51 protein-coding genes and 4 pseudogenes (2 of these 55 only partly in view) are annotated in these 56,286 nt (G+C 70.0%); 28 read left to right on the top strand and 27 right to left on the bottom strand.

Going from position 1 to position 56,286, the window contains the following annotated elements:
• Positions 1 to 123: the 5' portion of an alpha/beta fold hydrolase gene (locus ACIBK3_RS19140; RefSeq protein WP_266586756.1), read on the bottom strand. Its footprint begins 165 nt before the window's first position; only the first 123 of its 288 coding nucleotides appear in the window; its start codon is at positions 121 to 123; its stop codon lies off the left edge, out of view.
• Between the two features lie 18 nt (positions 124 to 141).
• Here ACIBK3_RS19140 and ACIBK3_RS19135 point away from each other — a divergent pair, with 18 nt between their 5' ends.
• The 3 genes from ACIBK3_RS19135 (at position 142) to ACIBK3_RS19125 (ending at position 1,637) form a co-directional block, all read left to right on the top strand.
• Positions 142 to 432, top strand: a complete 291-nt coding sequence (locus ACIBK3_RS19135) for a hypothetical protein (protein ID WP_266586754.1) — start codon at positions 142 to 144, stop codon at positions 430 to 432.
• A 230-nt stretch (positions 433 to 662) separates the two neighbouring features.
• The gene (locus ACIBK3_RS19130) at positions 663 to 1,208 is read left to right on the top strand and encodes a MaoC family dehydratase N-terminal domain-containing protein (RefSeq protein ID WP_266586752.1); all 546 of its coding nucleotides are present in this window, start codon (positions 663 to 665) and stop codon (positions 1,206 to 1,208) included.
• A gap of 15 nt (positions 1,209 to 1,223) precedes the next feature.
• Entirely contained in the window at positions 1,224 to 1,637 is a 414-nt protein-coding gene (locus tag ACIBK3_RS19125) for a MaoC/PaaZ C-terminal domain-containing protein (protein WP_266586750.1), read from the top strand.
• Between the two features lie 68 nt (positions 1,638 to 1,705).
• On the opposite strand, the gene ACIBK3_RS19120 is transcribed toward ACIBK3_RS19125, so the two are convergent.
• Together ACIBK3_RS19120 and ACIBK3_RS19115 are read right to left on the bottom strand one after the other, a co-directional pair.
• The gene (locus tag ACIBK3_RS19120) at positions 1,706 to 3,853 is read right to left on the bottom strand and encodes an acyl-CoA dehydrogenase (RefSeq protein ID WP_266586748.1); all 2,148 of its coding nucleotides are present in this window, start codon (positions 3,851 to 3,853) and stop codon (positions 1,706 to 1,708) included.
• A 99-nt stretch (positions 3,854 to 3,952) separates the two neighbouring features.
• Entirely contained in the window at positions 3,953 to 5,125 is a 1,173-nt protein-coding gene (locus ACIBK3_RS19115) for a thiolase family protein (protein WP_266531574.1), read from the bottom strand.
• 188 nt (positions 5,126 to 5,313) lie between these two features.
• Between ACIBK3_RS19115 and ACIBK3_RS19110 the strand changes: the two genes are divergently transcribed.
• Positions 5,314 to 6,081: an SDR family NAD(P)-dependent oxidoreductase gene (locus ACIBK3_RS19110; protein WP_266531572.1), complete on the top strand. Its 768-nt coding sequence runs from the start codon at positions 5,314 to 5,316 to the stop codon at positions 6,079 to 6,081.
• A 44-nt stretch (positions 6,082 to 6,125) separates the two neighbouring features.
• Here the strand turns inward: ACIBK3_RS19110 and ACIBK3_RS19105 are convergent, their stop codons facing one another.
• The gene (locus tag ACIBK3_RS19105) at positions 6,126 to 6,833 is read right to left on the bottom strand and encodes a TetR/AcrR family transcriptional regulator (RefSeq protein WP_266586744.1); all 708 of its coding nucleotides are present in this window, start codon (positions 6,831 to 6,833) and stop codon (positions 6,126 to 6,128) included.
• Positions 6,834 to 6,976: 143 nt separating this feature from the next.
• Between ACIBK3_RS19105 and ACIBK3_RS19100 the strand changes: the two genes are divergently transcribed.
• Positions 6,977 to 7,396, top strand: a complete 420-nt coding sequence (locus ACIBK3_RS19100; RefSeq protein WP_266586742.1) for a Zn-ribbon domain-containing OB-fold protein — start codon at positions 6,977 to 6,979, stop codon at positions 7,394 to 7,396.
• 26 nt (positions 7,397 to 7,422) lie between these two features.
• Positions 7,423 to 8,580, top strand: coding sequence for a thiolase family protein (locus ACIBK3_RS19095; RefSeq protein WP_266531566.1), 1,158 nt, complete (start codon positions 7,423 to 7,425; stop codon positions 8,578 to 8,580).
• A 73-nt stretch (positions 8,581 to 8,653) separates the two neighbouring features.
• Here the strand turns inward: ACIBK3_RS19095 and ACIBK3_RS19090 are convergent, their stop codons facing one another.
• The 3 genes from ACIBK3_RS19090 to ACIBK3_RS19080 all read right to left on the bottom strand — a co-directional run bounded on the left by ACIBK3_RS19090 (position 8,654) and on the right by ACIBK3_RS19080 (position 11,520).
• Positions 8,654 to 9,592 (bottom strand): VOC family protein, encoded by a 939-nt coding sequence (locus ACIBK3_RS19090; protein ID WP_266586740.1) that lies wholly within the window; start codon positions 9,590 to 9,592, stop codon positions 8,654 to 8,656.
• Between the two features lie 106 nt (positions 9,593 to 9,698).
• The gene (locus ACIBK3_RS19085; protein WP_266586738.1) at positions 9,699 to 10,028 is read right to left on the bottom strand and encodes a DUF4286 family protein; all 330 of its coding nucleotides are present in this window, start codon (positions 10,026 to 10,028) and stop codon (positions 9,699 to 9,701) included.
• Between the two features lie 49 nt (positions 10,029 to 10,077).
• Positions 10,078 to 11,520, bottom strand: coding sequence for a carboxyl transferase domain-containing protein (locus ACIBK3_RS19080; RefSeq protein WP_266586736.1), 1,443 nt, complete (start codon positions 11,518 to 11,520; stop codon positions 10,078 to 10,080).
• Between the two features lie 205 nt (positions 11,521 to 11,725).
• On the opposite strand from ACIBK3_RS19080, the gene ACIBK3_RS19075 reads away from it, so the two are divergent.
• Positions 11,726 to 13,195, top strand: a complete 1,470-nt coding sequence (locus ACIBK3_RS19075; protein WP_266586734.1) for an NAD-dependent succinate-semialdehyde dehydrogenase — start codon at positions 11,726 to 11,728, stop codon at positions 13,193 to 13,195.
• Positions 13,196 to 13,352: 157 nt separating this feature from the next.
• Here ACIBK3_RS19075 and ACIBK3_RS19070 read toward each other — a convergent pair whose 3' ends face one another.
• The gene (locus tag ACIBK3_RS19070; protein WP_266586732.1) at positions 13,353 to 14,495 is read right to left on the bottom strand and encodes an amidohydrolase family protein; all 1,143 of its coding nucleotides are present in this window, start codon (positions 14,493 to 14,495) and stop codon (positions 13,353 to 13,355) included.
• A 73-nt stretch (positions 14,496 to 14,568) separates the two neighbouring features.
• Positions 14,569 to 15,405, bottom strand: coding sequence for a hypothetical protein (locus tag ACIBK3_RS19065; protein ID WP_266586730.1), 837 nt, complete (start codon positions 15,403 to 15,405; stop codon positions 14,569 to 14,571).
• A 235-nt stretch (positions 15,406 to 15,640) separates the two neighbouring features.
• Between ACIBK3_RS19065 and ACIBK3_RS19060 the strand changes: the two genes are divergently transcribed.
• The 3 genes from ACIBK3_RS19060 (at position 15,641) to ACIBK3_RS19050 (ending at position 17,698) form a co-directional block, all read left to right on the top strand.
• The gene (locus ACIBK3_RS19060; protein ID WP_269652471.1) at positions 15,641 to 17,071 is read left to right on the top strand and encodes an FAD-dependent oxidoreductase; all 1,431 of its coding nucleotides are present in this window, start codon (positions 15,641 to 15,643) and stop codon (positions 17,069 to 17,071) included.
• Positions 17,072 to 17,085: 14 nt separating this feature from the next.
• Positions 17,086 to 17,436 carry a ferredoxin gene (gene fdxA / locus ACIBK3_RS19055; protein WP_266586726.1) on the top strand — a complete coding sequence of 117 codons (351 nt, stop codon included), beginning with the start codon at positions 17,086 to 17,088 and terminating at the stop codon, positions 17,434 to 17,436.
• Between the two features lie 67 nt (positions 17,437 to 17,503).
• Positions 17,504 to 17,698, top strand: coding sequence for a ferredoxin (locus tag ACIBK3_RS19050; protein WP_266586724.1), 195 nt, complete (start codon positions 17,504 to 17,506; stop codon positions 17,696 to 17,698).
• Positions 17,699 to 17,727: 29 nt separating this feature from the next.
• On the opposite strand, the gene ACIBK3_RS19045 is transcribed toward ACIBK3_RS19050, so the two are convergent.
• From ACIBK3_RS19045 to ACIBK3_RS19020, 6 genes are all read right to left on the bottom strand, one after another.
• The gene (locus ACIBK3_RS19045; protein ID WP_266586722.1) at positions 17,728 to 18,549 is read right to left on the bottom strand and encodes an NAD(P)-dependent oxidoreductase; all 822 of its coding nucleotides are present in this window, start codon (positions 18,547 to 18,549) and stop codon (positions 17,728 to 17,730) included.
• A gap of 38 nt (positions 18,550 to 18,587) precedes the next feature.
• Positions 18,588 to 19,424, bottom strand: coding sequence for a mycofactocin-coupled SDR family oxidoreductase (locus ACIBK3_RS19040; protein WP_266586720.1), 837 nt, complete (start codon positions 19,422 to 19,424; stop codon positions 18,588 to 18,590).
• 53 nt (positions 19,425 to 19,477) lie between these two features.
• A complete protein-coding gene (locus tag ACIBK3_RS19035; RefSeq protein ID WP_266586718.1) occupies positions 19,478 to 20,722 on the bottom strand; it encodes an NAD(P)/FAD-dependent oxidoreductase in 1,245 nt (414 codons plus the stop codon).
• Positions 20,723 to 20,771: 49 nt separating this feature from the next.
• Positions 20,772 to 21,998, bottom strand: coding sequence for a CaiB/BaiF CoA-transferase family protein (locus tag ACIBK3_RS19030; protein WP_266586716.1), 1,227 nt, complete (start codon positions 21,996 to 21,998; stop codon positions 20,772 to 20,774).
• A gap of 89 nt (positions 21,999 to 22,087) precedes the next feature.
• Positions 22,088 to 23,566, bottom strand: coding sequence for an aldehyde dehydrogenase family protein (locus tag ACIBK3_RS19025; protein WP_266586714.1), 1,479 nt, complete (start codon positions 23,564 to 23,566; stop codon positions 22,088 to 22,090).
• A gap of 272 nt (positions 23,567 to 23,838) precedes the next feature.
• Complete coding sequence (locus ACIBK3_RS19020; protein ID WP_266586712.1) at positions 23,839 to 24,903, bottom strand: enoyl-CoA hydratase/isomerase family protein; 1,065 nt, start codon at positions 24,901 to 24,903, stop codon at positions 23,839 to 23,841.
• A 37-nt stretch (positions 24,904 to 24,940) separates the two neighbouring features.
• Here ACIBK3_RS19020 and ACIBK3_RS19015 point away from each other — a divergent pair, with 37 nt between their 5' ends.
• Positions 24,941 to 26,218: a CoA transferase gene (locus ACIBK3_RS19015; protein ID WP_326670783.1), complete on the top strand. Its 1,278-nt coding sequence runs from the start codon at positions 24,941 to 24,943 to the stop codon at positions 26,216 to 26,218.
• A complete protein-coding gene (locus ACIBK3_RS19010) occupies positions 26,215 to 27,645 on the top strand; it encodes an amidohydrolase family protein (RefSeq protein ID WP_266586708.1) in 1,431 nt (476 codons plus the stop codon). The genes ACIBK3_RS19015 and ACIBK3_RS19010 overlap by 4 nt, the downstream gene beginning before the upstream one ends.
• Positions 27,646 to 28,083: 438 nt before the next feature.
• On the opposite strand, the gene ACIBK3_RS19005 is transcribed toward ACIBK3_RS19010, so the two are convergent.
• Positions 28,084 to 28,776, bottom strand: a complete 693-nt coding sequence (locus ACIBK3_RS19005) for a TetR/AcrR family transcriptional regulator (protein WP_266586706.1) — start codon at positions 28,774 to 28,776, stop codon at positions 28,084 to 28,086.
• 148 nt (positions 28,777 to 28,924) lie between these two features.
• Here ACIBK3_RS19005 and ACIBK3_RS19000 point away from each other — a divergent pair, with 148 nt between their 5' ends.
• The 4 genes and pseudogenes from ACIBK3_RS19000 to ACIBK3_RS18985 all read left to right on the top strand — a co-directional run.
• Positions 28,925 to 29,596, top strand: coding sequence for an SDR family oxidoreductase (locus ACIBK3_RS19000; protein ID WP_266586704.1), 672 nt, complete (start codon positions 28,925 to 28,927; stop codon positions 29,594 to 29,596).
• Positions 29,597 to 29,637: 41 nt separating this feature from the next.
• Entirely contained in the window at positions 29,638 to 30,105 is a 468-nt protein-coding gene (locus ACIBK3_RS18995) for a methylglyoxal synthase (RefSeq protein ID WP_269648612.1), read from the top strand.
• 13 nt (positions 30,106 to 30,118) lie between these two features.
• Positions 30,119 to 32,329 carry an MMPL family transporter gene (locus ACIBK3_RS18990; protein WP_269648611.1) on the top strand — a complete coding sequence of 737 codons (2,211 nt, stop codon included), beginning with the start codon at positions 30,119 to 30,121 and terminating at the stop codon, positions 32,327 to 32,329.
• Between the two features lie 251 nt (positions 32,330 to 32,580).
• A pseudogene (locus ACIBK3_RS18985) lies at positions 32,581 to 32,979 on the top strand (DDE-type integrase/transposase/recombinase); the annotation flags it as partial.
• Between the two features lie 234 nt (positions 32,980 to 33,213).
• On the opposite strand, the gene ACIBK3_RS18980 reads toward ACIBK3_RS18985, so the two are convergent.
• Positions 33,214 to 33,828: a TetR/AcrR family transcriptional regulator gene (locus tag ACIBK3_RS18980; RefSeq protein WP_266586698.1), complete on the bottom strand. Its 615-nt coding sequence runs from the start codon at positions 33,826 to 33,828 to the stop codon at positions 33,214 to 33,216.
• A 74-nt stretch (positions 33,829 to 33,902) separates the two neighbouring features.
• On the opposite strand from ACIBK3_RS18980, the gene ACIBK3_RS18975 reads away from it, so the two are divergent.
• Positions 33,903 to 34,292 (top strand): limonene-1,2-epoxide hydrolase family protein, encoded by a 390-nt coding sequence (locus ACIBK3_RS18975; protein WP_399366899.1) that lies wholly within the window; start codon positions 33,903 to 33,905, stop codon positions 34,290 to 34,292.
• A gap of 363 nt (positions 34,293 to 34,655) precedes the next feature.
• Here the strand turns inward: ACIBK3_RS18975 and ACIBK3_RS18970 are convergent, their stop codons facing one another.
• The 3 genes and pseudogenes from ACIBK3_RS18970 to ACIBK3_RS18960 all read right to left on the bottom strand — a co-directional run bounded on the left by ACIBK3_RS18970 (position 34,656) and on the right by ACIBK3_RS18960 (position 37,513).
• Positions 34,656 to 34,919: an ATP-binding protein gene (locus tag ACIBK3_RS18970; protein ID WP_371649072.1), complete on the bottom strand. Its 264-nt coding sequence runs from the start codon at positions 34,917 to 34,919 to the stop codon at positions 34,656 to 34,658.
• 49 nt (positions 34,920 to 34,968) lie between these two features.
• Positions 34,969 to 35,864 (bottom strand): annotated as a pseudogene (locus ACIBK3_RS18965) (ATP-binding protein); the annotation flags it as partial.
• A gap of 128 nt (positions 35,865 to 35,992) precedes the next feature.
• A complete protein-coding gene (locus ACIBK3_RS18960; protein WP_266586696.1) occupies positions 35,993 to 37,513 on the bottom strand; it encodes an MFS transporter in 1,521 nt (506 codons plus the stop codon).
• 962 nt (positions 37,514 to 38,475) lie between these two features.
• On the opposite strand from ACIBK3_RS18960, the gene ACIBK3_RS18955 reads away from it, so the two are divergent.
• Together ACIBK3_RS18955 and ACIBK3_RS18950 are read left to right on the top strand one after the other, a co-directional pair.
• On the top strand, positions 38,476 to 39,102 hold the full coding sequence (locus ACIBK3_RS18955) for a TetR/AcrR family transcriptional regulator (protein ID WP_266586694.1): 627 nt from the start codon (positions 38,476 to 38,478) through the stop codon (positions 39,100 to 39,102).
• Between the two features lie 118 nt (positions 39,103 to 39,220).
• Positions 39,221 to 39,403, top strand: a pseudogene (locus ACIBK3_RS18950) (hypothetical protein); the annotation flags it as partial.
• Here ACIBK3_RS18950 and ACIBK3_RS18945 read toward each other — a convergent pair.
• From ACIBK3_RS18945 to ACIBK3_RS18935, 3 genes and pseudogenes are all read right to left on the bottom strand, one after another.
• Positions 39,393 to 39,752, bottom strand: coding sequence for a DUF2637 domain-containing protein (locus tag ACIBK3_RS18945; RefSeq protein WP_266588550.1), 360 nt, complete (start codon positions 39,750 to 39,752; stop codon positions 39,393 to 39,395). The pseudogene ACIBK3_RS18950 and the gene ACIBK3_RS18945 overlap by 11 nt on opposite strands.
• 965 nt (positions 39,753 to 40,717) lie before the next feature.
• Positions 40,718 to 42,489, bottom strand: a pseudogene (locus tag ACIBK3_RS18940) (IS481 family transposase).
• Between the two features lie 153 nt (positions 42,490 to 42,642).
• Positions 42,643 to 42,891 carry a DUF2637 domain-containing protein gene (locus ACIBK3_RS18935; protein WP_266586692.1) on the bottom strand — a complete coding sequence of 83 codons (249 nt, stop codon included), beginning with the start codon at positions 42,889 to 42,891 and terminating at the stop codon, positions 42,643 to 42,645.
• A 431-nt stretch (positions 42,892 to 43,322) separates the two neighbouring features.
• Between ACIBK3_RS18935 and ACIBK3_RS18930 the strand changes: the two genes are divergently transcribed.
• Positions 43,323 to 44,567: an IS110 family transposase gene (locus tag ACIBK3_RS18930; protein ID WP_266586690.1), complete on the top strand. Its 1,245-nt coding sequence runs from the start codon at positions 43,323 to 43,325 to the stop codon at positions 44,565 to 44,567.
• 485 nt (positions 44,568 to 45,052) lie between these two features.
• On the opposite strand, the gene ACIBK3_RS18925 is transcribed toward ACIBK3_RS18930, so the two are convergent.
• From ACIBK3_RS18925 to ACIBK3_RS18910, 4 genes are read right to left on the bottom strand one after another with little or no spacing between them, the layout of a single operon-like run.
• Positions 45,053 to 46,465: an amidase family protein gene (locus ACIBK3_RS18925; protein WP_269648609.1), complete on the bottom strand. Its 1,413-nt coding sequence runs from the start codon at positions 46,463 to 46,465 to the stop codon at positions 45,053 to 45,055.
• The gene (locus ACIBK3_RS18920) at positions 46,462 to 47,670 is read right to left on the bottom strand and encodes an MAB_1171c family putative transporter (protein WP_266586686.1); all 1,209 of its coding nucleotides are present in this window, start codon (positions 47,668 to 47,670) and stop codon (positions 46,462 to 46,464) included. Before ACIBK3_RS18920 ends, ACIBK3_RS18925 begins: the two co-directional genes overlap by 4 nt.
• Entirely contained in the window at positions 47,667 to 48,179 is a 513-nt protein-coding gene (locus tag ACIBK3_RS18915; protein ID WP_266586684.1) for a hypothetical protein, read from the bottom strand. The genes ACIBK3_RS18920 and ACIBK3_RS18915 overlap by 4 nt, the downstream gene beginning before the upstream one ends.
• A gap of 42 nt (positions 48,180 to 48,221) precedes the next feature.
• Positions 48,222 to 48,662 carry a hypothetical protein gene (locus tag ACIBK3_RS18910; RefSeq protein WP_052425335.1) on the bottom strand — a complete coding sequence of 147 codons (441 nt, stop codon included), beginning with the start codon at positions 48,660 to 48,662 and terminating at the stop codon, positions 48,222 to 48,224.
• Positions 48,663 to 49,812: 1,150 nt separating this feature from the next.
• Here ACIBK3_RS18910 and ACIBK3_RS18905 point away from each other — a divergent pair.
• The 8 genes from ACIBK3_RS18905 to ACIBK3_RS18870 form a co-directional block, all read left to right on the top strand.
• A complete protein-coding gene (locus ACIBK3_RS18905; protein ID WP_266586680.1) occupies positions 49,813 to 50,718 on the top strand; it encodes a helix-turn-helix domain-containing protein in 906 nt (301 codons plus the stop codon).
• Positions 50,719 to 50,723: 5 nt separating this feature from the next.
• A complete protein-coding gene (locus ACIBK3_RS18900) occupies positions 50,724 to 51,416 on the top strand; it encodes a hypothetical protein (RefSeq protein WP_266586678.1) in 693 nt (230 codons plus the stop codon).
• 148 nt (positions 51,417 to 51,564) lie between these two features.
• On the top strand, positions 51,565 to 52,200 hold the full coding sequence (locus ACIBK3_RS18895; protein ID WP_266586676.1) for a WhiB family transcriptional regulator: 636 nt from the start codon (positions 51,565 to 51,567) through the stop codon (positions 52,198 to 52,200).
• A complete protein-coding gene (locus ACIBK3_RS18890) occupies positions 52,197 to 53,903 on the top strand; it encodes a hypothetical protein (RefSeq protein ID WP_266586674.1) in 1,707 nt (568 codons plus the stop codon). Before ACIBK3_RS18895 ends, ACIBK3_RS18890 begins: the two co-directional genes overlap by 4 nt.
• Positions 53,900 to 54,091, top strand: coding sequence for a hypothetical protein (locus ACIBK3_RS18885; RefSeq protein WP_266586672.1), 192 nt, complete (start codon positions 53,900 to 53,902; stop codon positions 54,089 to 54,091). The genes ACIBK3_RS18890 and ACIBK3_RS18885 overlap by 4 nt, the downstream gene beginning before the upstream one ends.
• 120 nt (positions 54,092 to 54,211) lie before the next feature.
• Positions 54,212 to 54,427 (top strand): hypothetical protein, encoded by a 216-nt coding sequence (locus tag ACIBK3_RS18880; RefSeq protein ID WP_266586670.1) that lies wholly within the window; start codon positions 54,212 to 54,214, stop codon positions 54,425 to 54,427.
• Between the two features lie 245 nt (positions 54,428 to 54,672).
• On the top strand, positions 54,673 to 55,083 hold the full coding sequence (locus ACIBK3_RS18875; RefSeq protein ID WP_371649066.1) for a plasmid mobilization protein: 411 nt from the start codon (positions 54,673 to 54,675) through the stop codon (positions 55,081 to 55,083).
• Positions 55,080 to 56,286 carry the 5' portion of a relaxase/mobilization nuclease domain-containing protein gene (locus tag ACIBK3_RS18870; RefSeq protein WP_266586666.1) on the top strand. 518 nt of this gene lie beyond the right edge of the window, so 1,207 of the gene's 1,725 nt are visible here — the first part of the coding sequence; its start codon is at positions 55,080 to 55,082; the stop codon falls past the right edge of the window. Before ACIBK3_RS18875 ends, ACIBK3_RS18870 begins: the two co-directional genes overlap by 4 nt.

The raw sequence follows: 56,286 nt of genomic DNA, 5'->3' as shown, positions 1-56,286 counted from the left end.
GCGAGTGGTGATCGCCGCGAGATCGGCCGTGCCGGCGCGTGGCTGACTCGACCGGGCGAACGCGGCGACCGAGGCCCGGTCGTTGCCCGCCACGTCGACGAGACGGCGGATCAGGCGCGGCACGCCGACGGCCTCGACGAGGTGACCGACCTGATCGAGCGGTCCGCGAACGTGCTGGAGGTGGCGAGCGAGATCAACCGGCTCGGGCTCGGCGTCTGGCTGGACGGCCGCTCGGACTACGGCAACTCCATCGAGACCTTCAGCCGGGATCACGCCGGTGAGCTGCGCGCCCGCACCACGGTCCTGGTCCTGGGCGACACCCGCTCCGACTACCGCGCTCCGACGCGCTCGGCAGGATCGCCGGCCGCTGCGGGCACCTGTTCTGGCTCAACCCCGAGCCACGGGCCCCCTGGGACAGCGGCGACTCCGTGATCGATCGGTACGCCGGGTACTGCGACGAGGTGGTGGAGTGCCGCAGCCTGCGGCAGCTGCGCGCCTTCGTCGAGCGCCTCGCCTGAGCCACCCCATGCCGTCCACACCACAGACCGAAGAGAGGTGACCCGCATGGCAGATGACGTGCTGGGCCTGCTCCGGCCGGCGTACCCCGCCAGCAAGGCCTTCCTGCCGAACAGGCACCGTAACCCCACAGGAGCAGTGCAGTCATGACGGACACCACGAAACCAGCGCAGGCCGCGGTGAGTCACATCTCCGGCGAGATGCTGGCGGCCGTCGGCCGCACCCTGTCCCGCCGCGTCTCCTTCCCCGTCTCCGAGTCGGACATCCGCCGCTGGGCGCTGGCCGTCTACTACGCCGACGCCCCGCCCGAGCGCTTCATCGAGGCGGAGACCGCCGCGAAGCCGCGCCACGGCGGGATCACCGCACCGGAGGACTTCAACCCCTTCGCCTGGCTGGCGGCGCTGCAGAGCGCGGCTCCGTCCGGCGGGAAGGAGAACGATCCCGGCTCCCTCGAGCGCATGCTCGGTATCACTCCGCCGCCGTTGGAGTTCCAGCTGAACGGGGGCCTGGAGGCCGACTACGGCGTGCCGATGCGGCCGGGTGACGTGATCACCTCGGAGAACCGGCTGATGTCGTACGCCGAGCGCCCCGGCCGGCTCGGTCTGATGCTGTTCACCGTCACCGAGGACACCTGGACGAACCAGGACGGCAAGCTCGTCAAGCGCAGCCGTACGACTCTCATCCGCTACTGACCGCGTCGAGGAATCATGACCACCATACTCAGTCCGGCCGTCGGCGACAGTCTGCCGGAGTTCACCCGCACGACCGATTTCGCCCACTGGAACCGTTACGCGGCCGTGAACGACGAGTTCGTCCCGATCCACATGGACGAGGAGGCCGGGCGGGCCGCCGGCTACTCGGGGGCCTTCGGGATGGGCAATCTGCAGTGGGCCTACCTGCACAACCTGGTGCGCGACTGGCTCGGCGGCGCCGGCCGAATCGTGTCGCTGCGCTGCCAGTTCCGGGCCGTCAACACACGCGGCATGACCGTCTGCGCACGCGGCAGGGTCACCGCGGTGCGCGTCGAGGACGGCGTGCGCCTGGTCGACCTCGACGTGTGGACCGAGGACCAGGACGGCAACCAGATCGCTCCCGGCAAGGCCGTCGTCGAGCTCGACTGACGTCGTCACATGGCGGGCCCGTCCCCGGTGACCGGGGACGGGCCCGCCATGTGACGCTCCCGGCCCGGTCAGCGCACCAGTGGGTCGCGGGGCAGGCCGAGTATGCGTTCGGCGATGACGTTGCGGGTGATCTCCGAGGTGCCGCCGGCGATCGTCAGGCACCGGTCGAACAGGTACTCCACGGCGATCTCCGGTTCGTCCCCGGTGACGGCGGCCGTGCCGCACAGCCGCAGCGCCAGCTCGCTCACGCGCTGGGCGTGCTCGGCCGACAGCAGCTTGGTCACGTTGCCTTCCGCGCCCGGCCCCGCCCCGGTGACGGCACGCGTCGCCTGCCGCAGGTTGATCACCCGCATCGCCTGCTCCTCGACGATGAGCCGGGCGATCGCCCGCCGGCTTTCGGCATCGAGCGCGCCGTGCCGCAGCGCGAGGTCGGTCAGTTCGAAGGCCGACAGGCGCTCGGGCGACCCGCCGCCGATCGTCACCCGCTCGTTGCCGAGAGTCGCCCGGGCGACCTTCCAGCCGCCGCCCGGCTCACCGACGATGTCGGCGTCGGGGACGAACACGTCGTCGAAGAAGACCTCGTTGAACAGCGCGTCCCCGGTGATCTCGCGCAGCGGCCGGATCTCGACGCCGGGCGCGGTGAGGTCGACGACCATCGCCGTGATACCCCGGTGCTTGGGCGCCTTTGGGTCGGTCCGTACCGTCGCGAGGCCCCGGTTGCAGTCCTGCGCGCCGCTGGTCCACACCTTCTGGCCGGTCACCCGCCAGCCGCCCTCGACGCGTTCGGCGCGGGTTCGCACGGCGGCCGCGTCGGAGCCGGCGTCCGGTTCGCTGAACAGCTGGCACCACCGCAGTTCGCCGAGCAGGCTCGGGGTGATCCACCGCTCGATCTGTTCCTGGTCCGCGGTCTGGGTGAGCGTCAGCAGCACCCATCCGCCGATGCCCAGCGAGGGCATCTCGATCCCGGCCAGCTCCTCCTCCAGGACGAGCTGCTCGATCGCGCCCGCCCCGCGTCCGAACGGCTCGGCCCAGTGCGGCACCAGGTATCCCGAGGACACGAGCAGCGCCCGGCGTTCTTCCTCCGGAGCGGCGCGGTACCGGTCGAGGAAGGCGCGGGCCTCGGCACGATAGGCGTCGGCCTCCTCGGGCAGTTCGACCGCGAACTGCCGCCGTACGCCGGCGTGGGTGGCGTCGTAGACGTCGTCCTCGGCCGAGCCCAGGGCGGCCACCACGGCCCGGAGCGCCGCCGCGCGCCTGAGGTGGAGGTGGGCGTCGTGCTCCCAGGTGAAGCCGATGCCGCCGAAGATCTGGACGGCCTTGTGCGCGCACTCCTGGTAGCTGCGCAGGGCCAGGCCGGCCGCCGCCGCGGCCGCCAGCTCCGCTTCGGCCGGGGCGGCCGCTCCTCGGGCCGCGTCCCAGGCGAGCGCGGTGGCCAGCTCGACGGCGACCAGCATGTCGGCCAGGTGGTGTTTGACGGCCTGGAAGCTGCCGATGGTCCGGCCGAACTGCTCTCGTACCCGGGCGTATTCCAGCGCGAGGTCCAGGCAGCCCCGCGCCCCGCCGGCGGCCTCGGCGGCGGCCAGCGTCCGGAACATCGCGACCGCCGGGCCGAGGGCGCCGGCGAGGACATGGCCGTCGGCCGGGACCAGCCCGGTGACGGAGACCTTGGCGAGCCCCAGCGACGGATCCAGGCCCTTCACCGGGACCACGTCGACCGCCGCGTCGGTGGTGGGGGCCATCAGCAGGTCGTCGCCGGCCGCGAGGAGCAGCACGTCGGCCCATCGCCCGGCGAGCACCGTCAGCTCGCCGCTGTACGCGCCGTCGTCGTCTCGGGTCAGTCCGGCCGTGAGCCCGAGTCCGGCGACGGCCGAGCCGTCGCCCAGCCGGGTGACGAACTCGTGCAGCGAGTCACCCCCGGTCGCGGACAGGACCGCGGAGGCGGTGGCGGTGGCCAGGAGCGGGCCGGGCGTGATCGCGTGACCCAGTTCGTCGACGACGACGGCGAGTTCCGGAAGGCCGAAGCCGGAGCCGCCCGCCTGCTCCGGCAGGTGCAGGCTCAGCCAGCCCAGGTCGCCGATCCGCTTCCACGTCTCGGGTACGGCGGGAGCGTCCGCGTCCAGCGCGGCACGCGCGCCGCTCTTGACCCGCTGATCGGCGGCGAAGGAGCGGACGACGGCCGCGAGCGCCTGGTGTTCCTCGGTGATGGCAAGCCCCATCGGGCGACTCCTCGATGCTGGGACCGGCCGACCCACCGTCGGCCGCTCCTTATACCGTAATCTTTACAGTAGTGAATTCCAGGCGCCCGTTCAGTCGATTCAGACCTCGATGAGGACCGCGCCGCCCTGGCCGCCACCGGCGCACATGGTCGCGAGCCCGAGACCGCCGCCGCGCCGCCGCAACTCGTGCACGAGCGTGACGACCATGCGGGCACCGGACGCGGCCACCGGGTGGCCGAGGCTGCACCCGCTGCCGCTGAAGTTCACCCGCTCCTCGTCCAGCCCGAACTCCTTGCAGGCGGCGATCGGGACGGCGGCGAACGCCTCGTTGATCTCCCACAGCGTCACATCGGCGTACGTCAGTCCGGCTCGCCGCAGCACCTTGTCGGCCGCGCGCAGCGCCCCGAAGCCCATCAGCGCCGGGTCGACCCCGGCCGCGCCCCAGGCGAGGATCTTCGCCAGTGGCGTGAGCCCCTCGTCAAAGGCCACTTCCGCGCCGGTCACGGCCACCGCGGCGGCGGCGTCGTTGATGCCGCTGGAGTTGCCCGCGGTGATGGAGAAGCCCGGGATCTCGGGGTGCAGCACCTTCAGCGAGGCCAGCCTCGCCAACGAGGTGTCGCGCCGGGGGTGCTCGTCCACGGCGAACTCGACCGGGGCGCCGCCCGGGCCGTCCAACTTGAGCGGCACGATCTCGTCGGCGAACTTGCCGGCGTCGATCGCCGCGACCGCGCGCTGGTGCGACCGGCAGGCCCAGGCGTCCTGTTCCTCGCGGGTGATGCCGACGGCCTTGGCGGTGTTCCAGCCGACCGAGATCGACATGTCAAAGTTGGGCGCCTCGGGCGAGTTCGGGTGCGACGCGGGATACCAGTCGGCGTACTCGTCGGCCGTGCCGGCGACCCGCTGCCTGAGCCGCGGCGCCATCGAGGTCGCCTGCACACCACCGGCCACGAGCGCCGACTCCATGCCGGACTGCACCGACGCGGCCGCCAGGCCGATGGAGGTGAGACTGCCGGCGCAGTGCCGGTTGAGCGCGACGCCGGGCACGTCCAGCATGCCGTTCACGACGGCGGCGTAGCGCGCCAGGTCACCGCCTCCGTACTGACTCTCCGCGAGCAGGATGTCGTCGAACCGCTGGGGTTCGAGCCCCGATCGGCGCACCGTCTCCTCGACGATCGCCGAGGCGAGGGTCTCGCCGTCGGTGTTGGCGAGAGTGCCCTTGCGGGCGGTGCCGATGGCAGTGCGTACTGCGCTGACGATGACTGGAGCGGACACGTGCACCTCTCTGGGGTGATGGCCTCGGGTCCGCGGCGCCCTGATGGCCGACGCGAAACAGTAGTCAATACTGTTGCTGCAACAGTACAGTACTTCCGGTGAATCGAACCCTGCTGTTTCCAGTCGGGGCATCGACCCGCCGCCGCCCGACGGAACGCCGCCGGGGCGCGTCTTCCCCAGGAGGAATCGTGGATCTTTCCGGATCGTCCGCACTCGTGACCGGCGGCGCCGGCGGCTTCGGCGAGGCGACCACCCGCCGCCTGGTGGAGGCCGGCGTGAAGGTGGTGGTGGCCGACCGCGCCGAGGACAAGGGCAAGGCCCTGGCCGCCGAACTCGGCGACGCCGTGGTCTTCGTGCCCACCGACGTCACCAAGGACGAGTCGGTGGACCAGGCGGTCGCCGCCGCGACCGAGCTGGGGCCGCTGCGCACGGCCGTCATCGTCCACGGCGGTCCGGCGGCCGGGCGCCGGATGGTCGGCCGGGACGGCATCCCGTACTCGGCCGACATCTTCGCCCGGACGATGGACATCTTCCTCACCGGCACCTACCGCGTGATGAGCAAGGCCGCCGCGGCGATGACCCACAACGAACCGCTCGACTCCGGCCAGCGCGGCGTCGTCGTCTCCACCGCGAGCATCGCCGGCTTCGAGGGCCTGGCGGGGCAGAGCGACTACTCCGCGGCCAAGGGTGGCGTCATCGGGCTCACCCTCACCGCGGCACGGGACCTCGTCCCCGCGGGGGTGCGCGTCATGTGCATCGCCCCCGGCACTTTCTTCACGCCCGCCTACGGCATGACCGAAGAGGAGGCACAGGCCAAATGGGGGCCGGGGGTGCCCAACCCCAAGCGCATGGGACACGCCGACGAATACGCCCGGCTCGCCGTGCACATCGCCGAGAACGACTATCTCAACGGCACCGTGATCCGCATCGACGGCGCGCTGCGGTTCAACCTCTGACCCAGCGATTCAACCTCTGACCCACGCCCGGTCGGCCCGGCGGGTCAGGTCTGCTCGCCCTGCTCGGCGAGCGCCACCTCGAAGCCGCACAGCAACCGGGCGGCCGAGAAGGCGAAGTCCTCGTCCGTGGTGCCGGCGAGCGGATGCCGGTCGAGCAGACTCGCCAGGACCGGCATCGAGGACCAGTCGGTCATGCGCTGTTGCCGCTGGTCCAGGGTGGGCGTGTTCGACCGGCGCAGGAGGCGGTCGTGGATGATGTGGCCCCGCGTGTACACCGAGAAGGCGTTGTACGCCAGCATGGCGGCGTCAGGGGTGAACCCGGCGTCGACGAGCTTGCCGACCATGGCCTCGATCAGCTCCATCGTCCGCCGCGTCGCCTCGGCGCCGTAGCTGGACGTCCGGGTCAGCAGCAGGTCGGAGAGAACCTCGTCCTCCCGGTGGACGGTGCGCTGCGCGGTGAAATGCTCAAGCATGGCCCGCTGCCAGCTGTCCTCGGTACGTACCGCGGGCATCCGGGTGAGGAACCGGTCGACCGCGACGTCCGTCATCGCGCCGAGCAGGTCGGACTTCTTTCGGAAGTACCAGTAGAGGCTGGTCACACCGATGCCCAGATGCTCGGCGAGAGACGGCATGCTCAGTTGGTCCAGGGAGCGCCGACGAGCGACCGCGAAGGCGCCCTCCACTATTTCGTCGGCACTGATCGACCCGCGCTTGCGACGGTGCCGGGTCGTCTGCCGCTTTTCGTTCGGCACGATTCGATCCTCACCGGGAGTCTGAGCGCGAGGCGCTCGAGAGGGCGACCAGAGACCTCGACGAGGATACGGCATGGCTTACTGTATGACACGCTAGCAATGCGTTCCCCCTACCGACAGGCCTACCGACAGGGAGACCGGGCATGACCGAGTCACCGCCCCTGCTGCCCGCTCCGGACGAGCTGACCAGCTTCTTCTGGGAAGCCGCCCGCCGCCATGAGCTGATGATCCAGCGCTGCTCGGCCTGCGGCACCTACCAGCATCCGCCCGAGCCGGTGTGCCACTCCTGCCTTTCCTTCGACCTCGGCGGAGCCGAGGTGTCCGGCCGCGGGACCGTCTACAGCTACACGACGGCGACGCAGGCGTTCCACCCCTCCTTCGCCGACAAGCTCCCGTTGTGCATCGCCGTGGTCGAACTCGACGACCGACCGGGGCTGAAGCTCCTGACCAACATCGTCGATCTCCCGGCCGACGGCGTGAACGTGGGTGATCCGGTCGAGGTGTGCTTCCGCGCCCTCAGCGACGAGATCGACCTGCCCGTCTTCCGTCTGGTACGGGCCTGACCGACAACCACCCCCAAAGGACTCCCGTGCCCAAGAAACAGCGCGTCGCGATCGTCGGCGTCGGCTACTCGACGGTGGGCCGTGACACCGGCCTGTCGCTGGACACCCTCACCGCCCAGGCGTCCATCGCCGCGATGGAGGATGCCGGTGTCAAGCCGGCCGACATCGACGGCGTCGTCGTGCACAGCTTTCCGCACCAGTACGTGTCGGCGACACACACCGCGGCGATGCTGGGCATCCCCGACCTGGCGTTCTACTCCGGGTCGGTCGACGGCGCCGCCTACTCGATGGCCGCGCAGCACGCCATCGCCGCCATCGCCTCCGGCAGCGCCGAGACGGTCCTGACCCTGCGCACCGTGCATCGCGCGGGCGCGGCGGGTGGCAGTTCGCTGGTCCCGGGCATGGAACGCGGCGCGCCCGGGCCTTTCCAGTTCACCATGCCCTACGGCTCCTTCACCGGCTCCCACTGGGCCGGGCTGTACATGCAGCGGCACATGGCGATGTACGGCACCAAGGAAGAGGACTTCGGCGCCTTCGCCGTCGCCCAGCGCGAGTACGCGATCGCCAACCCGTCCGAGTCCTTCTTCACCGAACCGCTCACCATCGACGACTACCTGAGCGCGCGCTACATCGCCGCGCCCCTGCGGTTGCTGGACTGCGACTACCCGGTCGACTCAAGCTCGGCACTCATTTTCACCACCGAGGAGCGGGCGCGCGACCTGCGCCAGAAGCCGGTGTTCTTCGAGTCCTGGGCGATGGGCACCACCCAGGAGAGCGACTTCAGCCTGGTCGAGGACATGACGCAGTCGTCCCCGTTCCGGGCCGCCCGGCGCATGTGGTCGCGCACGGACCTGAAGCCGTCGGACGTGGGCGTGGCGGGGCTGTACGACGGCTTCTCCTTCATCGCACTGCAGTGGCTGGAGGCGCTCGGCTTCTGCGGCATCGGCGAGAGCGGTCCGTTCGTGTCGTCCGGGCACACCCGGGCCGACGGGGTCATCCCGACCAACACCGACGGCGGCGCCTGCAACATCGGACGCCGGCACGGCGCGAACTACTTCATCGAGGTCACCCGTCAACTGCGCGGTACGGCGGGTGAGCGCGCGCTGCCGGGCCGGCCGACGGCCGGCGTGGTGAGCAACGCCGTCGGCCCGTTCTCCGGCTGCGCCCTCATCACCGCCGAGTGACGCGCCCTTGCGTACCCGGACAATGTCGGGCCCGTGCGGAGGGACTCCGCACGGGCCCGCCGCATACGCGGGATCACTCCTCGAACGGATCGCCCTCCAGTACGTCCGTGGTGAACAAGTACGGCGCGTTGAAGGTGTCCTGCGGGTCGGCGGCGAGCAGGCCGGGGCGCGGGCGGGAGGTCCTGATGCCCTTGCCGTTCAGCCACTTCTGAGCCGAGTCCAGGTCGTTGACCCGGAAGGTGATCGAGTAGATCATGTTGCCCCACTGAGCGACGTGCCTGCCCAGCGGCGAGTGAGGCCCGAGCGGTTCGGCGAGCTGGAGCAGGCAGTCGCCGAGGTGGACGGTCGCGAACTTGTACTGCCCGCCGTCGTCGACGCCCTCGGCGATCGGCACGGCCTGCATGACGTCGACGTAGGTCTTCACCGCCGATTCGAGGTCCTTCACCCCGAGGGTCACGTACAGCATGCGCTTGATGCCGAGCGGGTGGCTGGTCTCCCAGAACTTGCGCTGTGAGGACCAGGTTCCGAGCTCGCGCGGGTCGTCCGGCATGTGGACCTTGCACAGCTCGACCATGAGGCCCGCGGTGTCGCGTGGGCTCGGGTAGAAGTACTGCGTGTCGGGGTCCATCTCCTCAATCTTGCCGCCGCCCGGCCTGCCGATGTAAAGGCCCTTCCCGATCATCCGGTTGCCCAGCCCGACCAGGTCGTCCACCAGGTAGCCGACCGAGTGCAGGTGCTGACCGAACTTGGTGTAGAACTTCCCGACCGGCTTGGTCGCATCGACCGGCGTGTTGGGTGCCATCGTCTCGATGCACAGGTCGCTGATCATGATCAGTCCGGCCCACCTGTCCTCCGGCGGGAGGAAGTTGGGCTCGTCGACGCCCATGTAGACCAGGCCGCCGAACACGTCCTCGTAGAACTGGTTGAGCTTCGTGACGTCATCGGTCATGTGGACCGCGTGGATCATCATGCCGATGCCGAAGTCACCGGTCTTCTTCGCCTGCTTCCGCACGACCGTCCCTCCGACGGGTAACCCTTCCGTATTGCTTATCGTAAGGCTTACAGTCTCATCTTGCGCAGCGCCCGGACATGCCGGCGCGGCACATCGGACCGAGGGGTCAGTCGACCGGGACGAGGAACTGCAGGTCGGGTGGCGCGGTGGTCGTGTCCATCGCCGGGGACATGTCGAACCGGCCGTTGTCGAAGGCCGCGGCCAGCGCCTGCGCCGCGCTCGCCGCATCGGCGTCACTCAGCTCGTAGCAGCACAGGTACCGCCGGGGTCCGGACTCCTCACCGGTGCCCAGGACCGCATAGCGGCGCACGGCCGTGACGGCCGGGACGGCCTCGCGCACCTGCGGGACATGCGTGTTGACGTACCAGTCGTTGAACTCGTCCTCCGCCTCGGGGCCCGCCGGGCTGCTCCAGGCCAGGAACATCGCAGTGCTCATCCCACCATTCCTTTCACGGTGTGCCGGGTCGTGCGCCGTCCGCCCGGACTCACTCCGGGCGGCACATCATCGAGGGCCTTCGCAGGTGGCTGCGGGCGAGCCTGTCCATGCGTGCGTCCCGCTCGCCGGGGTGCGCCTCGCGCAGGGCCACGAGGACCGCGGACCGGACCGCGCCCACGTCACCGTCCGGGAGCACGTCGTCGACCACCCCGAGCCGTGCGAGTTCCACGGCGGTCAGCCGGAACGACCGCGCCAGCTCCGCCGCCCGGGACGCGTCGCGAAAGAGGACCGCGGCTCCCGGCTCCGGACCGATGACGGAGAACACCGATCCCTCCAGCAGGAACAGGCGGTCGGTGTACGCGAAGGCCATGGCTCCTCCGCTGCCGCCCTCCCCGACGCACACGGCCACCGTGGGCACGGTCAGGCCGGACATCGCCAGCAGCGTCCGGGCGATCTCACCGGCCACACCGTCGGCCTCGGCCGCCGGTCCGGGCTCGGCGCCGGGAGTGTCGATCAAGGTGAGCACCGGCAGCCGCAACCGTTCGGCGAGGTCGAACGCGCGCTGGGCCAGGCGGAATCCGGCCGGGAGTACGCGCGCGGCCGCGTCAGGTCGGCTGTGCCGGTCCATCGCCACGACGACGAGGCGTTCGCCCGCCATGACGGCCAGGCCGGCCCGGACGGCCGGGTCGCCTCCCCGCAGCTCCACCCAGCCCTCGGTCAGCAGGGCACTCCACTCCAGCCCCGAGGGGCGGCGGGGATCCCGCGCGTGCAGGACGGCGGCCCAGGGGTCGCGGGGCATCGGCTTGCGGGGAGCCGGCAGCGGACGCCCGGGCGGGAGTCGCAGCGCCGGCCCGGGACCGTACAGCGCGTCGCCCAGCCACACCCAGTGGGCCTCGGGTCCGACGAGTGCGTCGACCCGCCCCTGCGTGTAGGCGGCCTGCGCGGTGTGCGAGTCGGCGGGCGGGAAGGAGCCGGTCACCTGCGCGACCACCCGGGGACCGGCGAATCCGATCGTGGCCCCGGGCTCGGCGGCGAGGACGTCGGCGAGGGAGGCCCAGGACGCGTAGACGCCGCCGGTCGTGTGCGGCCGCAGCACCGCGGCGAACGGCAGGCCGGCGCGGCGAAGGCGCCCGACAGCGCCGGCCGTGCGCGCCATCTGGGTCAGCGAGACCAGGCCCTCCTGCAGCCGCGCACCGCCGCTGGCCACGAACGCGGCGACCGGCAGCCGCTCCTCTCGGGCTCGGTCGAAAGCGCGCACGATGCGTTCACCGGCGGCCACACCCATCGTGCCGCCGTGCCGGTCGAACCGGCACTCGATCACCACGAGGGGACCACGGGGATGCTCGGCGACACCCGTACGGACGGACTCGTCCTGCGGGGCCGGAGCGTCGTAGCCGGGGAAACGGAGCGGGTTCGCCGAGGCGAGATCGGCATCCCACTCGTGCGTCAGCGAAGGCATGGACAGGCCCACGTGATTGCGCTCGACGGTCATGGAGTTCCCATCGAAGGGGTGCCATCGAGCGTGAGGCTCGGGCGAACAGATTGATGGTCCACCAACCATCTCAATTCCCGAGCCGCCCGACAACGCGGCAAACGTCACACCCGCGACATCGGAAAATGCTGGTCACACGCACTGACAAGGCATCCCGAAAGGTATACCGTAAAGCCCATCCGACTTCCATCTGGAGGCCCGCTCCATGACTGCCGAGAACTCCGCCCGGTCGACCTCCGCGGCCACGCTGTACATCGACGGAACGTGGCGGGCAGCCGCCTTGGGCCGGGAGTTCGACGTGTTCAACCCCGCCGACGGGTCCGTGCTGGGCGCGGCCTCGGACGGATCGGCGTCCGAGGCGCGGAGCGCGGTCGACTCCGCCGCGGCGGCGTTCGCCTCGTGGTCGCGCACGACCGCCTACGAGCGGGCGGCGTACCTAGAGCGCGCGCACGCGTTGATGCTGGAGCGCGCGGAGGACCTCGCCGTCCTCATGACCAAGGAGCAGGGCAAGCCGCTGAAGGCGGCCCGCAACGAGGTGCGCTACGCCGCGGACTTCCTGAGCTGGTACGCCGAGGAGGCCAAGCGGGTCTATGGCGCGACCATCCCGAGTTCGCGGGCCGGCCACCGCTTCATGACGATGCGTCAGCCGGTCGGCGTGGTCGCCGCGATCACTCCATGGAACTATCCGGTCTCCATGATCACACGCAAGGTGGCACCGGCGATCGCCGCGGGGTGCACGATCGTGCTCAAGCCGGCGGAGCAGACCCCGCTGTGCGCCGTCGCGGTCTTCCAGGTGCTGCACGACGCAGGCCTGCCCGCGGGTGTCGTCAACCTGGTCACCACGAGCGACCCGGCGCCGGTCGGCGACGCCCTGCTGGACAGCCCGGCCGTCCGCAAGCTGACGTTCACCGGGTCGACCGAGGTCGGCATGATGCTGGGCGCCAAGGCCGCGCAGACCGTCAAGCGGGTGTCGCTCGAACTCGGCGGTCACGCCCCGTTCCTGGTCTTCGGCGACGCCGACCCGCGGCGCGCCGCGAAGGGCCTCGGCCTGGTGAAATTCCTCAACACCGGTCAGGCGTGCATCTGCCCCAACCGGGTGTTCGTCCAGCGGGAGTTGGTCGACGACTTCCTCGACGTCCTCGTCCAGCGGGTGAGCGCGATGAAGGCCGGCAACGGGCTCGACCAGGACGTCAGCATCGGCCCGCTGATCGACGAGGCCGCCATGACGAAGATGCGGCGGCAGGTGGCAGACGCCGTCGGGCACGGAGCGAAGGTGCTGACCGGCGGCGAACGGCTCACCGACCCGCGCCTGCCGGGCGGCCGGTTCTTCGCCCCCACCATCCTGACCGACGTGACACCACGGATGGACATCTACCACGAGGAGACCTTCGGCCCGATCGCCCCGGTCATCGCCTTCGACGACGAGGACGAGGCCATCGCCATGGCCAATGACACGGCCTACGGTCTCGCGGCGTACGTCTACACCGAGAACCTCTCCCGCGCCTTGCGGGTCACCGAGGCGCTGCGCTTCGGCATCGTGGGGATCAACGACATCAACCCGACGAGCGCCGCCGCGCCGTTCGGCGGCACGAAGCACAGCGGGCTGGGTCGCGAGGGCGGACCGCAGGGCATCGACGAGTACCTCGACACCAAGCTGGTCGGCATCACGCTGTGACTCCTCGCGGACGTGCCTTTCCGGTGCGTGCACGGCGCACCCGTCGGCCCGCGCCGCTCTTCAAGTACGGCGCAGCCGCGGGCGTCAGACGCAGCCCCGCCCGGCCACCGACACTGTCCCCTCACATGTCGGTGGCCGGGCGGGGCGGTGCTGTGCCTCAGGCGTCGGAGCGCGGGAAGTTGTACAGACGGCGGGCGTTGAGTTCCACCATCAGGCGGACCTCGTCGTCCGGAACGTCGAGCATGACGTTCTCGAGCAACTTGCGGGTCTGGGGCCAGTTGCTGTCGGAGTGCGGGTAGTCGCTCTCGAACATGATGTTCTCCACGCCGATCAGATGGCGTGTGAACACACCGGCCCGGTCGGAGATGAAGCACCCGTAGACGTGGTCCTTGAACAGTTCCGAGGGACGGACGTCCTTGTTGACGTCGTTGTACCAGCGGTGCCGCTCCCACACCACGTCGATGCGCTCAAGCATGTACGGCATCCAGCCGATCCCGCCCTCGGACAGCGCGACCTTGAGGTTCGGGTGCTTGTGGAAGACGGGCGAGAGCAGCAGTTCCGCGGTCGCGGACATCGAGTTGAGGCCGAACAGCGAGATGCCCACGGTGAAGTTCGTGCTCATCGCCTCCGGTGAGGCCTGCGGGCTACCGCCCGACCCGAAGTGCAGCGAGAGCGGCAGGTCGTGGGCGGCGGCGGCCGCGAGCACCGGGTCCCAGTGGTCGCTGTGCCATGACGGCAGATCCCGCCGGTCGGGCAGTTCCGGGAAGGTCACGCTCTTGGCACCCTTGGCCGCTGTCCGCTCGATCTCGGCCACGCTCTGCTCGACGTTCCAGTACGGCACCATCACCAGCGGAATCTGACGTTCGGGATAGGCCGCGCACCACTCGTCCAGGATGAAGTCGTTGTAGGCCCGGACGCACGCGGCCGCGAGGTCGAGATCCTTCGACTTCGCAAATCCGCTGCCGGCGAATCCGCCCATGTTCGGGAAGCACATCTGGGCCCAGACGCCCTCGAGGTCCATGTCCCGGATGCGGTCGTGGATGTCGTGGCAGCCCGGAAGCATGTCGTCGTAGCTGCGCGGATCGAGCCCGAAGTCCTTGGGATCCTTGCCGGCCACCGCGTTGAGGGCCAGTGTGCCGGCGAGCGCGCCCTCGTAGATCCATACGTCGCTGCCGTCCGGCCGGTGCTCGATCCGGGGGCCGGCCTCCCGGTATTTCTTGGGCAGGCGGTCGGTCCAGACGTTCGGGTGCTCGATGACGTGGTCGTCCACGGAGACGATCTGGGCATCAGGTGGCAGCATGCGGTCCTCCACATTCCAGTCAGCAAGGTGTCACCCACCTCGCCTGAACTCCGCGATCACACGCGGAGGCGGCTCAGTCGGTGTCGGTGATCTCGATGCGCGCTCCCCCGGCGTCGACCGGGGCGAGGAGGAGACTGTGCCGGCCGAACTGCTCGAACCGCACATCCCTTCCCACCAGGAACGTCCGCGCCGCGAGCAGATCCCGCACCGTGAAGGTCAGGCAGAAGATCCGCTCCCCGCGCTCGACGAGATGGCCGCCGGCGAGGTCCGCCCGCGAGCCGGTCGCCGAGCCGACGAACTCGACGGCATGGTCGTCGAACCGCACTCCGTGCCCGGCCATGTTCAGGTGCCGTCGCTCGACGACGTACGCCTCCCGGCCCACCAGCGCGGCGAGATCGGCGGCGGCCTTCTCCGGCTGTGCCGCGACCACCTTGACGGTCGCGCCGCCCACGAGCCCGAGGGCATGTTCGTCCGACCAGAAGGCGGGTTCGCGGTCCACGAGGTCGCGGTCATGGCTCTCGGCGCGGCGGTCAGTGAGCCCGATCGCCAGGCCGTGCATGTCCTTTGGGCGCACGAAGGCGCGGCCGTCGGCGTCTTCGCCGACCCGGACGCCGTGCTCTCGCAGCGCCGTGACGGCATCGCCCAGGGAGGACACCTGCCACTGCAGCGAATCCCAGCCGTTGCCGTCGGACCGGAGTGCGACGGCCCCGCCCGGCGCGGTCGGGGCGAACGTCTCGACACCGGTGCGATGGATCAGGACCAGGGCATGCCTGCTGCCCGCCGGCCCGTCCCCCCACCGCCGGAGAACCCGTGCGCCGAAAACGTCCTGCTGCAGAGTCAGCTCCGCGTCCAAGGACCGCGTGAACAGGTTCACCTGCCCGAGACGTTCGACCGCGAGAGGGGCCCGCATAGTGGCCCTCCGTCCTCATCGACGATACCGATAGCCCTACTGTAACTACCTCGCCACATCGGGGCAAGGACGTGGGAGCCCGCTGCGCCAACACGCCCGGACTTCGGCCGACAGCACTGCGCACCACCACTGGAGGGAGCTTCCCGTAATTGATACGGTATGGTGCACCACAGCCCCTTCGAAGCCCGGAACGGTTCAGGTTCCGCTCGACGTCGTCGCCGGAAAGGTCCGAGCCGTGGCCCAGACTCCCCCGCCCCGAATCGCCGTCATAGGCGCCGGCCCGTCAGGGTTCTACGCGACCGATCACCTCGTGCGCGCGGGCATGGCCGTCGATCTCTTCGACTGCCTGCCGACCCCCTACGGGCTGGTGCGAGCCGGCGTCGCACCCGACCATCCCAAGATCAAGTCTGTGGCCCGCGTCTTCGAGCGCACGGCCGCGCATCCCGCTGTCCGCTTCTTCGGCGGCGTCGAGTTCGGCGAGGCGATCACCCGCGCCGAGGTGCTCGAACGGTTCACGGCGGTCGTGTACGCGATGGGCACCGAACTCGACGCACGGCTGGGCATCCCCGGCGAGGACCTGTCCGGATCGCATCCGGCCACGCACTTCGTCTGCTGGTACAACGGCCACCCGGCCCACGCGCACCGGAGGTTCCACCTGGGCGGCTCCCATGCCGTGGTCGTGGGGAACGGCAATGTCGCGCTCGACGTGGCACGTATGCTCGTACTGCCCGAGGAGACCCTTCGCACAACCGACGCCTCTGACCGGGCGATCGACGCGCTCGCCTCCTCATCGCTGCGCCGGGTGAGCGTGCTCGGCCGGCGCGGCCCGGTCCAGTCCGCCTTCAGCACACCGGAGTTGCTGGAGCTGGGCCGGCTCGACGGCGTGGATGTCGTCGTCGATCCGGCCGAGCTCCAGCTCGACCCGCACAGTGCCCGGGAGCTGGCCGCTCACGGGGCCGACTCACCGGCGGCACGGCGGCTGGCGCTGCTCACCGAGTTCTCCCGGCGCCCGGCCTCGCCGGGCAGCCGGCGCATCGAACTCCGCTTCCTGCGCTCGCCCGTCGAACTCCTGGGTGATCCTGCGGGCGAGCGCGTGAGCGCGGTCCGCACCGCGCACAACGTACTGGAAGCCGATCTGGACGGGCGCGTCGTCGCGCGGCCGACCCACCGGCACGAGGTGCTGCCCTGTGACCTCGTCATACGCGCGGTCGGTTATCGCGCGCGCCCGGTCGAGGGCCTTCCGCTGGATCCGCACACCGGCGTCCTGCGCAACGTCGCCGGCCGGCTGGTGGGCCCCGACAGCGTGGCCCTGACCGGTGAGTATGTCGTCGGCTGGGCCAAACGCGGGCCCTCGGGGGTGATCGGCACGAACAAGTCGGACGCCGAGAACACCGTCACGGCCCTTCTCGACGACCTGCGCCGGGGACGGCTCAACGGACGTGCGAGTGCCGCGCCGGACGAGGTGCGGGCATGGATCCGCCGTGGTGTTCCGGCCTCCGTCGACTGGAACGCGTGGCTGTCGATCGACCGTCACGAGCGGGCGAGGGGCGAACCGCTCGGGCGACCGCGCGTCAAGCTCACCTCGCTCACCCAGATGCACGACGTCGTCGACCGGGCGCGCGCCGACGCGGTTTCGGATGCGGCGCGGCTCGCGCCACGAACGTGAGGAGGCAGTCCGTCATGCCGTATGTCATCACCACCAGGTGCGTCGACCTCAAGGACCGCGCGTGTGTGCGCGAGTGTCCGGTCGACTGCATCTACGAGGGTGCCCGAGCCCTGTACATCAATCCGGAGGAATGCATCGACTGCGGCGCCTGCGCACCGGTGTGCCCGAACGACGCCGTCTACTTCGATCAGGAAGTGCCGGAAGCCCTTCAGGCGTCGATCGCCGACAACGCCGCCTTCTTCTCCCTTCCGCTGGTCGACGGGGCGCCGCTCGGCAATCCCGGCGGAGCGCGGTCCGTGGGTCCGGTCGACGCCGACACCCCCCTCGTCGTGGCGCAGCCACCGCAGGTCGGCGCCGGGGCCTGACCGACTCGAACCTCACCCGGCGCGGGGCCGACACACGCCCCGCCGCCCCCAGGAAAGGACACAGCACATGAAAGCATCCGTCGACTCGGCCAAGTGCAGCGGTCACGCGCGCTGCAACGCGGTCGCCCCGCAGGTCTTCACCGTGGACGACGACGGCTACAGCGACATCGGCTCCGACAAGGCGGTGCCCCCGGAGCTGGAGGCCGCGGCGCGCGCCGGGGCCACCAACTGCCCGGAGCGCGCCATCACGCTCAGCTCCTGACACGCGAATGCGGCCGCCGGCGTCGTCCTTCAGTCGTCGGCGGCCGCGTCGAGCCCGGCGATCGCCGCTCGGGCTGCCGAGAGCAGAAGCCCGCCCTCGCGGGCGGACACCATCGAGTCGGCCAGCAGTGCGACGTCCTTGCCGAGCGTCGGCCGGGCCTGGGACCGGGCGACGGCCGCCAGTCCGCCGGCACGAGCGTACATTTCGACGCCGAAGCTCCGGCCCGAGCCGCCCGCGAGCACCTTTCCGAAGGCCACGGGATCGATCCCGTGGCCTTCGGCGATCCGGAAGGCGTCCGCCGCGAGGGCGAGGTGCGCGGCAAGCATGGCGTTGTTCAGCAACTTGGCGTGCTGGCCCGCACCCACGGGTCCCACGTGCACGACCTCGGCGGAGAACGTCCGCAGCAGCGGCTCGAAGCGGGCGAACGTGCTCTGCTCGCCGCCGACCATCGTGATGAGTTCGCCCGCCTCCGCGCGGATCCGGCCACCGCTGACCGGGGCGTCCAGCAGGTGCAGACCGTACGTCGCGGCCTCGCGGGCCAGTGCCCGCACCTCGTCGGGCGAGATCGTGCTGTGCACCGCGATCGTCGCGCCGGCCGGCATCGCCGGTGCGACACCGGCCGGCCCGAAGAGGACCTCCCATGTGCCGGCCACGTCGAACAGGCAGGTCCCGAGCAGGTCGACGCCCTCGCCGAGGTCGGCGAGGGCGTCGGCCACCCGGGCCGGACCGGCGCGGAAGGGGTCGAGCGTCTCGGGGCGGCGGGCCCACACCGTGCAGTCGACCCCCGCCGCCGCGATGCGCGCGGCGATGGGCGCGCCCTGGTCGCCCAGGCCGACGAAACCGACGCGCATCAGTCCTCCTCCGCGCTGTGCAGCCGGATACCGCTCGATCAGATTTTGAGATGTCCTCCGGCGTCGCAGTTGATGAACTGCCCGGTGATGTAGCGCGACTCGTCCGAGGCCAGGAAGACGATCACCTGGCTGACGTCCGAGGGTTCCACCCACGGCACCGGTATGGCCTGCATCACCGGGAACGCCTCGGTCGCGTCCTCGCGCGTGGGGTGCTCCAGATCCGGCCGGAACGTCTGGTACATGGCCTCGTGGTGGAGCATGTCGGTGTTGCAGTTGGTCGGGTGCACCCCGTTGAGGCGAATGGAGTGGGGCGCCAGCACGAGCGCGAGGTCATGGACAAGCGAGACGAGCGAGCGCTTGGCCCAGGCGTAGGCCACGCCGCCCGGCTCCTTGCTCGGGCCGCCCTTGACCAGGGCGGCGAGGGAACCGGTGACCACCAGCGAGGCACCGGCACCGAGGTGCGGAATCGCCGCGTTGAGGGTGTTGAGCACGCCGCCGAAGTCGACGCCGCTGACGTCCACCCACGCCTGCAGGGGCTGGTCCTTCGTCATCGCGCAGATACCGGCGTTGGCCACCACGACGTCGATCTTGCCGAACTCCGCGACGCCGTCGGCCACCGCCTTCCGCATGGCGGCCCCGTCGCGGACATCGGCCTGGATGGTGAGGATCCGCCGGCCGAGCGCCTCGACCTCCTTCACCGTCTGTTGCTGATCCTCCTGCGTCGCCATCGGGTAGCTGATGGTGTCGAAGGAGGTGAGATAGTCGACCGCGATGATGTCCGCGCCCTCGCGGGCGAGCTGGACGGCGTGACTGCGTCCTTGCCCGCGTGCGGCACCGGTGATCAGTGCGACCTTGCCCGTAACCCGACCTGTCATGTCGTTTCTCCTCGCCGACGGGGCCTCACCTGGACGGTGACGCGCCGTCTTCCTCATGCTGGTGAATTCGTCCGTGACGGCGCCTGCGGGTGCAGTCCGTCGACAACGTCCAGGGCGTCCCCGAGTGCCGTCCGTTCCGTGACCAGCGCCCGCAGCCGCGTCACGACGCGGGCGAGACCGAATCCGAGGACGCCGGTCAGCTCGCCGTGACGGCTGTAGAGGTACAGCGGCCGGTCTCCGCCCGCACCGGTCATCCGTACGGTGATGTCGGCGCCCGCGTCCGGTTCGCCGACGCACTGGATCTTCGTGCCGTACTGGTCGCTCCAGAAGTACGGCACCTCGTCGAGCACCCGGCGCTCGTGCCCGGCGATGCCACTCGCCACGATCGCCGCCTGCTCGGTCGTGGTGGTCCAGTGCTCGATCCGCCGGTGCCGACCGGTGCGTGCATTGACCCAGCGCGCGACGTCGCCGACGGCGTAGACGTCCTCGTGGGACGTCCGCCCGGACGCGTCGCACACGACGCCGTCGTCGACCGCGATCCCCGAGCCCTCGACCCACTCGGTGTCCGGGACGACGCCGAGGCCGACCACCAACGCGTCGAGCGCGACACTCCTGCCGTCGGAGAGCCGGACCGCGGAAAGGTTCTCACCGTCCAGGACGACCTCGTCGATCGTCACCCCGCACCGCAAGTCGACCCCGGCCGCCCGATGGCGTCTGGCGATCTCGGCTCCCGCTTGCGGACCGAGCGCGTGTGACAGTGGCGCCGAGCGGACCTCTACGAGGGTCACGTCGCAGCCCGTCTCCCGGGCACTGGCCGCCACCTCGCACCCGATGAAGCCGGCACCGAGCACGCCGATGCGGCCCCGGCCCGCGACGGCCGCAGCGATGTGGGCGGCGTCCTGTGCGGTGCGCAGGGACCAGACGTTCGCCGCGGCACCGGCGGCTTCCCACCGGCGGGCCCGTGCGCCGGTCGCGATGACGAGCACGTCGTAGGGCAGCTCTCCGCCGCCCTCCAGGTGGACTCGGCGAGCCGTGGTATCCACGCCCCTCGCCACGGTGCCCAGCCGCAGATCCAGTCCGAGGGCGTCCAGTTCCTTCGGCTCGCGCAGCAGTGGCGGGTTGGCGCGCGTGCCCTTCAGTACCTCTTTCGACAGCGGCGGCCGGTCGTAGGGCGGCTCGGCCTCCGCGCCGACCACGACGACGGACCCGCCGAAGCCGAGCCTGCGCAGTTCCTCTGCCACGGTCAGACCACCGAGGCCGGCGCCCACGACCACCACCTGCCGCACGTCGGCCCTCACGTGCTTTCCTCTCCGCTGCACGCCCCGCTGTGGCCGGTGCTCGGTGCGGTCACGTGACCGCACCGAGGAGTTTCAGATCGATGATCTCCTCCTCGGACTTGCCGAGGTCGCGCAGTACGTCGTCGGTGTGTTCGGCGAACTGCGGAGCCCGTCGGCTCTTCACGGGTGTCTCGTCGAACTGGACCGGGTTGGCGACGAGTTCCCGCTCCACCCCGTCGGCGTCGACGACCTTGGTGATGAAGCCGTTCTCGCGCAGCGCCGGGTCCATGCCGACCTCGTAGGCGTTCTGCACGAGTGCCCACTGTCCCTGCGCGCCCTCCATCCGCCGGCACCACTCGTCGAGGGTGATACCGCCGATGATCTCCGCGACGATGTCACCGCCCTCGGCGCCGTGCTCCAGGACGGCGCCGCCCGCGAAGCGCGGGTCGGTCACCAGTTCCGGCCGTCCCATGCGCTCGCAGAACTCGGGCCAGTACCTGGTGGGCTGGAGCATGGTCAGCAGCAGCCAGCGGCCGTCGGCCGTGCGGAAGGACCCGGCCAGCGGGTTCGACGACGAGCCGTGCCGCGGCTCCTGGACCTTGGGCAACGGGCCGCCGACGAGCAGGGCCTGGTTGACGGAGTACTGGGTCGCCCAGGCGCCGAGGCCCAGCAGGGACACGTCCACGACCGACGGCTCGCCGGTCGCCTTGCGGGCGTACAGCGCGGCCGCGATGCCGCCGGCCATGGTCAGGCCGCCCATTGAGTCGCCGTACGCGCCCGACGGCATCCTGGCCAGCCGGTCGGCGCCGACCGGCGTGACGCCGTCGGCGCTCCCAGCCCTTCCCCAGAACGCCGTGCTGTCATATCCGCCCTTGCCCGCGTCCTCGCCCCGGGCGCCGAAGCCGGTGCCGCGGACGTAGATGATGTCGGGATTGACCGCGCGGATGTCGTCGACGTTGATGCGCAGCTTCTCCCGCGCGCTCGGCAGGAAGTTCGTGACGAACACGTCGGCCGAGCGGATCAGCTCGTCCAGCAGCGCACGGCCTTCCGGCACCTCCAGGGCGATGCCGACACTGCGCTTGCCCCGGTTCGGGCCCTCCATGATCGGGAAAAAGGATGTCGTCGGCACGACGTCGAGGCCGAGCAGTTTCACCAGGCCACGCTGCGCGTCGCCGCGGACCGCGTGCTCGATCTTGATGACCTCGGCCCCCCACTCGGCGAGGACCCCGCCGGACGCCGGCACGAACGTGTACTGGGCGACCTCGACGATCCGTACGCCTTCCATGGGACGTTTCACGGGTACTCCTTGCTTGTCCGGTGCCTTGCTTGCCCGGTGCCTTGTCCGGTGCTGAACGCGGGATCTGTGGCGCGGCGGTCGAGGACCGCTCAGCCGATGTACCCGATGAGCTTGGTCTCGAGGTAGGTCTCGAACCCCTCGACGCCGTTCTGCCGTCCGATACCGCTGGTCTTGTAGCCCCCGTACGGTCCGTCGGCGCCGTACCACCTGCCGCCGTTCACCGAGATCGACCCGGCGCGGATGCGGTGCGCGATGGCCATGGCCCGCTCGGGCGAGGCCGAGAAGACTCCGCCGGACAGCCCGTAGCTGCTGTCGTTGGCGATGCGGATCGCGTCCTCGTCGTCGTCGTAGGCGATCACGGTGAGGACGGGGCCGAAGATCTCCTCCTGGGCGATCGTCATGGAGTTGTCGACATTGACGAACAGCGTGGGCTCGATGAAGTAGCCCTTGCCGAGGTGAGGCGGCCGGCGTCCCCCGACGACCAGTTCGGCGCCCTCCTCGACGCCCTTGTGGATGTACGCCAGGACGCGGTCGCGCTGGTTCGCGCTCACCTGCGGGCCCTGGATGTTGCCCGGGTCGGTCGGATCGCCGTACGGGATGTTTTCCATGACCGACTTCAGGATCGCCACGCCCTCGGCATACCGGGACCTGGGCAGCAGGACGCGGGTCTGCAGCGCGCATCCCTGCCCGGCGTGCGAGCAGACGGCTCTGGCGCCCGGCAGCACCTGGGCCAGGTCGGCGTCGTCGCAGACGATCATCGCAGACTTGCCGCCGAGTTCGAGGAACACGCGCTTGAGCGTGGCGGCGCCCTTCTCCATGATCCGCTTGCCGGTGACCGTCGAGCCGGTGAACGAGATCAGGTCCACCCGCGGGTCGAGGGTGAGGGCCTCGCCGACCAGGTGGTCGGAGGACGGAACGATGTTCACCACACCGGCGGGGATGTCGGTGTGCTCGGCGATGAGCCGGCCCAGGCGGGTGGCGTTCCAGGGGGTGTCCGGTGCGGGCTTCACGACGACCGTGTTGCCTGTGGCGAGGATCGGGCCGAGCTTGTTGGCGGTCACCTCGAACGGGTAGTTCCACGGGATGATCGCGCCGACGACACCCTGCGGCTCCTTGACCACCTTCCGCTTGCTGGCCATCCCGAAGGCGTTCCCGTCGGGCAGTTGCCGCTCCCATGGGAACTGCTCGATGTACTTGGCCGGCCAGCGCAGGGCGTCCTCCAGAGGGGAGTCCAACTGCAGCCGGGTGACCGCCACCGGGGTGCCGGCCTCGGCGACGAGCTCGGCGCGCATGTGCTCGCGTTCGGACTCCAGGGCCTCCTGCAGCTGTTCGAGGCAGCGTCGGCGGAAGGCGTGGTCGGTCGCCCAGTCGGTCTCGTCGAACGCCCGCCGGGCCGCGGTGACGGCCTGCGCCATGTCCTCGTGCCCGGCGTCGGCGACGCTGCCCAGCACTTCCTCGGTCGCGGGGTTGATGTTGTCGAAGAGCTTGCCGGACGCCGCTTCGACGAGCTTGCCGTCGATGAGCATGCGGCGTTCCGGTGTGAACGGACCGACGCTGGTCTCGATCATTTGCGCTACCTCTCCGTGGGTGCGGACATCGCGGGTGACGTCACGGTCGGCAACGGCGGGGGGCGGCGCTTGACCGTGGGTACGCGGCGGCGGTCCCCCCGGCAGGGCTCGGCCGACGCCCGGTTCCTGCGGTGACACCGCAGGTCGCAAGGGCGCCAGCCCCTCCGTCCACGCTAACGAAAGGCTTTCTGGAAGCCATATCGTATGGCTTCCAGGCAGGGGTGTCGAGATCCGTGCACGCCTCAGCTCGGCGTGTGTTCCCGTGTTCCGGGTCAGGCGCCGGTCGGGCCGGACGGGCTCAGTTCGTCGACCAGACCCCAGTCCAGGGCGCGTTCGGCGGTGAGCGGGCAGCCGGTCAGCACGAGATGGAGGGTGCGCCAGCGGCCGATGCGGCGCGGAACGCTGACCGTTCCGCCGGCGCCGGGGATCAGGCCCATGCCCAGTTCGGGCAGGCGGAAGACGGCTCCCGGGTCGGCGACGACCCGGGAGGCGAAGGCGGGCAGCTCGATCCCGGCGCCGATGCAGTTGCCGTGGAGGCGGACGGTGACGCGGTCGCGCAGCTTGTGCAGGGGAAGGGCGGCGCCGGCGCGGGTGCGGATCAGATGTGCGGTGTCCAGGTCGCGGGCGACTCCGAATTCGCCGAGGTCGCCGCCGGAGCAGAAGGAGGGCCCGTTGCCGCTCAGGACGACCTCGGTGAGGGTGTCGTCCAGCAGTGCGAGGTCGAGCGCGGCGACGAGGGCGTCGCGCAGTTCCCGGCCATAGGCGTTGTGCCGTTCCGGCCGGTTGAGGGTCACCCGCAGGACGTCCCCGTCCCGGCACACGAGCACGGGATCGGCCGGGGCGGGCGGCGGCGGCCGGCGGGGAGCGCGGGCGGCCTGCCAGCGGGCGAAGCGACGGCCCGCCAGCAGTGTGGAGTAGGCGAGCGACTCGGCGTCGAGGGCCTGTCCTACGGTCAGCCGCGGGCCGGTGCGCAGCAGACGGCCCAGGATGACGGCCGCCTGGGGGCTGTCCGCGGCCGCGCGCACCAGGGTGCGGGCTGTCGCCTCGGGGTCGTCGACTGCGACCAGACGCCGATCGGCGCTGTCGACGGGCACGAGTGTCAGGTCCAGCGCGTCCAGCAGCGGTGGGACGAGGTGGCGTGTGCCGTCGGTCGTGCGGGTGAGGCCCACCAGCAGGCGGTCGCACTCCGCGGCCCGGCGCACCGCCCGGCGCAGCACTGTCTCGTCGGCGGCCGGCTGGTCCAGGTCGACGACGACCAGCGGATCCTCCACGGTCCCGTCCGCACCGAGCAGCTCCGCCTGTGCCGCGCCCGCGGCCAGGTCCTCGACACGGATCATGGTTGGTGCAGCCACCTCCTCGTTCTACCATCCGGGCATGGTCACTGGGGCACCGCAGTCAGCCGCTGCCGCGGCAGACGCCTGGGCACGCAGTGGAGTGATGTGGCTGACCGGGCACGCCGGCGGGACTCCGCTGGTGCCCATGGGCGAGGCGGCCGCTCTCGCCGCGCGCCTGGCCGCGCACATCGGGCGGGCCGGCGCGGAGGCGGGCCGTCCGGTACGGGTGGACGGAGGGCGGCTGCTGGCCGAGCGGGCGGCGCTGACCGGCGCCACTCGCAGGGGGCGGGTCTCGGTGGGCGGCGGGTGCCGGTTGCTGCCCACGGCGGACGGCTGGGCGGCGGTCTCCTGCGTACGCCCGGACGACCCGCTGCTGTGGAGCGCGCTGATCGGGCATGAGCTGGACGAGTGGCTGCCGCGGCGACTGGCCACCTGGCTCGCCGCGCACAGCACGGCCGAGCTGGAGGAGCGGGTGGCGCTGCTGGGACTGGCGGCCGGGGCGGTACGCGGGTGGCCGGGCGGGGGGCTGGAGGCGGATGCCGTACGCGTGCCGCGCCCTGGCCGGCCCCGCTCGGTGCGCGGCATGCTGGTCGTCGACTTCAGCGCACTGTGGGCCGGTCCGCTGTGCGCGCACCTGCTGGGGCTGGCCGGGGCGGAGGTGGTCAAGGTCGAGGTGCCCTCGCGTCCGGACGGTGCGAGGTTCGGCAACCGGGCCTTCTACGACCTGCTGCACGCCGGGCACCGCGCGGTGGCACTGGACCCGGCCGACCGGGCCGACCGAGCGGCGCTGCACGCGCTGGTGCGCGCCGCGGACGTGGTCGTCGAGGCCTCCCGCCCCCGGGCCCTGGCCCGGTTCGGCCTGGACGCGGCGGCCGAGGTGGAGCGCGGCTGCACCTGGGTGTCGATCACCGCCTACGGCCGGTCCGTGGACCGGGTGGGGTTCGGCGACGACGTGGCCGCGGCAGGCGGCCTGCTGGCCACCGACGACCAGGGAACGCCGGTCTTCTGCGGGGACGCGATCGCCGACCCGCTGACCGGTCTGACGGCCGCCGCGCTGGCGATGTCCGAACCCGAGGGCGGTGGCGGAGTGCTGTGGGAGGTGGCGATGGCCGATGTGGTGGCGGCGACGGTACGCGCGCATACGGCCCCCACGGCGCGCGCGCTGCCCTTGGACGGCGGTGACGGCTGGCAGGTGGACACCGGCGCGGGCCTGGTCCCGGTGGCGGCGCCGGTGGCCCGCACGCCCGCCGGTGCCGCGCCGATGCTGGGCGCGGACACCGGTGCGGTGCTGCGCCGGCTCGGGATCGCCGTACCATGACCGGCCTGCTCATCCGCGGCGCGGAGATCGACGGAGAGCTCCTGGATGTGCGGATCGGACGCGGCCGGGTGCTGGAGACGGGCCGCGCCCTGCCGCGCGCGGGCCGTGCGGAGCACGAGCTCCAGGCGCACGGTGGAGCCCTGCTGCCCGGGTTGACGGACCATCACCTGCACCTGTTCGCCACCGCGGCGGACCTCGCCTCCGCCGCGTGCGACCCGGCCACGGTCCACGACGCGCAGGGGCTGGCGCGGGCCCTGCACCGCGCCGGCCCCGACCGGCACGGCTGGGTCCGGGGGGTGCGCTACCACGAATCCGTGGCGGGCGAGTTGGACGCGGCCCGGCTGGACGCGCTGCGCGCTGACGTGCCGGTGAGGGTGCAGCACCGCAGCGGCGCGCTGTGGATGCTCAACTCCCGTGCTGTCGCGGCCGTCGGCCTGGCCACGGCCGATCACGCCGGGGTGGAGCGGGACGCCGACGGCCGCCCGACCGGACGGCTGTGGCGGGCGGACGCCTGGCTGCGCGGTCGCCTGCCGCCCGGCGCCCCGCCCTCGCTGGCCGACCTGGGCCGACGACTGGCCGGATACGGCATCACCACGATCACCGACGCCACGCCCGGCCTGGACGCCGCCACGGTCGCGGCCGTGTCCGAGGCGATGGCCCGCCAAGAACTGCCGCAACGGGTGCATCTGCTCGGCGCACCGCTCACCGGCAGCCCGCCCGAACGGTCCGGTCCGCGATCCGGCCCGTGGAAGATCGTCATCGCCGACTCGGCGCTGCCCGGCTTCGACGAACTCGCCGAAGCCGTCGAGGCGGCGCACCGGACCGGCCGGCCGGTCGCCGTGCACTGTGTGACCCGCGAAGCGATCCTGCTGCTCCTGGCGGTACTGGAGGAAGTGGGTACGCTCCCCGGCGACCGGCTGGAACACGCGTCCCTGACTCCTTGCGAAGTCCTGCCGACCGTACGGCGCCTGGGCCTGCGGGTGGTGACCCAGCCGGGCTTCCTCGCCGACCGCGGCGACGACTACCGGCGCGGCACACCCGCCGACGAGCACGGCGACCTGTACCGCTGCGCGTCGCTGCGGGCGGCCGGGATCCCGGTGGGCCTGTCCAGCGACGCGCCCTACGGGCCCATCGACCCCTGGGCGGTCATGCGCGCCGCCGTGCAGCGGCGCACCGGCTCGGGCGCCGTCCTCGGCCCCGGCGAACGGCTCACTCCCGCCCAGGCAATTACGGGCTACCTCTCCACTGCCCAGCGGCCGGGCGACTCGCCACAGCGGATCCACCCGGGGGCGCCGGCCGATCTGGTGCTGCTGCGCGCCCCCATAGCCCAGGCACTGGCCCTCTTGGACGCCGAGCTGGTACGGCTGGTGCTGATCGGCGGTCGTCCCGTGGCCGGCGATGACACCGGACCCGCACAGGACGCGTGAACAGCTGCGCGGTTCACCGGCGCCGTGGGCTTGATCCGCTTGGACGGACATCCGAGATCAGGAGTTGTGCGCCGGGTGACGCAGCAGAGCACCGGAAAGAAAGCGGCAGGCATCGACGGGGACGTTGCGCTGAGAGGTCGTTTTCCTCTATTTTGTGCAACTTCACGCGCCACAGGCAGGCGCTTGCGTCTCTCACGTATCGGGTTCCTGCGCAGAGCGGCGGGAGTAATCGCTGATATCAACTCCCCTTGGAATGAGACGGGCTTCCTCGGATGAGACGGGCAATGTGGGCCTCCCTCGCGCCCCGTCAATCGCTCCAACCCCTGAGGTATCTCAAGGCCCACTCCGCCGCGGGGACTTGTTGGGATGAAACGTAATCTATAGAGGAATACGACCTCTTAGGAGTCATTAGAGCCAGACAACGACGCGTGCCGACGGTCAGGCGCCGCAGGCCCCGTTTCCGCCGAGGCTGGTCATGGCGCGGTACAGCTGCTCCCCGGTGAGCGGCGGTGCCGGCAGCGGGTGGGCGCGGTCGGTTCGGAAGCCGTCGAGCAGAAGGTAGAGGTGGCGGCGCCAGGCGTTTGGGGCGATGGCGTGGGTGGCCTCGGTGACGCGGCTGTGCGACCAGATGACGAAGGCGAGGTCCTGGGGGGTGAGGTCGGGGCGCAGGCTGCCCTGCTCCTGCGCGCGCTCGACGATGTGTACGCCGAGTTCGCGGATGCGGGTCTGGGCGCCTGCCAGGCAGGCGCTCTCCGGCAGTCGTATGGAGGCCAGGTCGTTGAACCCCCGGTCCTGTGACTGGAGTTCGCACATGGTCTCCAGGAAGTGGCACAGCCCCGCCCAGGCGTCGTCCATGGTGACGGCCTTCTCGGCGGCCTCCCGCCAGAGGGTCAGCTTCCCGGCGAAGGTTGTCTGCACCAGGTCCAGCCGGGTGGGGAAGTGCCGGTACAGCGTGCCGATGGCCACCCCGGCCCGCTTGGCCACCTGCTCCAGGGATGCCTCCAGGCCCTGCTCGGCGAAGCAGGAGCGGGCCGCGGTGAGCAGGGCCTCGCGATTGCGCTGCGCGTCGCGCCGCAGGGGGCGGGCAGGGGCCGGGTTCGAGGCGGAGGCGGACGGACGGTCGATGGCCATGCCACTCAGCCTATCAACCGGAGGGCAGCCTCATATTCTCTGCTACGCTCCAGAACATGAGGCCGCCCTCGACTTTCAGTCCTGACCGCTGTCGGGGCGGGAAGTGCGCCTCATCCATTCAGTCCGTCCGACCACAGGAGCACCACCCATGCCCGTCATCGCCGTCATCGGAGCAGGCCCAGGCCTGGGCCTGTCCATCGCCCGCCGCTTCGGAAGGGAGGGTTTCCAGGTCGCCCTGGTCTCCCGGACCCAGGACAAGCTCGACGCGCTCGCCGCACAGCTCGCCGAGGAGGGCATCGAGGCCGCGGGCTTCGCCGCGGACGTGACGCGTCCCGACTCGCTGCAGTCGGCGCTCGCCGCGGTCGCCGACCGGTTCGGCGCCATCGACGTACTGGAGTACTCACCCGCCGACCCCACATTCGCCGGCGCCGCCGCCGTCGACGCCACCGCGCAGGACCTCCACAAGCAGCTCGACTACTACCTCTACGGAGCGGTCGCCGCGGTCCGTCAGGTGCTGCCCGCCATGCTCGAACGCGGCAGCGGCACCCTGCTGTTCTCCACGGGCGCCTCCTCCATCCGGCCGAGCGGCGGCGCGTTCGGCAGCATCGGCGTCGCAGCGGCGGCCCTGCGCAACTACGCCATGGCCCTGGGCATCGACCTCGCCGAGCACGGAGTGCACGCCGCACACGTGGCCATCGGCGTGTACATCGGCAGCGGTCCCGGCACCGAGCCCGAGACCATCGCCGAGCACTACTGGGACGCGTACACCAAACGCGACCAGGCCGAGATCGTCCACACCGCCCCCGGCGGCACCCGGTGAACACCTCCGGCTTACCCGCGGCGAACACGGCCACGCCACCCATGGTGATAGCTCTCATTGCACACGATGCGAAGAAACATGAACTGGCCAAATGGGCCCAGGCGCAACACGCCTGGCTCATGGGGAAGCGATTGGTAGCCACACGTAGTACGGCGCGCGTTGTGACCGAGTCGACGGGGTTACCCGTCGACTCGGTCGAGTCGGGGCCGTTGGGTGGAGACCAGCAGATCGGCGCGCTGGTCAGCACCGGACAGGTGACCTGCCTGGTGTTCTTCTGGGACCCGCTGGGAGTCCACCCGCACGCTCACGACGTGTATGCACTGCTGCGCCTCGCGACCCTGTACGACGTTCCCACCGCCACAAACCCGGCCACGACACATGCTCTTGCCGACTCGCGGTTCCCCTCGCGGATGCCGCAGCCAGGGCGATTGCAAAATCATGATGATCCGGTCACCGGACCCGGCTCTCGGCGAGAGCGCCTCGGCACCTACCGAACCACCCACCCCTGAACGTGGAGCCCCATTGTCTACTCTCGCACGCTGGTGCTACCAACACCGGGTCGTCGTCGTGCTGCTCTGGCTCGGCCTGCTCGGCGGACTCGTTGCCGCTTCGCAGAGCGCCGGAAGCGCCTACAACAACAGCTTCTCACTGCCGAACAGCGAGTCCAACAAGGCCCTGAACCTGTTGAGATCGTCCTTCCCCGCTCAGGCCGGCGACACGGACACCGTGGTCTGGCATGTCGACTCCGGCTCCGTCCGCGACAGCGCGACGAGGGAGCGGATGACCGACACCCTGGACAAGATCGCCAAGCTGCCCGAGATCAGCGGTGTCACCAGCCCCTACAGTGCGCAGGGCTCGGCCCAGATCAGCAAGGACGGCCGCACCGCCTACGCCCAGGTGAACTTCGCCAAGGTCCAGCAGGACCTCGACGATGCGGACGTCCAGCGGGTGATCGACACCGCTGATGCGGCCAGGACCGACGGCCTGCAGGTCGAACTGGGCGGCCAGGCGATCAAGAGCACCGAGCAGGCACCGCCGGCCACCAGTGAACTCATCGGCGTGTTGGCGGCCGCCGTGGTGCTCTTCATCGCCTTCGGCTCGCTGTTCGCCATGCTGTTGCCGATCCTGACCGCGACAGCCGGGGTCGGCACCGCCATCCTCGCCACGGGCCTGCTCAGTCATGGGATGACCATCGGTGAGATCGCCCCGACCCTGTCCACCCTCATCGGCCTGGGTGTGGGCATCGACTACGCCCTGTTCATCGTCACCCGGCACCGCAAGGGCCTGCAGTCCGGGCTCGACGTCCAGGAATCCCTGGTCAGGGCGGTGAACACCTCGGGACGTGCCGTACTCTTCGCCGGCGGCACCGTTTGCATCGCCCTGCTGGGCATGTTCGTCCTGCAGACCGAATTCCTCAACGGAGTCGCCGTGGCTTCGGCGCTGACGGTGGCGCTGACCGTCCTCGCCGCGGTGACCCTCCTTCCGGCCCTGCTGGGACTGCTCGGCATGCGGGTTCTCGGCCGGCGGGCGCGGCGCAGGCTGGCAGCCGGCGAGCCACTGCCCGAGAACGCCACATCCGGCCCCTGGGTCCGCTGGGCCGCTGTGGTCGAGCGGCGCCCCCGTGTGCTGTCCCTGGTCGCGCTGGTGGTGATGGTCGCCCTCACCCTCCCCGTCTTCTCCCTGCGCCTGGGGTCGTCGGACGCGGGCAACAACCCGGCGTCCACCACCACCCGCAAGGCCTACGACCTGCTGGCCGACGGATTCGGCCCCGGCTTCAACGGGCCACTGCAGCTCGTCGCCCAGGTCCCCTCGGCCGCGGACAAGGCCGCCCTGACGAAACTGTCCGCCCGGCTGGAGAACGTCGAAGGCGTCGCGAGCGTCACCGCGATGCCCATCCGGCCCGGCTCCACGGTGGGCATCGTCCAGGTCTTCCCCACCGCCTCCCCCCAGGACAAGGAGACCTCCGACCTGATCGACCGCCTACGTGACGAGGTGATCCCCACAGCCGAGAAGGGCACCGCCCTCAAGGTCTACGTCGGCGGACCGACCGCGATGTTCAACGACTTCGCGACGGTACTCACCGGCAAGCTGCCGCTGTTCATCGTGGTGATCGTCATCCTCGGCGGGCTGCTGCTCATGCTCGCCTTCCGCAGTCTGCTGATCCCGGTCGTCGCGGGGGTGATGAACCTGCTGGCCGCCGGAGCCTCCTTCGGCATCCTGATCGCGGTGTTCCAGTGGGGCTGGGGCTCGGAAGCCCTGGGACTCGGCAGGGCAGGTCCGATAGAAGCCTTCCTCCCCGTGATGATGATCTCCATCCTGTTCGGACTGTCCATGGACTACCAGGTGTTCCTGGTCAGCCGAATGCATGAGGAGTGGGTGCACACCAAGGACAACGCCCGCTCGGTGCGCGTCGGCCAGGTGGAGACGGCGCGGGTCATCACCGCTGCCTCCGCCATCATGGTCTGCGTCTTCATCGCCTTCGTCTTCGGCGGCCAGCGCACGATCGCGGAGTTCGGCATCGGCCTGTCCGCCGCGGTCGCCCTGGACGCCTTCGTCCTGCGCACCATCCTGGTCCCGGCATCCATGCACCTGTTCGGCAAGGCCAACTGGTGGCTCCCGGCCTGGCTGGACCGCAGGATGCCCCACCTCTCGGTCGACCCACCCGACGAACCCTTCCCGGCCTCCGCACAGGACAGCCCGGCCCCCGAACCCGAGCCGTCCGCGCGTTCCTGAAGCCCGCCCCTGCGCCACAAGGCGGAACAGGCACCCGTGGTGGGGCGTCCCGGAGATCATGAGCCGGGACGCCCCACCAGAAGGCCATAGGCCGTATGAATCTCTGCCCGAGGTGACGGCGCCCCCGTGCCGCGCCCCGCCCGGTCGCACCACTCCCACGCCCCTGCGCCTATGCCGCCGCCGAGGCAGTCGCCTCCGGACGCGCGGGCGTCATACCCAAGATCCACGCCGGCGCCGCCGAGGGACTGCGAGTCCTGCACAACGCCCGCACCTCGGCCGTGAAGGCCAAGCGGTTCTTCCGCCGTCTGCTCAAGGAGTACGAGTACGTGCCCCGGGTGATCGTGACCGACAAACTGCGCTCCTACGGCGCCGCCCACCGCCAGGTCATGCCCTCGGCCGAGCACCGTCAGTCGAAGTACCTCAACAACCGGGCCGAGAACAGTCACCAGCCAACGAGGCAGCGGGAACGCGCCATGCGGCGCTTCACCTCACCAGGGCACGCCCAGAGATTCCTGTCCGCTTTCAGCGGCATCTCAGCCCACTTCCGCCCTCGCCGCCACCTGCTCACAGCCCGTGACTACCGCACCGAAATGACCCACCGTTTCACCATCTGGCGCACCGTCACCGGCTGCGCCCCCGCGAATGCCTGACGGGCACAACACCGGCCACACGAGACCACCCCAGCCTGCCCCAACTACCCCATCACCCACACAAATTGACAGTGCCGGGCTATGGCTTCTGAGCTGCGGTCGACGTGTTCGTCAATGATCGTCGCCTGTCGTGCTTCGCCGGTGTCGTGTTGCACGAATGTGGTACAGGGAGTGGGTGCGCTCGATCGCTGGAAGCGTCCCCGGTTGGACCGGGTGATGAGATCGCGTCTGGGGTTATGCGCTGATGCCGCGGAGGAGTCGTTCCATGGCGGTGGCGGATTCCTCTTTGGCTGTGTCGGGGTCGGGGGCGTTGGCGATGTAGAGGGCCGCCTCGTCGAGTGCTGCGAGCAGGATGTGGGCGAGCGCGTCGAGGGGTTGTGGGGCGATGGTGCCTTCGGTGACGGCGCGTTCGAGGAGGGTGCGGATGGCGCCGAGTCCGTACTTTTCCTCCAGGGTGCGCCATTGTTGCCAGCCGAGGACGGCGGGTCCGTCGATGAGGAGGATCTGCTGCACGTCACGGTGGCTGGCGGCAGCGTCGAGGAATCCGATCAGCCCGGATCTGAGCTGTTCGGCGGCGCTGCCGATCTGGTCTGCGCCTGAGGCGGCGGTCATGAGCTCGGTCTCGACGGCTTCGAATACCGCGTGGAAGAGCGCCTTCTTGCCGTTGAAGTGGTGGTAGAGCGCACCCCTCGTCCCGACCCCCGCTTCGGCCACGATCTCCTCGGTCCCGGTGTTGAAGTAGCCCTTGGTCACGAACAGGCGCCTGGCCGCCTCGAGTAGGGCCGCGCGGGTGGCCTCTGACCGCTGCGCGATCGCGGAGGCCCGGGTGGGGGGTTGCTCGTTCGACATGCCCTCAGTATGGTCCACATACAGGTTGTATGTTGACTGATTCGGAGGACATGATGAGCACCAATACAGCGCTGGTGAGCGAGTTCTGCGACCTGATGGTCAAACGTGACGCGGAGGTCCTGCGCCGTTTCTTCACTGCCGACGCCGTGTACCACAACGTCGGTATGCCGCCGGCGGTCGGCGTCGACGCCATCGTAGAGAACCTGGCTCAGCAGATGACGGCGTTCCCAGACAGCTATGAGTACCGGATGGTCAACCTGGCTGGGGACGGTGATGTCGTGCTCACCGAGCGGGTCGACATGATCCGTACACCGGACGGTATCAAGCACGGGGTTCCGGTGATGGGCACCTTCGTTATCACTGGCGGCAAGATCAGCCGGTGGACCGACTACTTCGACACTGCGCTCCTCGTCAAGATGAACACCGGCGAGGACTACAGCGCCCTGGTCCCGCAATCGTCCTGATCCAGGGGCCGCGCCGCCCTTCTGTGCGCCCGTCGAGGTTTGGCTGTCATCCCGTCGCCTGATGGCGCCTCGGTCACGCCGTGCTGGGACCGCAACCCATTTCCGATCCGCCGGCCGAATTCGCCAAGCTTGCGGTCCCAGGGCGGCGTGATAGCCACCAGATCGGGCGACGGGATGACAACCGAACCGGCCACCATGCCAGCGTGACCGTTCCGCTTCTGCGCGCGTCATCCTGGAGCCTGCCTGCCCGGCGAGGGGAGTTGTTCTTCTCCTGCAGGTGTACGCCGACACCTGCGGGCTCTCCACGTTGACCCGTCCTCCGGTCGGTGTGATCGGCGCCTGGGAAGGAAGGGCCCGGTGCCGTCAGGAGACGGCAGCGGCCTGCTGGCGGGCTTTGGTGTGGGCGAGTCGGTAGGAGTCGCTGCCGGTCTCGATGATGTTGCCGCCGAAGGTGAGGCGGTCCACGATGGCCGCGCAGAGCCTCGGGTCGGTGAACGTCTTGGTCCAGGAGGAGAACGACTCGTTGGAGGCGATCGCCACGCTGTTCTTTTCCTCGCGCTCGGTCAGAACCTGGAACAGCAGCTCGGCGCCGCGCCGGTCCAGCTCCATGTAGGCCCAGCTCGTCAATACAGAGAAGATCGACTCGTCCGTAGCGGGCGATCGTCTCGGTCAGCAGTTTCTCGTCGGCGGCCTCGACGAGCTCGTTGACGAGCTTGGTGGCCGGGACGTGCTTGACCCGGAAGCCGGCCATCGCGGCCTCGGTGCCCAGCGAGATCAGCAGGTGTGACTTGCCGGTGCCGCTGTCGCCGATCAGACACAGGGGCAGCCCTTTGCGGACCCAGTCGCACGAGGCCAGGGTGTGGATGCAGCTGGGTCGATGGCGTGGTTCGCGTCGAACTCGAAGGTGCGCAGTGCCTTCTCGCGGGGGAAGTCCGCGGCTTTGATCCGGCGCTCGCAACGGCGGCGGTTGCGGTCGTCACACTCGGCCATCAGCAGCTCGGCCAGGAACCCGCGGTAGGTCATCTGATCGCGGACCGCGGCGTCGGCGAGCTCGGAGAACTGGCCGCGCATCGTGGGCAGCCGCAGGTTGCGGCAGGCGGCATCGATGGCGGCATCAGCAGCCTGTTCGGTCAGGCCGCGGTGACGGGTGACGCTCATGGCGGGGCTCCTTAACTGGTGGGACGCCCGGCTGACGGCCGAGTGTGACGCAGGAGTTGGTCGTAGGCGGCCACCGACGGCAGCGGACGTGAGTCGGGCGGCAGTGCGGCCAGGCGGCGTTCGGTTGGCCAGGACGTCCCCGCGCACGTCGGTCACGATGACTGCGGCGTCGGCGACCGGGGCCCCGCTGTCGGCGGAGCGCACCACCCCGGTCAGCCCGCTGGTACCGCTGAGCAGGATGTCGAACGCAACCGGCTCGTCGCGCACGGCCACTGTCGTGGCCTGCGGCTGGTATCCGTCTGCGGACGCGATGAGGACGTAGGATCCGGCGCCGGGCGCGTCCACGCCGTACGAGCCGTCGGCGCGGGTGACGGAGCGGCCCACCTGACGTCCTGCGAGCGGGATCAGCGTCATCGAGGCTCCGGCCAGGGGCGTCTTCCCCGCGCCTCGGGCGCGTCCACCGTCCGGTAGCCCTCCGGCAACGGCCGCGGCGGTGGAGGGCACCGGCATCCGCTGGGCGGCGGACGGGAAACGGTGACCCACTACTTCTCCATGGTGTTGGCCCCGGTGGCCGGTACGGCGGCCCTGTCCGGGATCGCGGTCGGTATGGCCGACTCGGCTGCAGTGTCCACCGCCCTGGCGGTGGCGGGGCGGTGGCGCGGGATGAAGGAGGCGAGGACGCACGCGAGGAGGCCGGCGCCGGCGCCGACGGCCATGACCGTCTTGAAGCCGTTCTCCGACGGCAGGGAGACGGAGCCGACCGTCGTCGTCATCTGGGAGAGGATCACGGCGGCGACCGCGCTGGCGGACGACGTGCCGATAGACCGCATGAGGGTGTTGAGGCTGTTCGCGGCACCCGTCTCGGACGCGGGGACCGCGCCCATGATGAGGGCAGGCATGGCGCCGAAGGTGAAGCCGATGCCGGCGCCGACGATGCAGGACGCCAAAATGAACTGCCAGACCTCGTCCATGAGGACGATGTTCAGGCCGTAGCCGGCGGCCACGATCAGAGCGCCGGTCATCAGGGTCGTCTTCGGGCCCCGGGCCTTGGAGAGGAGGGCGGACACCGGAGCCGCGGCCATCATCACCAGGCCCATCGGCGCCAGGACCAGGCCGGCGGTGAGCAGCGACCTGCCCAGACCGTAGCCGGTCGCAGTGGGCAGCTGCAGGAGCTGCGGCACGACAAGCATTATCGTGAACATGCCGAACCCAACGGCGATCGAGGCGACGTTGGTGAACAGCACCTGACGGCGCGCGGCGGTGCGCAGGTCCACCAGCGGTTCCTTGACGCGCAGTTCGAACAAGCCCCACAACAGCAGCACCACGACGGCCGCGGCGAACAGGCCGAGGGTGGTGCCGCTGGTCCAGCCCCAGTCGGCGCCCTTGGAGATGGCAAGGAGCAGGCAGACCAGGCCGGCCGCCATGCCGATGGCGCCGACGACGTCGAAGCGTCCGCCAGTGCGCACCTGCGACTCCGGTACGAGCGCCAGTACCAGGACGGTGGCGAGGGCGCCGGCGCCGGCGGAGGCCCAGAACAGCGTGTGCCAGTCGAAGTTGTCGGCGATGGCCGCGGCGGCGGGCAGGCCGAGGGCACCGCCCACGCCCAGGGATGCGCTCATCAGTGCGGTGGCGGAGCTGAGCCGCTCCGGGGGCAGCTCGTCACGCATGATGCTGATGCCGAGCGGGATGACGCCGGCAGCCATTCCCTGCAGCACCCGTCCGACGATCATTGGTGTCAGTGAGTCGCTGAGTGCGGCGATGACCGAGCCGGTCACCAGCATGACCAGGCTGACCAGAAGCATACGGCGCTTGCCGACCATGTCTCCCAGCCGGCCCATCACGGGGGTGGCGACGGCGCCCGCGAGCAGGGTGGCGGTGATGGCCCAGGAAGCGTTCGACGGCGAGGTTCCCAGCTGCTTCGGAAGGTCCGGGATGATGGGGATGACCAGGGACTGCATCAGCGAGAACACGATTCCGCCGAAGGCCAGGGCCGCCACCACGGCCTGGGGGCGCGGTGCTGTGGCCCTTCCGTCATCGACGGTTCGGGGACGGGAATGGGGCATGGTCGAGCCTCCGTAGGGGCGATCGGTAACAGGGATGGAGGGGACGTCGTGCGATCGTTCATTCGTCAGAAAGCGGGCAGCCCGTCAAGCGCTGCACAAGCGGCCGGGCACCTTGAGTTGAGCGCGTCCGCGAGACCCTGACGGTCGAGGCCTTCGCCGACGAGACCGCGGTCTCCCGGCGCACCCCTCCCGCCACGTCGCCGGCGGAGCAGGCACGGCTGTACGGCGCCCCGGGTGCGCCTCGCCGTCGCAGATCGAGCTATTTCGTACGCCCCCCGAAAAGGCTGCCGCGGAGTGTGCCGCTCCGGCTGCCCGTGAGCATGCGCTCTCCGTGGCCGGACGCAACACGGTGATGTCACCACTGATGCGGCGGAGGCGACCCGGCACGTCCTGCGAGAACACCGAGCGCGCACCCCCATTCGGCCGGCCCGTCGTCCCATGGGGTGCTTTACAGACCCGACGGCCAAAGGCCGACGGGCGGAAGTTGACTCCCCCGTCGACTTCGATGATCTCGCCGGTGACCTGGGAATTCGCGGGTGAGGCGAGGGAGAGGATCGTCGCGCTGTGGGCGATCGCTCCGCCCCCGGTTTCCTGCATGAAGGGCGCGGCCACCGTGGTCAGATCCTCCTCGGTGCGCGAAGCGATGACCCCGTCGGCGCCCGCTTCGGCGAGTGCCACCACCGTCGCGGCGCCAATGACCGGCCGGACCCGGTTGCCACGGCGACCTTGTCTGTGATCTGGAAGAGGTTGCTCATCACACCTGGACCGTAGCACCGCTCTGGCGATAAGTGTTAGTTGGCTTTCACTTATTTTCATGATGGTCACAACCCAGGGAACGGGTCACAACGAAAGCACCGGAGGTGCCGCCGCACTGGCGGTGTACGGCTTGACGTCGCCGCACGTGGCCTGACGGCCAGGTTGTGGACGGCCGACGGCCCGGCAGCGCGTACTACTGTGCAGTCATGGCGACGCAGGGACGGACCTTGAGGGCTGATGCGGCTCGTAACTACCAGCGGATCGTCGGTGTCGCGGTCCAGGCGTTCGAGGAGATCGGGCCGGAGGTGACCCTCGAGGAGATCGCTCGGCGCGCGGAGGTAAGTGTGATGACGGTCTACCGGCGTTTTCGCGCTCGCGACGAGCTGGTCCGAGCCATCCTGGACCACGTTCTCACCACGGAGATCCAGCCCATGGCGGCGGCGCACACCGAAGATCCGTGGCGAGATCTCGTCGACGTGCTCGGGGCCAGCATCGATGTACTGGCTCAACGGCAGGTCATCCTCTCCCTTGCCCGGGAGTCCGACGCGTTCGATGTCGAAAGCGTGCACCGCTACCTGCGCTCCCTTGAACGGCTGCTACGACGTGCCGTCGAGGCGGGGGTGGTGCGACCGGAGCTGGAGATTCGTGACCTGGCGGCGGTCATCGTCATGGTTCTGGCCACGGTGCGTCTAGGCGATCCCGACGGCGCGGGCCGCAGGCGCTACCTCGCCCTGGTCGTCGATGGGCTGCGCATCTCGCCGACCCCCCTGCCCCCTCCCCCGGCACGGGAGTTCCCCGGGTCTGCTGCCTACGCACAGGGACCGGAAGCCTGATCTCCCCATGCCACGACAGAGGGCCGTCGGCGAGGTGCCGGGGTGCGGGCTTGCCTCGGCCGTCTCGCGGCGCGATGAGTCTGCTTCACCTCCGATACGACCGGCCATCTGGTGACGAGTGAGGTCTACCTGGACCGCACCGCCTCGGGTACGACCGACTTCGACCCCAGCTTCTCCAGCACCGAGCGCGCCCCGCCGCACTCGACGGCAAGCCCCCAGCCTGCACATCCTGGCCGACGCGTCCTCCGTCGAGGTCTACGCAGAGAACGCCTCAGGCCAGCAGGACGTCCTCACCCACCAGATCTTCCCCGACCCCTCCAGCACCGGCGTCGACGTCTTCGCCGACAACGGAACCGCCACTCACCCACCGGAGGCCAGCCCGCCACCAACATCGGCCGCCACGCGAGCGCCGGAGCAGCCGCCACATTCGCTGCCAACGACACCGCGATCCCGAGGAGGAACGCCAGCCACACCACCGTCCGCGCCCGACGCCCCGCGCTCCGGGACGAGTTCAGCAGCCCCACAGTCGCCAGCAACAAGAGGCCGTCAACCGACAACGGCCACAACGTTGCGCTCACTGCGTCAGCCCCGCCCTGCAGGGCGAACTCCCGCTGATGCACATACGAGGCGTACCCGGCCACCGACGCCACCACCAACGCACAACCACGCCGCACCCACACCTCAGCCCGGATACCCGCACCAGCGCCACTCGGAGGAGCATCACGGACACTCACAGACGCACCGCGTGGCGTTTCCCTCGGGCCGGTCACCGGGAACCACCCCTACGACGACGCCGACGCACCCGCGGCACCGCGACCGTGCCGGAAAGAACCAGCTCACGGCCGGTACGGGGCCGTACAGATGCTGTCGGTGCCCAGCCGGGGGCTCGAACCTGCGCAGTCTGATCAAATGGGTGCAGCGTTCGCGGCGCTGCTGTGCGTGACGGTTCCCGTAGCACCGCCGAGACCAGGAGGGGGCCCATATCGCGCGCTCGTTCAAGCGCCGTCAAAGCGGAACCCTGCTATCCAGTTCTGGCAAGATATCTACGCAACTCACTCGCTTGCCGTCAGTTCTGTCCGTTCACCGGATCACGAAGCTCGTCAGCACCGCGGCTCTCGCCACGGCTGTCCCGCACAAGCGTGGCCAACCGCCTCGACCGACTCGAACCGACCCGCAGTTCCTTCCGCAAGGTCTCGGCCGAGACGGGTCGCTGATGCAGACGCCGATGCCTGGCATCGATCGTCCGAGCCTGAGCGAGCAAGGGATCATCGCCGTTCGGTTCACCACCGTCCACTCGTTCCGGCCCGGCTTCTCCGATCAGTCGATCGATCGGGCGGTGCACCAGAAGCTCCACCGACAGCAGCAGCGCGACCGGCGGTCACCCGGCCACCAGCACGGGCTTCCACTTCAGAGCTGGTGCCGCCGCGACGTTCGCCGCTAGCGAGACCGCGATCCCCAGCAGAAACGCCGACCACACAGCACCCCGCGCGCGACGTGAACGGGGTCCCGTCGGCTTCAGCAGACCGGCTGTCGCTGACGGTGTGAGGTCCCGCGAGATCTTGGACAGTTTGGTCCCAGGAGACGCTGGACGTCACCGGTAGATGCTGGACAGTCGCTACTTCCTCGTGCGCGCGACCGCCTTGAACTGCCTGATCGGCTTGTCGCTGGTGCGGGCATGGGTGGACAGTTCGACGTCACCGTCCAGGACGCGGAAGACGGTGTCCTCGATGAGGATGGTCACGGCTTTCCCGGCGTGAGCCCGACCGATCCGCAGGCGCTGGCCGCCGACCATCACCACGCCGTCCACCGGCACTTTGCGCTGAGCCCGCAGGGCCTGCGCCGAAGGAGGGATGATCGCCGTGCGCGGGCTGCGGACTCCGCTGATCTGCGCTCGTTGCTCCGGTGGGATGGGCGCGGGCAGCGTCTTGACCACGCGGCCGTCGGCGATGACATGCATCAGCTGGCCGTCGAACCGCAGGGTGACCTGCTGTCCGGCGAGCTGGGCCGCGAGCTTGACGCGCTGCCCGCCGAGGCCGACGTCGCCGTCCCGGCCGACCAGCCGATCGACCTCGACCACGAGCGGGGCCTGCGGCCCGTCGGGCAGGGCGGGCGTCGCTGGTTCGAGGCCGGCAATCCGCCCGCCGCGCTGCACCAGCGCCTTCAGGTCGGCAGCGGTGAACTGGGAGGTGCGGGTGCGGGCGAGTTCGCCGTCGATGAAGACGTGGATGCTGCGCTCATCAGCCCAGACGGTGGCGGTGCGTCCGCCCAGCGCGGCGGGGAACTTCAGCTGCTGGCCGGAGGGCAGACACAGCCTGCCGATCGGCGAGATGAGCGCCTCGAACTCCACTGCCCTGATGTGGGATTCGTCGACGGGCAGCCGCGGTGAGGGCAGCGGCGCGGGCAGCTGCGGCGCCAGCAGCCCGTCGCAGGCGTGGTCTTGTCCTGCGGCTCGGGCAGGTGGACCTCGTGCCGGTCCTGCTGCGGGTCCTTGGCCGCAGGGCGGAACCTGGCGGCGGGCACGGCCATGTCGAGTGCCTGGTGCGGCCGGCTGTGGTTGTAGCCATGCACCCAGGCGTCGATGGCAGCCTGGGCTGTTGCCTGGTCCGCGAACAGACCGACATGATCGAGCAGTTCACGCCGCAGGGACTTATGGAACCTCTCGATCTTCCCGGTGGTGGTCGGTGATCGGGGTTTGGTCAGCCGGGCGGTGATGCCGTTCTCCCGGCAGATCCGCTCGAAGAGGACCTCGGCCGGGACCGGCTTGGTGAAGCGGCCGGTGAACTGCTTGCCGTTGTCGGTCAACACCTCCGACGGCACCCCGTAGGTGGTCATGGCCTCGGCGAAGGCGGTGCACACCGCGCGGCTGGACGGCTCGGCGACCACCTTGGCGATCACGATAAACCGGGAGTGGTCATCGATGCCGGTGACCAGCTTGCACTCGCGCCCGCCAGCCAGGAACACCCCGCCCATGATGTCCAGCTGCCACAACTGCATCGGAGCGTCGCGCTGCCAGCGGCGGTAGACGCGGCGGTGGTTCTGCTCCTGGTGGTTGATCAGCCCCTGTCGGGTAAGGATCCGGTGCACCGTGGACCGGCCGGGCACCGGCACCAGACCACGCTGGCCCAGCTCGTGGACGATCCGGCGAGCGCCCCACCGTGGATAGGAGCGGCGCAGTTCACAGACCAGTGCCTCGACCTCGGCGGGCACCTGGTGCGGCGAGACGTGCGGTCGGCGCGACTTGTCCACCAGAGCGTCCAGCCCGCCGACGTGGTACCGCTCGACCCAGGTGTACACCGACTGCCGCGACGCACCGAACTGCCGGGCCACCTGCGCGACCGGGGCCCCGTCCAGCACTTGGAGCACCGCCCGGTACCGGTGCTCGGCCATCCACCGCCGGTCGTCCACCGGCTCCGGCTCACGCGTTTCCGTCACGGAAGGACCAACGAGCCACGGCCGTCCAGGATGTGCCGAGACCGTCAAAAGTGCCGTGGGACCGTCCAGGAACAGCCGGGACCAAACTGTCCAACAGCCCGTGGGACTTCACACTCCGGGGAGAACTGAGTGGCCGTTGACAGTCGCCAAGAGCAAGAGGCCATCGACAGACAGGGGCCACAACGAAGCGCTGACCACATCCGCTCCACCCTGCATCGCAAGCTCTCGCTGATGCACATACGAGGCGTAGGCCGCCACCCCGGCAACGACCAAAGCGCACAGCGGTCGAATCCACGCATCCGGATCGACGCCTCGGCTCCTGACGGTTCCTTCCTGGGGCTCGGTGTCAGCGCTCATCGAACTCACCGCCCGGCACCTCGCCCCAGTGCACAACGCGTGCACACCTCGACGGGAACTCTCGGGAACTCGCAGGTAGAAGCGGGATGTGCCCAGACACGGCAAAGGGCTCCGACCAGGCTATAAGGGCAGGTCAGCGATCCAGCGCACCTTCGGTGCGCGCCGGGGGCGTGGTAAATCCTGTGGCGCGCGCCGGGATGCCTCCGTCCGCCTCTGACGTGGGCTGATACCGCTGCGGGACGCTGGTGGGGTTCGTTCCGGCCGAAACCGATTGCTCTGTGATGCCGGTGAGCTCGCAGGTCAGCGTGGTACTGAGGGCCGTCCACGGGAACCGTGGAGTGTTGCTGCGAGCACGTGCGTCAGAATTCCTGATTCACCCTGGTCCTCCCGGAACGGCATGCCACTCGGCCGTTGAGGGAGGGGATCGGGACGTGGACGTGCTGCACGAACGCTGCGCCGGTGTGGACATCAGCAAGAAGGACGCCAAGGCGTGCGTCCGCGCCCCGAGCACCAAACGGCGGGGATCGTTCACGACCGAGACCACGACCTGGGGGTCAACGACGAATGCGGTGCTCGCCCTGCGCGATCACCTGCTCGCCGCCGAAGTCACCCTGGTTGTGATCGAGGCGACCTCGGACTGCTGGAAGCCCTTCTACTACCTGCTGGCCGAAGACCTGAACGTGATCCTGGTGAACGCCCGTCAGGTCAAGAACCTGCCCGGCCGCAAGACAGACGTCTCGGACGCGGCCTGGCTGGCCCAGCTCGGCGCGCACGGCCTGGTCCGTCCCTCCTTCGTACCCGATCAGCACGTGCGCGAGCTGCGGGATCTGACCCGGGCGCGCACCCAGATGACCCGTGAACGCGGCCAGATCGTGCAGCGGCTGGAGAAACTGCTGGAGGACACCGGGATCAAACTCGCCGCCGTCGCCTCCGACATCATGGGCGTCTCCGGCCGCGCCATGCTGGAGGCGTTGACCTCCGGGGAACGCGACCCACAGGTCCTCGCGGAGCTGGCCAGGCGCAGGCTCCGCAACAAGATCCCCGAGCTTGCCGAGGCGTTGACCGGACGCCTCCGCGAGCACCACGCGTTCCTGACCCGGCTGCACCTGGACCACTACGACCGACTCACCGACGCGATCCGGCAGCTGGACGAGCGGATCGAGGAGACGATGGCCCCCTTTCGTCCCGCGCTCGACCTGCTCGATACCATCCCCGGGATCAACCGCGTCGTCGCCGAGGTGATCATCGCGGAGACCGGCGGCGACATGAACCGGTTCGCCTCCGCCCAACACCTCGCGTCCTGGGCCGGGGTCTGCCCCGGCCACCATGAGTCCGCCGGCCGCACCAAGAGCGCCAACGTCCGCCCCGGCAATCCGTACCTCAAAGGCGCCCTCGGGCTGGCCGCCTTCGGCGCGGTGCGAATCAAGGACACCTACCTCCAGGCCCGATACAAGCGGCTCACCGCCCGCCGCGGCCCACTCAGGGCCCTGGTCGCCGTCGAGCACTCGATCATCACCGCGATCTGGCACATGCTCACCGACCACAAGCCCTACCACGAACTCGGCGGCAACTACTTCGCCCAGCGCGACCCTCAACGCGCCACCCGCCGCGCGATCAACGCACTCAACCAGCTCGGTTACACCGTCACCCTCAACCCACTGGAAGGCGCGGCCTGACCGACCGAGCCGGCACACCCGGCGACCACCCGGGTCACCCGGCCCTGCCCGAACCTGTCCTGACCTGCACCTATTTACGCGTCAGAGCCCTGCTGGCAGACGAGTCGGGCTGTACGCCGGGTTCTGTGTGCAGACAAATGCCCGCCCTCTGGCTGTCCCCTGTCGGCGGCCGGATGGTTTTGGATCCCCGCGAGCACTCCGAGGTCATTCTGGCGGCCGTTGGCTTCGATCATGGCACCGACGTTGGTGCGGCTCCAGCCAGCAGGTTGTCCAACGCGGCTTGTTCGAAGGCGTCGGCCAACGCCTTCGGGACACTCCCGACACCGACAGACGGCCCCGGCGGGCTCATCGAGCCCACGGCCGCCCGGCGCCTGGCTCGAAGAGAACCACTATCCACCCCCGGAAGTGGATCACCATCCAGTACTCCTCCCGAAGGTCGTCGGCGGGCCGAGGCGGCATCCACAACAGGAACGAGGGTTGCGTTCTCACTCAGAGACACAAAGCAGGGATGCCAGCCTGTCGGCTACTGAAAGCAGAACGCGCTCCGAGTACGGCCGCCCGATGATCTGAATGCCAATGGGCAGCCCCTGAGTGGTCGTGGTCACTGGGACGACCAGACTGGGGAGGCCAATGTGGCTGGTGAGGTTGGCCCAGCCGGTCTGGTCGAAGAAGTTCTGCTCCTGGCCGTCGACCGTAAGGGTGCGACTTCCTGCCGGGATCGCGGGTGTTGGTGCGGCCGGTGTGACGAGGACGTCGTGTTCTGTGAAGAACCGCTGCCAGTCCGATCGGAGTCGGGCGCGTTCTTCGTTCGCACGCAGCCAGCTGCGGTGGGTTTGGGTCCGATGGCGGAGGAAGATCGCGCGGGGGCTGGTGTCGTCGTCCTGCAGTTGTCGTGTGGCAGCGAGTTCAGTGGCAGCGGTTTCGTCGTTGGTGGTGGCCGTCGCGGTGGCGTGCAGAAGCTGTTCGAACAGGCGCGTGGAGTCGGCGAAGCCAACAGGTCCGGGTGTGTGTCGGACCAGGGCTCCGGCTGCGATCAGCGCCTTCTCAAGGGTGATGAGGGCTTGTGCGGTCTCGTGGTCGACGGGGCAGTTCGGGTCCTCGGCCCAGATCGCGATGCGCAGTTCGTCGACGCCCTTCCTGGCCGTCGGCAGGTCTAGGTGCCAGGGTGTTTCCTCGGCCGGTGCCGGTGTGGTGAGCGCGGTGAGGAGCAGGTCGAGGTCTCGGGGGTGGCGAGCCAAGGGGCCCGGTGTGACCATGTCGCTGCTGGTGAGCCAGCCCGGCGGCCGGGGAATGTGGCCGCGGGCCGGGACGAGTCCGTGTGTCGGCCGCAGTCCGTACACCCCGCAGTAGTGGGCCGGCAGACGCAGCGAGCCGGCAAGGTCGCTGCCGAGATCGGCGGGGGTGAGGTGGGCGGCGACCGCCGCAGCAGGTCCACCGGAGGAGCCGCCGACCGTCCGCGCTGGGTCGTGCGGGTTGAGCGTGGAGCCGAAGGGAGCGTTGTCGGTGTGGAGGTCCTGGCAGTAGGCGGGGGTGTTGGTCTTGCCCATAATCACCGCGCCTTGGTGGCGGAGCCGCGCGACAGCGTCGGCGTCCTGGTCGGGAATGTGGTCCGCGAGTTCCTGGGCTCCGCTGGTTGTGCGAAGGCCAGCCGTTTCGAAGCTGTCCTTGATGGTGATCGGGAGGCCGTCAAGGACCCCGCTGGCCTCGCCGCGGGCTCGGCGCTCGTCGGAGGTGTGAGCGGCTTGCCGGGCCGCGTCATCGTCGCGGGTGATGACGGCATTGAGGGTGCTGGCGTCGATCCGATCGAGGTGGAGGTCAAGCAGCTCGCGGCTGGAGATCTCCCGGCGCTCCAGAGCCTGCAGTTGGACATGCGCAGGCTGGCGGGTCAGGTCGGTCATGTGAAGGCTCGCTCGAGGTGGGGGGTGCGGGCGCGTTGGCGGGGAAGGTGGCGGGCGACGGCGAGGAGGGCATCGATGTCGTCCATCGGCTGGCTGGTCTCGGGGTTGGTATCGGCGAAGTCGGTGAGCTGGTCGGGATGGGGACGTTCCCCCGTCTTGCGGGCGGCGATTCCGGCGAGTATCTGGTCAGCAGAGACGGCGGCGTTCAGTTCCTCACCCGAGAGCCCTCGCACCCTGTGATGGGCTTCGCTGCTTTCACGGACGCCCGCTTCGAGGTACTGACGGATCACGAAGCGGCCGTCGCGGATCTCGACCGCCCGTCGGTAGAGCTTGAACCCGATGCTGCGGAAGCGGCGGCTCTGGGCAGGGGCGCCCTGGTCGACCGACAGGCGGATCTCGGGGGCTTCGCTGTAGAAGGCCAGCCACAGGCGGCGCAGGCGGTAGTAGCTGACGTACTGCCTGAACCGGTACTGAACGTTCTTGGCCTGGTCGGTGATCGTGGGCACCAGCCACCCGATCAGGGTGAGCATGGCGCCGACGTCGCCGCACGTCCAGGCGAAGTTCTCCCAGCCGGCGAGAGAGATGCCGAAGGCGCCCGCGATGACGTTGCCGGTCCGCACGCCGCTGTATCCGAAGGTAACGATGGCGCCCAGGGCGACGACCCGCAGACCGGCGCGGACGGAGGGGCGCTTACTGCGCCGGGCCAGGCGCCAGCAGCCGCAGGCGAGGAGTACCTCGCCGATCGTGTACGCGGTGACGTACAGGGTGAGGTACGCGGCGTACGTGTTGTCATGCGCGTAGTACAACGTGAAGTCGATCGGCCTCGGTGCGCTCGGCGTCAGCAGGGCGAAGAGCACCAGCAGCCCCGCGAACACTGCGAGGCCGGCACCTAGCCAGGTCCGCGCTCTCCTGCGGGCGATGTCCGGGGGCGATCCCCAGTAGGTGAGTACCACCTGCTGGCAGGCGATCAGCGCGATCACGCAGCCCTGGGCCAGGGGAACGGAGAGGTTCACGGTGCCCAGGACGCGGTCGAGGTAGTTCCACATCGGAGTGATGGAGAACAGGAACGACAGGCCCGAGAGCAGGAAGACGGAGGCCAGGGCCGTGGTGGCGGGATCGCGGCGACGGGTGGGGATATCCCTCAGAAGGCAGAGGAATCCGAGGATGGCGACCACGAGGCTGATCGGGTGGAGTAGGTCTTTCACGGTCGGGCTACCCGCCTACGCAACAGGGTGTGCGCGACGCGGTCCTGGACCGCGTCGCCGGAGGACTCGTCGCTGCGCAGCCACCGGTCAATGATCCGGCGCTGGAGGAGCGAGGCGAGGAGCTCGGTCTCGTGCTCCTCTGCGTCGTCGTACTTGGTCCGCCCCAGCATCATCCGCACGACGGCCGGGTCCATGGTGGTGACGAGCGCCGGCGCCGCGGCGGACAGCGGGCGGGCCTCGTGGTGTCCGAGGAACAGGTGCATGAACTCGTGAGCGATGATCTGATCTTGATGCAGACAGCTGGTCCGCGGGTCGTAGAACACATAGATAACGGCCTCCAGGACCGCACATGCCCCGCAGACCGACGGCGCCTGCTCTTGTGGCTGCAGTATCACCTCGCGCCCTGTACGGCGGGAGACCTCGTCGCGGAGGTCGCGGATGTTCGTGACGTCGGGAAGCTCCAGCGCGGCCAGGGGGTCATCCTGGCGCCACCGACCCGTGGACCACATTGTCATTCCTTGATCATTTGCTGAACTATAGGTGGAATACAGCTAGTTGGAGGGTGGCAGCCCCTCCATCTTTCGCACGCCATCCACGAGACCGAGGACCGCTTCCTTTCCGTCCGCTGAGACGTCGGACAGACGCAGGAGCACGTTTTTGATCTTCGAATCGCGGAGCAATTCCAGCAACTTCAGTTCCTCCGCGGTCTTTTCGGCGACCTCATCGTCGAACCAATAGGCGGCAGGCACGCCGAAAAAGCTTGCCAGGGCTTCAAGATGACGCTTCGTCGGATTGTCCCGACGACCGGTGCGCAGCATCCAGAGGTAGGTGGACGTCACGGTTTCGAGCCCTCGCTCGGCCATCAGCTCGGCCACTTCAGAGTTGCTGTACGGGCCACGGCCGGGCGGGTGCACCACTTCAAACAGGCGGTTGAGCCGGTCACTGAGCTTCTTCGCGTGAAGACTCGTCGGCTCCTCTGCTGGCTCTTTCATGATCCTTTCCAAGGCGGTGCGGCTTAACGGGCGTTCAGCCACTGTACTCCGCGATTAACACCAGTTGACGCGCCGATCTTGCGTATGAAAAGTTCTACCTCGCAAACGCTCCCCGCGTTTGCGCGTCCACCCTTCGGGATGGTCTGCCCGTTTCTACCGATAGGCGTGCACGGCATGCGTGACGCACGTCACTTTTACCTAGCGGCATTAGTTGCGCCTGTAATTACAGGGCGAATTTGATCTTCGAATGGAAGGCGCAGAGGCAACAGTGGGAAGGCTCGATCCCCTTCGCGATGCCCGCGCGAGTATTTCCGTCGGGTCATTCCGGCGCTGCGGTGAGCGGCCAGTCCTCGCCATGCTCGTGGACGGACGACTGACTCTGCGCGGCCGCGCCGGAATGGCACAGCCGTCTGCGCCGGCGGTGCGGGGCGCCGCCCTCGCCGCCATCGCCCACATCCCAGACGCCAGTCGGCGGTACGCCGCCGACAGCCTCGACATGGCGAGTAGCGCCAGGCGCGCCGTCATGGTCGGCGCCGCCGAACCAACACGGTTCGCCGCTGCGCCGCGTTGTGGCACAAGACACGAGGGGGTGCTGTGAGGGTCATCTCCAAGTGGGTCGGGGCGATCAGCCTGCTGCCTGTGTCGCGGCCCGCTGCCTCCACAGGTACGCGCAGGTTCCGCCGCCCTGCGGTGCGACTTGTAGAGAGTCCTTTAGCAAGGTCTGGATCTTGCTGCAGGTCCTGCATATGTTCGTCGTCCCTCGCCGGGCTCCCTGCCCGGCAGTAGACGACGCTAGGAGCCAGATGCGGAACGCCCGATCCAGCCGGGTGAGATAGCCCCGAACACAGCGACGGCGTCCAAGGAGCGGTAACTCCAGGACGCCGAACGCCAAATGGCACTCCTGCCCCGGCAAGGGCGGAGATTTACCCACCTTCACCGCACCGGTCCTTTCCTACGAGGCACACCGGCGCGGGTTTCACTACGGAGGAGAGTCTTACATGCCGCCTGCCCTGCGCAAAGGGCCGGTGTCCCCGGCTCGCGCGGCAGCCGTCCTCGCTTCGCCGTCTGGCTCCCTGGACACGTACCGGTTGCCCTGCGCCCTCGCGCCGGAGCCGGCCCCCAGCGTCCGGCCCGTTTGGGCGGTGACCCGATGAGCCGTGACACCCGCGAATGGGCGTGGGAGTACAGCGCCAGCCGCGGAAACGCGCGCCTGGTCCTATTGTCGATCGCCGACCGGATCCCCGACGAGCAGTGCGTCGCCTGGGCGTCCCTCACCTCGCTGATGAAACGTACGAACGCGAGCCGCAACGCCGTGCGCGGCGCCCTGGTCGCGCTGGCCGAGAGCGGCGAACTCGAGGTGCTCGACGACCTAGGCGGTCCGCAGCACAGCACGGTCTATCGGCTCCCGCGCGCCGCTGCATGGCTGGCCAAGGTCGCGGCGACCCGGGAGAACGACCCCGGCGCGTACGTCGAGCCCCTGACGGACGCCGACCCGGTACCCGCGTTGGACGACGAGCGGCTGCGCAAGCACGGCATCTGGCCGAAGACGGGGTCCGAATCCGACCCCCGTCGTCAGGATCTGACCGGGTCAGAATCTGCACCCCCTCGTCAGAACCTGACCCCTCCCCGGGTCAGAATCCAACCCCCCTCCGGGTCTGAACCTGACCCCCAGAACCCTAGTGAACCGAAGGTGAACCGTAGGTACAGCAGCAGTAGTGCTGCCGACCTCACCTCCGCCGCGGACTGGCAGGTCGACAACGCGAGCCTGTCCTGGGCTCAGCAGCAGGGGCATCTTGCCCGCCTCGGCGAGCACGGCGTACAGGCCGCTGACGCAAAGTGGCGCCACCACCGGAGCACCTGGAGCGCTCGCTCCGCCGCCGCCTGGGCCGCCGACTGGCGGGCCTGGATCGCCCGCGAGCACAGCCCAACCCCCCACCGACCGAACCTCTACGCCCTGCCCGGCGGCACCCCCGCGCCGCAGGCCGGCATGACCCGCGCCGACGCGCACATGGCCGCCCTGCTCGCTGCCGTCGATGAACCGACTGGAACGGAGTAACTGCCTTGGACCGCCGCGAAGTTGCTGCCGTGCTCACCTATGTCGGTCGCCTGGACCCGCGCACCATCCGCACCGACGCGGGCGAGGCCCGCAACCAGCTCGCCATGTGGCACGAGCTGCTCGGCGACGTCCCGATGGCCACCGGCCAGGGCTGGGACGTCCGCGAGATCGTTCGCAAGCGCATCGTGAGTTCGCCGTACCCGATCCTGCCGGCCGATGTGGCCCGCGAATGGCAGGCGCACCGCCGCGACCGTCTGTCTCGGCACACCGACCCGACCCCCATGGCCGACCCGGACAATGCGGAAGCCTGGCGGGCGGAGCTGCTGGCGGCGCGAGATGCCGTGGCTGCCGGAGTGGCCGCACCCTCGGCTCACCGCGGGATCACGGCGGGGCGACACCGGCCGGGGCTCAAGGACCAGCTGGCCGCCGTCGGCTCCTACATCCCGCCGGCCGTGCGCGCCGAGCTGGCCCCGTACCGCCCGGCCCGCGCCGCCCGCGAAGCCGCCATCGCCGCCGGAGGACCCGACGTCCTGAGCGTGCCGTGCGACTGGTGTCACGCCGACAAGGGCGAGCCCTGCCGCCGCCGTCGCATCAGCCTCGACGGAAGTGCCCGGGGCAACGCACCGCGCGTCACGGCCCACCCCGGCCGCATCGACCGCGCCCTGGCTGCGCAGGCCCAGCAGGCATCCGCCGCCTGACAGCAGCCCCCCCCTCTCCACCAAAACGTTCCGACTCCGGTACAGCCCCACGCCGTGCCCCGAGCCCGCCTCGCAGCACCCGCCGCACCCCGTCCCGCCACCGGTGCCGAGCGACCCGCACCCACCGAGGCGACTTCCGGAGACCGTCATGCGCCACATCACCACCAACGACACCCCACCCCCGACGATCCGGGGTATCGCCGACCACAGCTGGCAGGAACGGGGCCAGTGCCACGGCCTGCCAGCCAAGGAGATCGACGAGCTGTTCTTCCACGCGGCCCGCGATCGCGCGGCCATCGACGCGGCCAAGGCGATCTGCGGCAGCTGCCCGGTGAAGAAGGCGTGCTTCGACTACGCCCTCGACAACGAGATCCGCCAGGGCATGTGGGGCGGGCTCACCGAGGACGAGCGCCGCCCCTGGCACGCCCGGGTCAACAAGCGCCTGGACTACAGCCGCGTCAAGGCCGCGTTCGAAGGCCGCGACGTCCACCTCAGCGACGCCGAGCGCGAAGCCGTCACCCGCCACGCCTACGTACGCGGCTGGAGCCCCGAGCGCCTCGCCTACGCACTGCGGCTCGACCTCGACTGGGCGCGCGACCTGATGCGCAACGCTGCCCACGCCGTCGCCGACCGCGACCGCTACTGGGGGCAAATCGACCCGGCCGAAGCAGCCGACGACGAGTACGTCGAGGACGACGACGCCGAGGCCGCCGCCTCCCCGGTGCAGGTGCCCCGCCAGGCGCAGACCCACGCCCTGATCGCCGCTCTCCGAAAGGCCGCATGACTCACCTCCTCGCCATGCCCTCCCTCGTCTCTGGCATCGAACCCATCCACTTCGTCGCAGCCGTCGGAGTGCTCGCCCTGATGCTCGGCGGATGGTCGATCCGGCGTAACCGGACCCCGGCGAGCGGCCCGCGCGCCGGCACCCCCGCGGTCTGGGTCGCGGCCCTCGCCGCCCTCAACTGCACCGCCTACAGCGCCGACACCAGCTGGCGGTTCGCCGCCGACTACCTCGACATGGCCGGCACGGTGGAGCGGGCCATGATGTTCAGCGCGGCCGAACTGGCGCTGTTCGCGACGGCGCTGATGGCCCGGCAGAACCTGAAGACCCAAGGAGCGCCCGGCCTGCCGGGTGGCCTGGTCTGGGTGATTACCGGGGTGCAGGTCATCCCGGCGTACGCCGAGTCGGGCACGGTGGGCGGCACCGTGCGGGCCTTCGTCGGCCCGGTCATGGCGGCCGTGCTCTGGCACCTGGCCATGGGCATCGAGCTACGGCTGCACAAGCCGGACGCCGCCTCCCAAGGGCTCCTGGCCACGCTCGGACGTGAAGTGCGGGAGCGTCTCCTCTCACGCCTGGGCGTCGCCACCCGCAACCGTGATGCCGCGCAGATCACCAAGGACCGCGCGACTCAACGGGCCGTGGCCCTGGCCTCCCGGCTGGCCGGGATACCAGAGAAGGAGCGTGAGAACGGCCGTGGCAGTCGGATCACGCGGCGGCTCCAGTCGGCTCTCGCACGATCCGGTGTCGGCACCGACCCGCAGCAGCGTCGCGCGCTTCTGGAGCAGCTGGCCGCCCGTCGGCACGCCACGGCGCTCGCCACCGTGGTCCTGCCGTCGCCCTGGATTCAGCCCGCGCGGTACCAGGACGCCGATCGGGGGGACCGGTCCCCTCTCCCTACGTCGATCGCGACTCCGTCGGCGAACGGGACGCAGGCGAGTGCGTGGGTGAGCGCGGTCCCCGGCGACGGTCTCCGAAGCACTGCATCGATCGGGGACCGTACAGAGGGGGACCGTGCGGAGCCGGGGACGGGACGTGAGCCCGACGGGGACCGTCCCCACCCGGACTCCGTCGGCAACGGGGACCGAGCCGCCGAGTCCGGCTCGAGCCTGCTGCCCGAGGGCCAAGAGGCGGCAGTTGGGGACCAAGACACCGTGCCCGCCGGGACCGAGGAGCCCGACGACGGCGCGAGCGGCAGTGCCGAAAAGGTGCACGAAGCTACTGCTCAGGAGGGCACAGACCCGTCCCCGGCGGCCATCACCATCGGGGACGAGGGCCGGGAGCACCCGGACGCCGAAACGGGGACCGAGCCCATCGGGGACCGTCCCCACACCGTCCCCAACGACGACGGGGACCGCGAACACCCCGACACCGAAACGGGGACCGAACCCAACGGGGACCGTCCCCACACCGTCCCCGTACGGCGGACGCCGAAGGCGAGGGCGTCCCGGAACCGGCCGCGCGGCGGTCAATCCCAACGGTCCCGGAAGCAGCCGCAGCTGAGCGTGGAGGAGATGGTCGAGCGGGTCCGTCCCCATGTGCCCGCGCTGCTGGAGCGGGACGGCAACGAGTCGCTGACCCGCGTTCAGCTGCGGGAGATCCTCCGTGCCCAGCAGATCCGGGGAGGACGGAACGAGCGTCTGACGCCGGTTCTGCAGCGGCTCCGCGACGAGGCGGGCACCACCACGGCACGGAGTACGGCCCGATGAAGACCTGCCAGCGTTTCGCGCACATCAAGGCCGGCTTCGAGCAGGACATCCGCTTCCTGCGCGGTCATGCCGAGCGTCACCAGGGATCCGCGCCGGCGAAGACCAGCGCGAAGAACGCCATGTCGGTGAAGCGGAGCATGGCGCGGGCCTTGAACCGGCACCTCGATCGCTGCCCCGAGTGCGGCTGACGGTCACAAACAAGCAGGTCAGGAGCCTGCTTCCACCTTTCCATCCGGTGGCCCGGCCGAGGCCGGGCCACCGCCCCCGCACTGAAGGGACCCGCTATTCCTGCCCGTCACCGCCCGCGTATGCACCCACCGTCCACCGCCGAGGCCGCCGCCTGGGCGGAGGTGCTCGTACGCCACCAGCTCCTGTACGCAGCCGTGCTGACCCCGGGCGGCCAGTGGCTCGTGCAGCACCGCGCCGAATCCCTTGTCCACGTCCTCCACGGCCCGAGAGCCATGGTCGATCTGGCCGCCGAAATCCAGCACCGCATCCGCACCACGAGGTACCGCACCCGATGACGAACCCGACGACAACCCCCGCTCCCGCGCCAGGTGAGCCGGAAACCAACTCGACCTCGTCGCGAGCAAGTTGGTGCAAGAGCATTGCTCCCGGTGGGAGCAATGCTCTTGCGTCTCCCGCCCCGGGGGTGGCGGGAGCGGATCGGCGCCAGGGGGCGCCGATCCGTCAGGATGCGGCCGAGGGCGGCTCGCATCCTGAAGAAGGGGAGAACCACTCCTGCCACAGCGCCGACTGCGCCCACACCATGCCGAAGCCCCACGTTCAGCAGCGTGAGCGCCTGCGCGACGAGAAGAAGCGTATGCACCAGCCGAGCTGCCGCATGAACGACGACGAGTACCAGCTCCTCGTCCGTGCTGCTGCCGCCTGCAATATGAGTATCGCCAGCTACCTTGCTCGCGCCGCGCTCAAAGCCGCCCGCAACCTCGACCGCACCGCCGCGGAAATCGCCGGCGAACGCGAGATGCTGAAGGAGCTGTTCGGCCTTCGAATCGCACTGAACCGGATCGGCAACAACCTCAACCAGGTTGCGGCAGCCCTGAATTCGGACGAGCCCGCGCCGCAGGCCACGGCGGTTCTCTCTGCCGTCGACCGGATCTCCCTGCGTGTGGACGCCTTCCTCCGGCGCTACCTGGACGGCGAGCGTCCGGCTGCATGATTCCCAAAGTCCACGACATGGGCACGGACACGCGCGGGCTGGTGGCCTACCTGTACGGCCCCGGCAGGGCTGAGGAGCACATCGACCCCCACCTCGTCGCGGCGTGGGATCGTCTGGCCCCCGACCCCGGCCGCGACCCCGAGGCGACGTACGGCGACCTGCAGCGTCTGCTCGACCAGCCCGTCATAGCACTGCCCGAAAGCGTCAGGCCCGCCGAGCATGTGTGGCACCTGTCCGTACGCGCCGCCCCCGAAGACCCGATCCTCACGGACGAGCAGTGGGCGGACATCGCCCGCCGCATGGTCGCCGCCACCGGCATCGCCCCTGAAGGCGACGATGCCGCCTGCCGCTGGGCGGCTGTCCGCCACGCCGACGACCACATCCACGTCATCGCCACCGTCGTCCGCCATGACGGCCGCCAAGCCCGCATCCGCAAGGATGGCGCCCGTTCCCAGGCGGAAGCACGGAAGATCGAAGTGGACTACGGGCTACGCCGATTGAACGCCGGCGACGGAACCGCCGCCAAGCGCCCCGCCAGCGCCGAACGCCACAAGGCGAACCGGCAGGGCAAGGAACGAACGCCACGCGAGGAACTGCGGGAGACGGTGCGCCGCGCTGCCGCCGGCGTCGCCAGCGAGCAGGAGTTCTTCGACCGCCTGGCCGTCGCCGGCCTCCTGGTCCGCCAGCGCGTCGCACCCTCCGGCGATCTGCTCGGCTACAAGGTCGCGCTGCCCGACGACCGCAACGAGGGCCAGGAGCCGATCTACTATTCGGGCTCCACCCTCGCACCCGACCTCTCCCTACCGCGCATGCGCGAGCGGTTGGCCGGCAACGTCTCCGGACCCGGCCCCGAAGCCGTCGCGGACCGCTCCTCCGGCTCGGCGCGTGTCAACCCGTCGACCGCGCGGCGCCAGGCGACGACGGCGGTCTGGCAGGCCGTACTCGTCGTCGACCAGAGCGACGACGGGCAGGTCGCCGCGCAGCTCGCCGCGGCCGGCGAGGTCCTTGACGCGCTCGCCAAGACCTCGGCCGCGCACACCCGGCGCGAACTGCGAGATGCCGCCTGGGCGTTCGAGCGGGCTTCCCGCTCCCACATCCGGGCCGAACGGGGCCACGACCGTGGTCTGCGGCAGGCTGCCCGTGACCTCGTCTACGGCGGGCCGGCGCTCGGTCGTGGGGAGGACGGCGCCACCACCGCCATGT

Source organism: Streptomyces sp. NPDC050287 (assembly GCF_044459385.1).
Taxonomy (GTDB): domain Bacteria; phylum Actinomycetota; class Actinomycetes; order Streptomycetales; family Streptomycetaceae; genus Streptomyces.
This window is presented reverse-complemented; position numbering and strand designations above follow the sequence as displayed.

Excerpts from the sequence above, each read along its gene's own strand:
- ACIBK3_RS19130 (WP_266586752.1), top strand. The coding sequence starts at position 663 with ATGACGGACACCACGAAACCAGCGCAGGCCGCGGTGAGTCACATCTCC.
- ACIBK3_RS19125 (WP_266586750.1), top strand. The coding sequence starts at position 1,224 with ATGACCACCATACTCAGTCCGGCCGTCGGCGACAGTCTGCCGGAGTTC.
- ACIBK3_RS19120 (WP_266586748.1), bottom strand. The coding sequence starts at position 3,853 with ATGGGGCTTGCCATCACCGAGGAACACCAGGCGCTCGCGGCCGTCGTC.
- ACIBK3_RS19100 (WP_266586742.1), top strand. The coding sequence starts at position 6,977 with ATGACCGAGTCACCGCCCCTGCTGCCCGCTCCGGACGAGCTGACCAGC.
- ACIBK3_RS19085 (WP_266586738.1), bottom strand. The coding sequence starts at position 10,028 with ATGAGCACTGCGATGTTCCTGGCCTGGAGCAGCCCGGCGGGCCCCGAG.
- ACIBK3_RS19080 (WP_266586736.1), bottom strand. The coding sequence starts at position 11,520 with ATGACCGTCGAGCGCAATCACGTGGGCCTGTCCATGCCTTCGCTGACG.
- ACIBK3_RS19075 (WP_266586734.1), top strand. The coding sequence starts at position 11,726 with ATGACTGCCGAGAACTCCGCCCGGTCGACCTCCGCGGCCACGCTGTAC.
- ACIBK3_RS19070 (WP_266586732.1), bottom strand. The coding sequence starts at position 14,495 with ATGCTGCCACCTGATGCCCAGATCGTCTCCGTGGACGACCACGTCATC.
- ACIBK3_RS19065 (WP_266586730.1), bottom strand. The coding sequence starts at position 15,405 with ATGCGGGCCCCTCTCGCGGTCGAACGTCTCGGGCAGGTGAACCTGTTC.
- fdxA (WP_266586726.1), top strand. The coding sequence starts at position 17,086 with ATGCCGTATGTCATCACCACCAGGTGCGTCGACCTCAAGGACCGCGCG.
- ACIBK3_RS19050 (WP_266586724.1), top strand. The coding sequence starts at position 17,504 with ATGAAAGCATCCGTCGACTCGGCCAAGTGCAGCGGTCACGCGCGCTGC.
- ACIBK3_RS19045 (WP_266586722.1), bottom strand. The coding sequence starts at position 18,549 with ATGCGCGTCGGTTTCGTCGGCCTGGGCGACCAGGGCGCGCCCATCGCC.
- ACIBK3_RS19040 (WP_266586720.1), bottom strand. The coding sequence starts at position 19,424 with ATGACAGGTCGGGTTACGGGCAAGGTCGCACTGATCACCGGTGCCGCA.
- ACIBK3_RS19025 (WP_266586714.1), bottom strand. The coding sequence starts at position 23,566 with ATGATCGAGACCAGCGTCGGTCCGTTCACACCGGAACGCCGCATGCTC.
- ACIBK3_RS19020 (WP_266586712.1), bottom strand. The coding sequence starts at position 24,903 with ATGATCCGTGTCGAGGACCTGGCCGCGGGCGCGGCACAGGCGGAGCTG.
- ACIBK3_RS19015 (WP_326670783.1), top strand. The coding sequence starts at position 24,941 with ATGGTCACTGGGGCACCGCAGTCAGCCGCTGCCGCGGCAGACGCCTGG.
- ACIBK3_RS19010 (WP_266586708.1), top strand. The coding sequence starts at position 26,215 with ATGACCGGCCTGCTCATCCGCGGCGCGGAGATCGACGGAGAGCTCCTG.
- ACIBK3_RS19005 (WP_266586706.1), bottom strand. The coding sequence starts at position 28,776 with ATGGCCATCGACCGTCCGTCCGCCTCCGCCTCGAACCCGGCCCCTGCC.
- ACIBK3_RS19000 (WP_266586704.1), top strand. The coding sequence starts at position 28,925 with ATGCCCGTCATCGCCGTCATCGGAGCAGGCCCAGGCCTGGGCCTGTCC.
- ACIBK3_RS18995 (WP_269648612.1), top strand. The coding sequence starts at position 29,638 with ATGGTGATAGCTCTCATTGCACACGATGCGAAGAAACATGAACTGGCC.
- ACIBK3_RS18980 (WP_266586698.1), bottom strand. The coding sequence starts at position 33,828 with ATGTCGAACGAGCAACCCCCCACCCGGGCCTCCGCGATCGCGCAGCGG.
- ACIBK3_RS18960 (WP_266586696.1), bottom strand. The coding sequence starts at position 37,513 with ATGCCCCATTCCCGTCCCCGAACCGTCGATGACGGAAGGGCCACAGCA.
- ACIBK3_RS18955 (WP_266586694.1), top strand. The coding sequence starts at position 38,476 with ATGGCGACGCAGGGACGGACCTTGAGGGCTGATGCGGCTCGTAACTAC.
- ACIBK3_RS18935 (WP_266586692.1), bottom strand. The coding sequence starts at position 42,891 with ATGAGCGCTGACACCGAGCCCCAGGAAGGAACCGTCAGGAGCCGAGGC.
- ACIBK3_RS18925 (WP_269648609.1), bottom strand. The coding sequence starts at position 46,465 with ATGACCGACCTGACCCGCCAGCCTGCGCATGTCCAACTGCAGGCTCTG.
- ACIBK3_RS18915 (WP_266586684.1), bottom strand. The coding sequence starts at position 48,179 with ATGTGGTCCACGGGTCGGTGGCGCCAGGATGACCCCCTGGCCGCGCTG.
- ACIBK3_RS18910 (WP_052425335.1), bottom strand. The coding sequence starts at position 48,662 with ATGAAAGAGCCAGCAGAGGAGCCGACGAGTCTTCACGCGAAGAAGCTC.
- ACIBK3_RS18905 (WP_266586680.1), top strand. The coding sequence starts at position 49,813 with ATGAGCCGTGACACCCGCGAATGGGCGTGGGAGTACAGCGCCAGCCGC.
- ACIBK3_RS18895 (WP_266586676.1), top strand. The coding sequence starts at position 51,565 with ATGCGCCACATCACCACCAACGACACCCCACCCCCGACGATCCGGGGT.
- ACIBK3_RS18890 (WP_266586674.1), top strand. The coding sequence starts at position 52,197 with ATGACTCACCTCCTCGCCATGCCCTCCCTCGTCTCTGGCATCGAACCC.
- ACIBK3_RS18885 (WP_266586672.1), top strand. The coding sequence starts at position 53,900 with ATGAAGACCTGCCAGCGTTTCGCGCACATCAAGGCCGGCTTCGAGCAG.
- ACIBK3_RS18880 (WP_266586670.1), top strand. The coding sequence starts at position 54,212 with ATGCACCCACCGTCCACCGCCGAGGCCGCCGCCTGGGCGGAGGTGCTC.
- ACIBK3_RS18875 (WP_371649066.1), top strand. The coding sequence starts at position 54,673 with ATGCCGAAGCCCCACGTTCAGCAGCGTGAGCGCCTGCGCGACGAGAAG.